Source organism: Gallintestinimicrobium propionicum (assembly GCF_025567525.1).
In the GTDB taxonomy this organism is placed as follows: Bacteria; Bacillota; Clostridia; order Lachnospirales; family Lachnospiraceae; genus Gallintestinimicrobium; species Gallintestinimicrobium propionicum.
The window spans coordinates 1-53,609 of sequence record NZ_JAOQJY010000020.1; the positions used below are offsets into that span (position 1 = coordinate 1).

Genomic DNA, 53,609 nt, shown 5'->3' on the forward strand with positions numbered 1-53,609 from the left:
GCATGAAATAGTAACAAAAAGAAATCCCACCCCTCAAGATTGAGGGGCAGGGGAGTTGAATAGGCGAAGCCTATTTTTTATGTGTGCAGTGTGCCGGGTGGTGTAGTTGTTGCTGCAGTCAGCGCTTTTGCAGGTACCTGCATGAAAATAGAAAAGTCCCATGTCTGTTCCTTTTCGGGTTCAGACATGGGACTTTTTAATTTCATAGGAAAATGCGTCCTATGAAATTAAAACGCTCCGCGAGGATGCGCACTCGGCGCAGGGGTAGATGGTTGCCGAAGCAACCGCGCCTCGGCGCGAGAATGTGCCAAGGCACATTCTTTTTGTTTGCGCGCCATGGGCGCGCTCTCGCAGGTGAAAGTCCTGAACATGCCCAGGTAGTGGGAAATGTATAGCTGAACAGCAAGGGTGTCCATCGTGAGGTGGAATCTGAAGGAAGCTGTAGGCAAATCCTTGGTCCGACGGACAGAAATCGCATATGAGGCTAGGCTTCGAGAGATAAGCTGGCGAAAGACAGCAAAGTCTAATAACTACCACATTTGTAGAAGCAGAGTAAATGCGGCGGATTTATGAGGAGAAAGAGCGTGCACCTTAAGCGTGGAGGTCTCACAGAGGTTTCATTTGCCTAGTAACAACGAACTGTGAGAAGTCAGCAGAACCCATAGTAGTGAAGAAGTTTCTGTAATGGAAATGGAGCAAAGGGGCGAACAATCAATAAGTTTGAGTATATCTCGTATTGCAGAAATGGCAACATCTGCCGTAACCAATCGGGTAAAAGGTGGTCAAATCAAGCGAGACGGAAAGGAAAGAACGCATGAACACAAGTAGTCTAATGGAGCAGATACTTTCTAGCGATAACCTCAACAGAGCATATCTGCAAGTCGTACGAAATAAAGGTGCAGAGGGTGTGGACGGAATGAAATACACAGAACTTAAAGAACACCTTGTAAAGAACGGCGAAATCATCAAGGAACAGTTGAGGACAAGAAAGTATAAGCCTCAGCCAGTACGAAGAGTGGAGATACCAAAGCCTGATGGCGGTGTCAGAAACCTAGGAGTACCAACAGTAACAGACAGATTTGTACAACAGGCCATTGCACAGGTACTTACACCAATCTACGAGGAACAATTCCATGCCCACAGTTATGGATTTAGACCAAATAGATGTGCACAGCAAGCAATCCTAACAGCGTTAGACATGATGAATGATGGTAATGATTGGATTGTAGGCATTGACTTGGAAAAGTTCTTTGACACAGTGAATCATGACAAACTTACGACCATTATCGGTAGAACTATCAAAGATGGAGACGTCATCTCTATCGTTAGAAAATATCTTGTCAGTGGAATCATGATTGACGATGAGTATGAGGATTCTATAGTGGGAACACCACAAGGTGGAAACCTTTCGCCTCTTCTGGCGAATATTATGCTGAATGAACTAGATATGGAAATGGAGACCAGAGGGCTAAACTTTGTACGTTACGCAGACGACTGTATCATTATGGTCAGAAGTGAAATGTCTGCCAATCGAGTTATGAGGAATATCTCACGATTTATTGAAGAGAAACTAGGACTTAAGGTCAACATGACTAAAAGCAAAGTAGACAGACCAGATGGACTTAAATATCTTGGTTTTGGATTCTTTTTCGACACGCAAGCACAACAATACAAGGCAAGACCACATGCAAAATCAATAGCTAAGCTCAAAACGAAAATGAAATGGCTCACGAGAAGAAACTGGAGTGTCAGCAATCGCTATAAGATTGAAAAGCTTAACCAGCTAACCCGTGGATGGATCAATTATTTCGGAATCGGTTATATGAAGTGGTTATGCAAAGATATGGATGCGCTAATTCGTAGAAGATTGCGTATGTGTATCTGGGTGCATTGGAAAACCCCAAAAAATCGTGCGCAAAACCTAATGAAGTTAGGAATGTATAGTAAGAAGGCTTATGCAATAGCATACAGTGGTGCACGGGTAGCACGATTAAGTGAAGGTGCGCTAAACTATGTAATTACCAATAAGAGACTAGCCTCATTTGGCTTGGTCTCAATGTATGACTACTATACCGAGAGGTTTGTTAAATGTTAAGTTGATTGAACCGCCGTGTACCGAACGGTACGCACGGTGGTGTGAGAGGTCGGCTAATCAACTAATGATTAGCCTCCTACTCGATTATTCATGGCAATAGAATGCTCGCAGAGCGTGCATTCTATTGTTTCATAGGAAAATGCGTCCTATGAATTTTATCAGCCATCAGACCACTCACACATTCTCCAGGGGCTCTACGCAAGGGCAGATGATTTCGGGCTTTTTGGTAGCAGGTGCTGCCCAGCGAACCGCGTTGGTGATGACCTTCTGAATGTTTTCATTATGGAAGGTCGGGTTGGCTTCGTGTCCGGGCTGGAAGTAAAATATGTTGCCAAGACCACGCCGGAAGGTTACGCCGCTTCTAAATACTTCGCCGCCGTTGAACCAGCCGATGAATACGGTTTCAAGAGGTTCGGGAATATCGAAGAATTCGCCGTACATCTCTTCCACGTCCAGTTCGAAGTGCTCCGGAAGACCCTGTGCAATGGGATGACCGGGATTTGCGCACCAGAGACGTTCTCTGGCACCGTCACGCCATTTTAAGCTGCAGCTGGTTCCCATCAGTCTTCTGAAGATCTTGGAAAAATGTCCGGAATGCAGGACGATCAGGCCCATGCCGCGCAGAACGTGATCCTGAACCTTATCTACAACCGCGTCGGATACCTGATCGTGAGCCATATGGCCCCACCAGATCAGGACGTCAGTGTTGGCCAGAACGTCGTCGGTCAGACCGTGCTCGGGATCATCCAGACATGCCAGACGACATTCGATGTCGTCGTTTTTGCCAAGAAACTCGGCAATTGTTGCATGCAGGCCGTTCGGATAAATGGCTGCAACCTCTTTGGAGGCTTTTTCATGGCGGAACTCATTCCATACAGTTACTCTGATCATGTGATTACTCCTTTTCTACTTTTTATGAAAAAAGAATCGTGTTCTTTTTTTCTTCATCATACCTGAAAACAGTAAAAACAGCTAGCCTGCTTTTGCTGTTTTTTTCATATGAAATTGCTGTTTTACGGCAAAGGACTTCTGGGATTTTTTCGGTCCATGTTTGCGCCTTCAGAAAAAAAGGGGATGTGGAAAAACAAGGAATAATGTTGTATTATGTGGATTTATATGTTATTATGTGTAAAGATCTTGTAAAAGAAATGAAACATGTGGGATTTCAGGAGGAAAAGGGATGCTTGCAATCGAACGGCAGGAACAGATCGTAAGCCAGATCAGGAGGGACGGAGCAGTTCGGATTCACGAACTCACAAAGCAGTTTGGTGTGTCAGTTGAGACGATCCGCAGAGATCTTCTGGAATTGGAACGGCAGGATTGTCTGCATCGGGTACACGGCGGTGCAGTCGGCATAGCTGTGGCAAAGCAATATCACCGGCTGGAAGAAAGGACAGAAGAAAATCCGCAGAAGAAGGAAGAGCTTTCCGGGTATGCGGCAGGCCTGATCCGGGAAGGAGATGTGCTGATGGTGGATTCCGGAAGCACTGCGATAGCGTTTGCAAAAATGCTTGCAGAAGAGTTTGAACGGCTGACAGTGATTACCTATTCCTTGCATGTGTTTGAGATATTGAAGAAAAAAGAAGGATTTACCCTCTATCTGTGTGCAGGGGCATACCTTCGGGATGAAAGTGCATTCTGCGGGCAGTGGGCATTGCAAATGCTGGAACAGTTTCATGCAAAGACAGCATTTTTGTTTCCATCCGCTATTTCTCTGCAGAACGGCATAATGGACTATGATCAGGAGCTGTACCATTTACAGCGGGCGATGATGAAGCATGCGGATCGGAGTGTTTTTCTGGCGGACAGTGACAAGTTTGAAAAGAGTGCGCTGCTAAAGCTTGCGGATGTCAACGAAGCCGTAACATTTGTCACGGACAGCGGCCTGCGGAAAGAAATCCTGGAGCTCTATCAGGAAAACGGAATAGAAATGATCAGAGGAGAGCAGAAGAAGTGAAACAACAGGATCATCAGGCGGAAAGAATATTAATCGGATTTTGTGTTGCTGCATATTTTGTCAGCTATATTACACGGATCAACTACGGCACAGTGCTTCTGGAAATTGTCAATTCAGAAGGAATCACGAAAATGTCAGCATCCATGGCGGTAACCGGAAGCTTCGTGACCTATGGTATCGGACAATTGATCAGCGGATGGCTCGGAGACCGGATCAAGCCGCGCTATCTGATGTTTATCGGACTGATGGTATCTGCAGGTATGAATGTCTGCGTTCCACTGTTTTCAAGACCGGCCGCGATGCTTGTTTTCTGGTGTATCAACGGTTTTGCCCAGGCACTGATGTGGCCTCCGATGGTCCGGCTTTTGTCAGATTATCTTGACCAGGATACCTATAAGAAAAGCTGCGTCTGGGTCGGCTGGGGATCTTCTGCCGGCACGATCTTCCTTTATCTGTTTGCACCTGTCTGCATTGTGTGGAAAGGCTGGAGAAGTCTGTTTTTCCTCTGTGCAGGCTGTGCGGTCCTCTTTGCATTTGCGTGGATAAAAGCCATCGGTTCTGCGGAAAAAAGAATGCAGAAGAGTTCTGCAGGGAGCTTTACGAAGGCAACTGCAGGTGCCTCCCGTGGCGATGCGGGCACGAAAAATGGCACAAGCCTGGAAGAAAATACATCTGCTTTGCAAAAAACAATTCCCTTACCGGAACAAACCGCGCCGATGCTTGCAATTATCATGCTTGCAATTATGATGCAGGGCATTTTGCGTGACGGTATTACGACCTGGATGCCAAGCTATATTTCCGAAACCTTTCATTTGGCAAGCTCCGTTTCGATCCTGACCGGTATTGCTTTGCCTCTGTTTGGTATTATGTGTTCACAGATCGCATCCCTGATCAATCGAAAGCTGATCCACAACGAATTGCGCTGTGGGATGGCAATCTTTGTTCCCGGATTTGTGGCAGCGTTTCTATTATGGCTGATGCCAAACGGCAATGCAGTGTTGTCTGTTTTTCTGTCTGCGCTGATTACGGGATGCATGCACGGCGTCAATATGATTCTGGTCAGTATGATTCCGCCGTTCTTCAAAAAGTTCAACCGTGTCGGTTTTATCTCCGGCCTGGTAAACTCCTGCACCTATGTGGGCAGTGCAATTTCCAGCTATGGGATTGCGTGGATTGCGGATAAGAGTGGCTGGAACTTAGTTATCCTGTTCTGGACAATCGCCGCACTGTGCGGTACGCTTCTGTGCCTGATGGGGATCAAGCCCTGGAAAAAGTTTGTGAGAAAGTGTGTGTAAAATTCTAAAAGTACAACGTGCGAAAGCTGTAGAAATCTTGTTCCGGCGGGAGGAAAAAACCCAGAAACATTTTTAAAATATAGAAGAAAACCAGGCGGCATGCTGTCCGAATCAGGAGCATGCCGCCTGGTTTTGGCTTCCGCCCACTGTGGTTGACAAACCGCCTAAAACAGGTCACAATGTTAGATACAAGGGAATAACTGTAGGAAAAAGTCCGGGAGATGTCCGGAGGGAGAATTATGGAAAAAGAAATCAGAAGACACTTTTCGAAAATTGGTTTTGCTTATCTGGCAGGATCGATTGTAATATACGCTGTACAGTTTCTGGCGGCGATGGTCGGTAAAAAATTCGTGCCGGGTGTAATGGCGGATGCAAACGGTTCGTTTATCGTACTGATGCTGACGATGTATGGGATTTCCATGCCGTTTATGGGCTGGCTGGTCAGCAGAATTCCGACCCAGAAGATCGAAGAAAGGAAAATGACCGCAGGACAGTGGATCATAGCATTTCTCATGTGCTACGGTCTGATGTACGCAGGAAACCTGATCGGGACGGCGCTGACCTTTGGGATCGGAATGGTAAAAGGAACCGGCGTTGATAATCCACTGGTATCGACGGTGATGCAGCTGAATCCGTGGGTGACGTTTGTTATTGCAGTTTTGATCGCGCCGACGGCAGAAGAACTGCTGTTTCGGAAGTTTTTGACGGAGCGGATTGTAAAATATGGAGAGCTTGCGGCGGTGCTTGCCTCCGGACTGTTTTTTGGACTGTTCCATGGAAATTTGAATCAGTTTTCCTATGCGTTCCTGCTCGGTCTGTTTTTGGGATTTATTTATGTAAAAACCGGAAAACTGCGATATACCATCGGACTCCATATGGCGGTCAATTTTATCGGCTCTTCCCTCGGCACATGGATGCTTCGGGTGACGGGCTATATGGATACGATGGAAACATTGACGGAATTTTTAAATACAAAGAATCTGGCGGTTCTGGCGGATCTAGGGAACGGAATTGTCGGAATGTTCATTTTCGGCTCTTATGCGTCACTGATTCTGATGATGGCAGGAGCCGGACTGATTCTGACGTGGCTGAACCGCAAAAAGTTTGTATGCTGCGCACCGGAAGAGAAAGTTGCTTCCTTAGGTAAAAAGAAAGCGGCGGTCATGATTGGAAATCCCGGAATCTTACTGTATGGCGCATTCTGGATTGGAATCATGATCTGGCAGTTGCTACAGTAAAATGTTTACAGGAAAAGTGAGGAGCTATGATCGAAAAAAGACGAAGAAAAAGACATGGAAGCCATATTTTTCTGATTACACTGATTTTGACGATTGCGCTCGGAAGCGTAGTTTTGGGCTGCAGCATGATCTGGGCTGTTGGAAGCCCACAGCTTGTAGCGGTGAAGCTGGAAAGCCAGCTGGCGAACCTTGTGGAAGATGTCCAAGCAGCGGAAAACGTTTTGGCGAGTGCACAGTCGGCAAAGCCCGTAGGAAAATACGACGCGTTGCTTGCAGATGAGGCGTTGTGTCGGCAGCAGAATATTTATGCAAAAACGGCGGCAAGCCCGAATGAAACGACGATTGTGTTTGCGGGGGACATTCTGTTCGACGACCATTATGCGGTCAAGGTAAAAATGAACCAGCGCGGCAGGGGCATTGAGGGCAGCATTTCGCAGGAAATGCTGGATGTGATGCGCAGCGCGGATATTTTTATGGTAAATAACGAATTTCCCTACAGCAACCGTGGAACTCCGACAGAAAACAAGAAATTCACGTTCCGTGCCAAGCCGGAATATGCATCCTATCTGCTTGACATGGGGGCTGACATCGTTTCTCTGGCGAACAATCACGCGTATGACTACGGCAAGATAGCGTTTCTGGATACATTGGATACCTTAAATGGAATCGGAATGCCCTATGTCGGCGCGGGGCGCAATCTGGAAGAAGCGATCAAGCCGGTTTATTTTATTGTAAATGACCAGAAGATCGCATTTGTTGCCGCAACGCAGATCGAGCGGACAGAGAATCCGGATACAAAGGAAGCGACGCAGAACAGTCCGGGTGTATTTCGCTGTTGGAATGTGGACAAACTGTTAGAGGTAGTTGCAAACGCCAAACAGGTCAGCGACTATGTGATCGTTTATATTCATTGGGGAACGGAAGCTACGGATCAGCTGGATTGGGCACAGAAGGATCAGGCGGTCAAAATTTCGAATGCAGGTGCGGATCTGATCATCGGAGATCATCCGCATGTGCTGCAGCAGTTCGGTTACTGTGAGGATACACCGGTGATGTACAGCCTTGGAAACTTTCTGTTTAACTCCAAAGCACAGGATACCTGTCTGGTAAAGCTGACGCTGGATGCAAATGGCTTTAAGAGCCTGCAGTTTATTCCGGGCAGACAGCAGGACTGCAGCGTAACGATGTTGCACGGGACGGAAAAGGAGCGCGTGCTTTCCTATATGAGAAAGATTTCTCCGGACGTAACGATCGATGGAGACGGATTTGTGACAAAGAAAGGATGAGAAAATTATGTGTACAGCAGCAACGTATCAGACAAAAGACTTTTATTTCGGCAGGACGCTGGATTATGAGTTTTCTTATGGAGACGAGATCGTGGTGACGCCGCGCAGATTTCCGTTGGATTTTTGCCATATGGGAAAATGCGATGCGCATTATGGGATGATCGGTATGGCACATGTGGCGGATGGATATCCGCTGTACTATGATGCGGTCAATGAAAAGGGTGTCGGCATGGCAGGATTGAATTTTGTCGGCAACGCAGTGTATCAGAAAGTGGAAGAAGGACGAGAAAATGTGGCGCAGTACGAGCTGATTCCATGGGTGCTTGGACAGTGTGCCAATCTGCAGGAGGTCAGAAAACTGCTTGCAAAGATGAACCTGGTCGGAACGCCCTTTGGGGATTTTTCTGCTGCACAGCTGCACTGGATCATTGCGGATGCAAGTGGGGCGATAACGCTGGAATGCACGAAGGACGGGCTGCAGGTCTATGACAATCCGGCAGGAGTTTTGACGAATAACCCGCCCTTTCCGATGCAGATGTTCCAGTTAAATAACTATGCAGGATTATCTCCGAAGCAGCCGGAGCACAGATTTTCGGGTCAGATTCCGTTTACAAGCTACAGCAGGGGTATGGGTGCGATGGGGCTTCCGGGAGATCTCTCTTCGGAGTCGAGATTTGCGCGCGTGGCGTTTGTGAAATGCAATTCCATTTCGGGGGATTCTGAAAAAGAAAGCGTCAGCCAGTTTTTCCACATTCTGGGCTCGGTTGATCAGCAGAGAGGCTGCTGCGAGGTGGCAGAGGGAAAGTATGAGATCACGATTTACACGTCCTGCTGCAACGCTTCCAAAGGGATTTACTATTATACAACCTATGACAACCACCAGATCAGCGCAGTAGACATGCATAGAACCGATCTGGACAGCAAGACACTGAGCTGCTACAAGCCGGTTACGGAGGAGCAGATTTTCTGTCAGAACTGACGCAGGAGGCAGAGCTATGTCAGAGGAACGGAAAAAAATAGTTGGCGTAAATCTTGGCAATTGGCTTGTTCTGGAAAAATGGATGCAGCCGTTTTTGTTCGAGGAAAACTGCGCAGAGGACGAGGTCTGGTTAAACCGCAAGGTTCCGGCAAAAAAGCTGCGTCCGCTGATGAAAAAACACAGGGATACCTATATCGAAGAAACGGATTTTGCTAAAATTGCTGCGCACGGCATTAACGCGGTGCGCCTGCCGGTTCCATATTTCGTGTTCGGGGACAGAAAACCATATTCCGGCTGCATCGAATATGTCGATCAGGCGATGGACTATGCGGAAAAGTATGGGTTAAAGGTGCTGATCGATCTGCATACCGTGCCGGGCGGGCAGAACAGCTATGACAACGGCGGCATCACCGGCGTCTGCAAATGGCACCGGAATCCGAAAGAGGTCGCTTATGTATTATATGTGTTAGAACGGCTGGGGAAGCGTTACGGGCATCGGAAAGGGTTACTTGGCATCGAAGTGCTTAACGAGCCCATCAGCTTTCGGGTCTATCTGTTTGCGCCGAGTCGGAAGCAGGCGCTCGATCAGGGAGAAGCAATCGGCAGCAGCCATGTGCCCATGCGTTTCCTGAAAACCTTCTATAAAGAAGCCTATGAAACGCTTCGGGCGGTCATGGATCCGGAGAAGCTGATCGTGTTTCATGACGGGTTCCGGCTGAGCCGCTGGAAAGATTTTTTTGTAAAAAACGGTATGAAAAATGTCATGTTGGATGTTCACGTTTATCTGTGGGTGCTGGACAGCTTTCTGCATTTACATAATCTGCTGCCGTATCAGCTTCTTTTACGCTTTTACGAACGCCAGATCCGGCGGGCGGGACGCTATACGCCGGTGCTGGTGGGGGAATGGTGCCTGTGCAACCGCGTGGCGGATCGCTATGGGAAATCTTCCTATGAAAAAGACGAAGCATGGCGTAAAAAGGTCTACCGGAGGGTTGCGCGGATGCAGTTAAAAACCTGGGACGACTGCAACGCAGCAGGCTCGTTTTACTGGAATTACCAGCTCTACCGCGACAGACAGGAACCGATGTACACAACAAGCCTGGACAGCTGGGACCTGTGCCGCTGCTGGAGCCACGGGTGGATGCCGAAGAACATGCGGTGAAACAGTAGTTTGCCGCGGAAAGCTTCCGGAAGGTACGAGTGAACTGTAATAAAAAAATAGAAAAACTCCTTGACAATCCCCTCCCTATTATGCTAATGTAAACAAGGTCGTTGAGACCGTGCCGAAGACAGCAGGTACCGGATAACCGGTGTAAGAAGAAACGCCTGCCGAGGAGTGAAAGAAATGCGATGAATTTCCCTCTCTGTCTTTGGATAGAGAGGTTTTTTTGTACGAACAACTTCTTTTATTCGGCAGAAGAATCTAAAAGGAGGTAAGAAAATGGCAAAAGTTGAACTGAAAGCACCTGTAGTAGCAGAGATCGCTGAAGCAGTGAAAGATGCGCAGTCTGTTGTTCTGGTAGACTACCGTGGTCTGACCGTTGATCAGGATACCGCACTTCGTAAGCAGCTTCGTGCAGCTGGTGTTACTTACAAGGTGTACAAAAACACAATGATGAACTTTGCGTTCAAGGGAACAGATTTCGAGGCACTTGCTCCGTATCTGGAAGGCCCCAGCGCAATCGCAATCTCTACTACCGACGCAACCGCTCCTGCAAGAGAGCTGGCTAATTTCGCTAAGACAGCTGAAAAGCTGGAGATCAAGGGCGGCGTTGTAGAAGGCAATGCATACGATGCAGCAGGAATCATGGAGATCGCTAAGATCCCTGGAAGAGAAGCTCTTATTTCCAGATTGCTGGGCAGCATGCAGTCCCCTATCACCAACATGGCTCGCGTTCTGAATCAGATCGCAGAGAAAGGCGGCGCAGCAAACTGCGAAGCAGCACCTGCAGAAGAAGCACCTGCTGCAGAATAATCTTTTTTCCGAAAAAGAAACTGAGCCGCAGATGCGGCTGACAAAACAATAATTTAAAACGGAGGTAAATTAAAATGGCAAAATTATCCGCTCAGGAATTTATTGAAGCAATCAAAGAGATGACCGTATTAGAGTTAAACGATCTGGTAAAGGCTTGCGAAGAGGAGTTCGGCGTATCCGCAGCAGCAGGCGTTGTTGTAGCAGCAGCAGGCGGCGAAGCAGCAGCAGCTGAAGAAAAGACCGAGTTCGACGTAGAACTGACCGAGGTTGGCCCTAACAAGGTTAAGGTTATCAAGGTTGTTCGTGAAGTTACCGGTCTGGGCCTGAAGGAAGCTAAGGAAGTTGTAGACGGCGCTCCTAAGGTTCTGAAGGAAGGCGTTTCCAAGGAAGAAGCTGAAGATATCCAGAAGAAGCTGGATGCTGAAGGCGCTAAGGTTACTCTGAAATAATTGAGACCATATCTTACCACAAAGGCGTTCGCGAATGCGGACGCCTTTCCTTTTCGCAATTTTTTAAAAATATCAGTTGACAGACAGAATGGATTGTGTTAGATTGTAGTGTGCACTATTGTGTTAGAGTATGCCATTTTTTATGCAATGGATTTACTTGCTTAGATACCGAAAAGTAATAGTTTCAAGAAATCAATGATAAGAACGGGGTGAAGTGTCAATGGAAAAAAACAGAATACGTCCAATTGCCACCGGCAAGAACATGCGTATGAGTTATGCACGACGGAAAGAAGTATTGGAAATGCCCAACCTTATAGAAATTCAGAAGAATTCCTATAAGTGGTTCCTTGATGAAGGTTTAAAAGAGGTGTTTGACGATATTTCTCCGATTTCCGATTACAGCGGACATCTGAGTCTGGAATTTGTAGACTTCGAGCTGTGTGAAGAAGACGTGAAGTATTCTATTGAGAAGTGCAAGGAAAGAGATGCAACATATGCAGCTCCTCTCAAGGTGAAGGTACGTCTGTATAATAAGGAAAAAGAAGAAATCAGTGAACACGAGATCTTTATGGGCGATTTACCGTTGATGACCGAGACCGGCACGTTCGTTATCAACGGAGCGGAGCGTGTAATTGTCAGCCAGTTGGTGCGTTCCCCCGGCATCTATTACGGCATCGGTCATGATAAGATTGGTAAAAAGCTGTATTCCTGTACAGTAATCCCGAACCGTGGCGCATGGCTGGAGTATGAGACTGATTCCAATGACGTATTTTACGTTCGTGTGGACCGTACCCGTAAGGTACCGATCACTGTACTGCTGCGTGCCCTGGGTCTTGGCACCAATGACGAGATCCGTGAGGTGTTCGGCGATGAACCCAAGATTGAAGCCAGCTTTGCAAAAGACACTTCTGAGAACTATCAGGAGGGTCTGTTAGAGTTATACAAGAAAATCCGTCCGGGTGAGCCTCTGAGCGTAGAGAGCGCAGAAAGCCTGATTAACGCGATGTTCTTCGATCCCAGAAGATATGATCTGGCGAAAGTAGGACGTTATAAATTCAATAAGAAGCTGCTGCTGCGCAACCGTATCCGCGGCCACGAACTGGCTGAGGATGTTGTGGATACCACAACCGGTGAAATTCTGGCAACAGCAGGCACCAAGGTAACAGCAGAACTGGCTGACCTGATTCAGAACAGCGCAGTTCCCTATGTATATATCCAGACTGAGGAAAGAAAAGTCAAAGTGCTTTCCAGCATGATGGTTGAGCTGACCCACTATGTAGATTGTGATGCCAAGGAGCTGGGCGTGACAGAGCTGGTATACTATCCGGTACTGGCACAGATTCTGGAAGAGTATTCTCAGGATCCCGAAGCGCTTGCAGAAGCAATCCGCAAGAATGTGCACGAGCTGATTCCGAAGCATATCACCAAGGAAGATATTTTGGCTTCCATTAACTATAACATGCATCTGGAGTACGGCATCGGTAACGAAGACGACATCGACCATCTGGGCAACCGTCGTATCCGTGCGGTCGGCGAACTGCTGCAGAACCAGTACAGAATCGGTCTTTCCAGACTGGAAAGAGTTGTTCGTGAGCGTATGACCACTCATGATGCAGAGGAGATTTCTCCTCAGGTTCTGATCAACATCAAGCCCGTACAGGCTGCAGTTAAGGAATTCTTCGGATCTTCCCAGCTGTCTCAGTTCATGGATCAGAACAACCCGCTGGGCGAGCTGACGCACAAACGTCGTCTGTCCGCACTGGGACCTGGCGGTCTGTCCCGTGACCGTGCCGGATTCGAGGTTCGAGACGTACACTACTCCCATTACGGAAGAATGTGCCCGATCGAGACACCAGAAGGTCCTAACATCGGCCTGATCAACTCTCTTGCAAGCTATGCAAAGATCAACGAATACGGCTTCATTGAAGCGCCTTACCGTAAGATCGACAAAACTGATCCGGAAAACCCGCGCGTAACCAATGAAGTTGTATATATGACAGCGGATGAAGAAGATAACTACCATGTGGCGCAGGCAAACTCCGAATTGGACGAGGAAGGACATTTCATAAATGCCAACGTATCCGGTCGTTATCTGGATGAAACATCCGAATATCCGAAGACAGTTTTCGAGTACATGGACGTATCCCCTCAGATGGTATTCTCCGTCGCGACTGCACTGATTCCGTTCCTGCAGAACGACGACGCGAACCGTGCGCTGATGGGTTCCAACATGCAGCGTCAGGCAGTGCCGCTTCTGACAACCGAGGCTCCCGTAGTCGGAACCGGTATCGAAGTAAAGGCAGCCGTTGACTCCGGTGTCTGCGTTGTTGCAAAGAAGTCCGGTACCATCGATTATGTATGCTCCAATCTGATCCGTATGACGGCAGATGACGGCGAGAAGATCGAATACCACCTGACCAAGTTCTCCAGAAGTAACCAGTCCAACTGCTACAACCAGAGACCGATCGTATTTAAAGGCGACCACGTTGAAGCAGGACAGGTAATTGCAGACGGTCCTTCGACATCCGAAGGCGAACTTGCACTCGGTAAGAACCCTCTGATCGGGTTCATGACCTGGGAAGGTTATAACTACGAGGACGCTGTACTGCTGAGTGAACGTCTGGTTATGGATGATGTTTATACCTCCATCCATATTGAAGAATATGAAGCAGAAGCCCGTGATACGAAGCTCGGACCGGAAGAAATCACAAGAGATGTTCCCGGTGTCGGCGACGAAGCGCTCAAGGATCTGGATGACAGAGGTATTATCCGTGTCGGCGCTGAGGTTCGTGCCGGAGATATTCTGGTCGGCAAGGTAACTCCCAAGGGAGAAACCGAGCTGACAGCTGAGGAGCGCCTGCTGCGTGCGATCTTCGGTGAAAAAGCGCGTGAGGTGCGTGATACCTCTCTGAAGGTACCTCACGGTGAATATGGTATTATCGTAGATGCCAAAGTATTTACAAGAGAGAATGGCGATGAACTGTCTCCCGGTGTAAATCAGGCGGTTCGTATCTATATCGCACAGAAGAGAAAGATCTCTGTCGGCGATAAGATGGCAGGCCGTCATGGTAATAAGGGTGTCGTTTCCCGTGTACTGCCTGTAGAAGATATGCCGTACCTGCCCAACGGTCGTCCGCTGGACATCGTACTGAATCCTCTGGGCGTACCTTCCCGTATGAATATCGGTCAGGTCCTTGAGATTCACCTCTCTCTGGCTGCAAAAGCCCTCGGCTTTAACGTAGCAACCCCGATCTTCAACGGCGCAAACGAAAAAGATATTCAGGATACCCTGGAACTGGCAAACGATTATGTAAACCTGGAATGGGATGAATTCAAAGAGAAGCATGGCGAAGAGCTGCTTCCTGAGGTTCTGGATTATCTGTATGAAAACCGCGATCACAGAAAGCTCTGGAAGGGCGTTCCGATCTCTAAGGAAGGTAAGGTAAGACTGCGGGATGGCCGTACCGGCGAAGAATTCGACAGCATGGTAACCATCGGTCACATGCATTACCTGAAGCTGCACCATCTGGTAGACGATAAGATCCATGCACGTTCTACCGGTCCTTACTCTCTGGTAACACAGCAGCCCCTGGGTGGTAAAGCTCAGTTTGGTGGCCAGCGTTTCGGTGAGATGGAGGTTTGGGCACTGGAAGCATACGGTGCATCCTACACCCTGCAGGAGATCCTGACTGTGAAGTCTGATGACGTAGTAGGACGTGTCAAGACCTACGAAGCGATCATCAAGGGCGACAACATCCCTGAACCCGGTATTCCGGAATCCTTCAAGGTACTGCTCAAAGAGCTGCAGTCCCTCGGCCTGGATGTCAGAGTGCTGCGGGAGGATAATACAGAAGTTGAGATCATGGAAACTGTCGATTACAGCGATACGGATTACCGCTATGAGATGGAAGGAGATTCCAAGGGCTACAACTACAACGAAGAAGAAAATCTGGGCAAGATGGGTTATCAGAAGCAGGAATTCGACTCCGAGAAACAGGAGCTGGTGAACGCAGATGATGATTACACCGAAGATGCTGCAGACGACGGATTTGAGGAATCTTTTGACGAAGAGTAAGCCGAATCGAAGATATGTAAAGGAGTGCCAAGATGTCTGAAACAAAAAACGAAGTTTATCAGCCGATGACGTTTGATGCGATCAAGATCGGACTTGCGTCCCCGGAGAAGATTCGTGAGTGGTCCAGAGGCGAGGTAACAAAGCCTGAGACGATCAACTACAGAACTCTCAAGCCCGAGCGGGACGGTCTGTTCTGTGAGCGGATTTTCGGACCCAGCAAGGACTGGGAGTGCCACTGCGGCAAATATAAAAAGATCAGATATAAAGGCGTTGTCTGCGACCGCTGTGGTGTTGAAGTAACCAAGTCCAGCGTCCGCAGAGAGCGTATGGGACATATTGAACTGGCAGCGCCGGTTTCCCATATCTGGTATTTCAAGGGAATTCCGAGCCGGATGGGACTGATCCTGGATCTGTCCCCCCGTGTTCTGGAGAAGGTGCTTTACTTTGCTTCCTATATCGTACTGGACAAGGGCGACACCAATCTGGAATACAAGCAGGTTCTTTCCGAGAAAGAATACCAGGATGCAAGAGAAACCTGGGGCAACCGTTTCCGTGTCGGCATGGGTGCAGAATCCATTAAGGAGCTGCTGCAGGCCATCGATCTGGAAACCGAAGCGGTTGACCTGAAAAATGAACTGGTGGATGCAAGCGGACAGAAACGTGCGAGAATCATCAAGCGTCTGGAAGTGGTAGAAGCGTTCCGTGAGTCCGGCAACCGCCCTGAATGGATGATTCTGGATGCCGTACCGGTAATCCCTCCGGATCTGCGCCCGATGGTACAGCTGGACGGCGGACGTTTTGCAACGTCTGACTTAAATGACCTGTACAGAAGAATCATCAACCGTAACAACCGTCTGAAGAGACTGCTGGAGCTGGGTGCTCCGGATATCATTGTTCGCAACGAGAAGAGAATGCTGCAGGAAGCGGTAGACGCTCTGATCGATAACGGCAGAAGAGGCCGTCCGGTAACCGGCCCCGGTAACCGTGCACTGAAATCACTGTCTGACATGCTGAAAGGTAAATCCGGTCGTTTCCGTCAGAACCTGTTAGGAAAGCGTGTTGACTATTCCGGACGTTCCGTTATCGTCGTTGGTCCCGAACTGAAAATTTATCAGTGCGGTCTTCCGAAGGAAATGGCAATCGAGCTGTTTAAGCCTTTCGTAATGAAGGAGCTGGTAAGCAGAGGCATTTCCCAGAACATCAAAAATGCGAAGAAGTTGGTAGAACGGCTGGATACGCAGGTTTGGGACGTTCTGGAAGATGTCATCAAAGAGCATCCGGTTATGCTGAACCGTGCACCTACACTGCACAGACTGGGTATCCAGGCATTTGAGCCGATCCTTGTAGAAGGTAAGGCAATCAAGCTGCATCCCCTTGTTTGTACCGCGTTCAACGCCGACTTCGATGGTGACCAGATGGCTGTACACCTTCCGCTTTCTCAGGAAGCACAGGCAGAGTGTCGTTTCATGCTGCTGTCTCCCAACAACCTGTTGAAGCCTTCCGATGGCGGACCGGTAGCCGTACCTTCCCAGGATATGGTCCTTGGTATTTATTACCTGACCCAGGAGCGTCCCGGTTCTGTCGGCGAAGGAAAATACTTCAAGAGCGTAAACGAAGCCATTCTGGCTTATGAAAATAAAGCCTGCACCCTGCATTCCCGCATCCATGTCCGCATGAGTAAGGTCAACGCAGAGGGCGAGACCGTAACAGGATTCGTAGAATCCACACTGGGCAGATTTATCTTCAACGAGATCCTGCCTCAGGATCTGGGCTATGTAGACCGTACCCAGCCGGAAAACCTCTTAAAGCTGGAGGTTGACTTCCATGTTGGTAAGAAGCAGTTAAAGCAGATTCTGGAAAAAGTAATCAATACCCACGGCGCTTCCAAGACCGCAGAGGTTCTGGATGACGTTAAGGCAATCGGTTACAAGTATTCCACCAGAGCTGCCATGACCGTATCCATTTCCGATATGACTGTGCCTGCACAGAAGGCAGAGATGCTGGCTGAGGCTCAGAAGACTGTAGATAAGATCGGCAGAAACTTCCGCCGTGGTCTGATCACAGAAGAAGAGCGTTACCGTGCCGTTGTCGAGACCTGGCAGGAAACCGATAAAGAGCTGACCGACGTGCTGTTAAAGGGTCTGGATAAATACAACAACATCTTCATGATGGCGGACTCCGGTGCCCGTGGTTCCAACCAGCAGATCAAGCAGCTGGCAGGTATGCGTGGTCTGATGGCGGATACAACCGGTCGTACGATCGAACTGCCCATCAAGTCCAACTTCCGTGAAGGTCTGGACGTACTGGAATACTTCATGTCTGCCCATGGCGCACGAAAAGGTATGTCCGATACCGCTCTGCGTACTGCGGACTCCGGTTATCTGACCCGTCGAATGGTAGACGTATCCCAGGAGCTGATCATCCGTGAGATCGATTGTGCAGAAGGCAAGGATAAGATTCCGGGCATGTCTGTAAAAGCGTTCATGGACGGCAAGGAAACCATCGAAGGCTTAAAAGACAGAATTACAGGACGTTATTCCTGTGAAGACATTTATGATAAGGACGGCGAGCTGATCGTCGGTGCAAACCACATGATCACACCCGGCCGTGCAAAACGGATTATGGAAACAGGTGTCAATAAGAAGGGCGAGCCTGTGGAGGAAGTGAAGATCCGTACCATCCTGACCTGCCGTTCCAAGAGCGGTATCTGTGCAAAGTGCTACGGCGCGAACATGGCGACCGGCGAAGCGGTACAGGTTGGTGAAGCAGTTGGTATTATCGCAGCACAGTCTATCGGTGAGCCCGGTACACAGCTGACGATGCGTACCTTCCACTCCGGCGGTGTCGCTGGTGACGATATCACACAGGGTCTTCCCCGTGTCGAGGAGCTTTTCGAAGCGAGAAAGCCGAAGGGTCTTGCGATTATCGCAGAGTTCGGCGGAACTGCTGTTATCAAGGATACCAAGAAGAAGCGGGAAATTATCATTACCAATAAGGAAACCGGCGAGAGCAAGACTTACCTGATCCCTTACGGTTCCCGTATCAAGGTTGTTGACGGTCAGGAATTAGAGGCCGGCGATGAGCTGACAGAGGGTTCTGTAAACCCGCACGATCTGTTAAAGATCAAGGGTATCCGCGCCGTTCAGGATTACATGCTCCGTGAAGTACAGCGTGTATACCGTCTGCAGGGTGTAGATATCTGTGATAAGCATATCGAGGTTATCGTTCGTCAGATGCTGAAGAAGATCCGCATCGAGGAAAGCGGCGATACCGAATATCTGCCCGGCACAATGGTTGACGTTCTGGATTACGAGGACTTAAACGAAGAGCTGATCGCAGCCGGCAAGAAGCCTGCTGAGGGCAAACAGGTAATGCTCGGTATTACCAAGGCTGCTCTGGCAACCAACTCCTTCCTGTCTGCTGCATCCTTCCAGGAAACCACGAAGGTTCTGACGGAAGCAGCGATCAAGGGTAAGGCTGATCCACTGATCGGTCTGAAGGAAAACGTTATTATCGGTAAGCTGATTCCTGCCGGTACCGGTATGAAACGTTACCGCAATGTCAAGTTAAACACGGATGCGATGATTGCCGCTGAGGAAGCAGAGCGCGCAGCCAGAGCAGAAGAGGAAGCGAGACTTGCTGCAGAAGCTACAGCAGCGGAAAAGAAATCCAAAGAGGATGACGAGCTGCTGGAAGAAACCGCTGACGAAGATGTAACCGATGAAGAACTCCCCGAAGAGGAAGCGATTCTGGACGAGGACATCGACGAAGAACTGGACGAGGAAGCCGAAGCAGAAGAAAACGGCGAGGAGTAATCTGACCCGGGTGTTCCATTCAACAATAAAAAGTACACCTTGCAAAAATGCCGGTGTCGTACACAATAGAATGCACGCTCTGCGAACATTCTATTGTTACAAATGAAGAAACAGAGCAGGCGGATGTTCCTCAAAATGAGCATCCGCCTGTTTTCTTATCGTATAGGAAACTTCGTTTCCATACGATAAGAAACGCTCCGCGCGGATCGCACTGCAGCGGAATGGAAGAATGTCGCTTGCGCGACCCGACGCAGGCGGAGAATCCTGCTTCGCAGGATTCTTTTTTATGTGCATGTCTGGCGGTGTGTTTGTGCTTACCCTTCAGCAAATCCGGAAAGCGATTTTTCCTGCCGTTTCTTTGCCGGAAAATCCCGCAAAAAAGTAGAAAAACCGCTTGACACGGCAATTAAAAGCACTTATACTAGGAGAGCATGCATTGGGAGAGGATTTTATTTTGATGCGCGAAAATTGCTGTAAAACAGCGGTTTTATCCTGATAGAACCGCAGGTTGAGTGTAGCTTGTCCCTGGACATAGTTACGCATAGCTACGCATGAAAGAAAACCTTTGCTATGTATGAATAAGACCGGAGAACCGGTCAAGAATAGAGCAAGAGAGAAAAATCGCAGGAGGTGAAACAGAATGCCAACATTTAACCAGTTAGTAAGAAAAGGACGTCAGACATCTGTAAAGAAGTCTACAGCACCGGCTCTGCAGAGAGGTTACAACTCCCTTCACAAGAAGGCAACCGATACCTCTTCCCCGCAGAAGAGAGGCGTGTGCACAGCTGTTAAGACAGCGACTCCTAAAAAGCCTAACTCCGCTCTTAGAAAGATCGCCAGAGTACGTCTTTCCAACGGAATCGAAGTAACCAGCTACATTCCCGGTGAAGGCCACAATCTGCAGGAGCACTCCGTTGTTCTGATCAGAGGCGGACGTGTTAAGGACTTACCTGGTACCAGATACCACATCATCAGAGGTACCCTGGATACCGCAGGCGTTGCAAACAGACGTCAGGCAAGATCCAAATACGGCGCTAAGAGACCTAAAGCCGCTAAGAAATAATCCGCGGTAGCTGGAAGTACCACAAACGGAAACTAATTTTAAGTGTTGGAATTCTTATGCAGAGAAATCTGCAGTTCGCTTACGCGATGAGATAGACCGCACGAACACATTAGATGACACATGTGAGTACCGATGAATTAATTGAGATGATTAAGGAGGGAAGAAACGTGCCACGTAAAGGACATATTCAGAAAAGAGACGTATTAGCAGATCCTTTATACAACGACAAGGTTGTAACCAAGCTGATCAATAACATCATGCTGGATGGTAAGAGAGGCGTTGCACAGAAGATTGTATACGGCGCATTTGCAAGAGTAGAAGAAAAAGCCGGCAAACCGGCTCTGGAAGTATTTGAAGAGGCAATGAACAACATCATGCCTGTTCTGGAAGTCAAAGCAAGACGTATCGGCGGCGCAACCTATCAGGTGCCGATCGAAGTCAGAGCTGACAGACGTCAGGCTCTTGGTCTTCGCTGGCTGACCATGTTCTCTCGCAAAAGAGGCGAGAAGACCATGGAAGAGAGACTGGCTAACGAGATCCTGGATGCATCGAACAATACCGGTGCTTCCGTGAAGAGAAAAGAAGACGTTCATAAGATGGCTGAAGCGAACAAGGCATTCTCTCATTACAGATTCTAATCGAATCTGTAATGCAGAAGAGCGTTGCAGTTGCTTCTGGCTGATTCAATTAGGAGGAAAAACCTTTGGCTGGAAGAGAATATCCCTTAGAGAGAACCAGAAATATCGGTATTATGGCTCACATCGATGCTGGTAAAACTACCACCACCGAGCGTATCCTGTATTATACCGGTGTTAACTATAAAATTGGTGATACTCATGAAGGTACTGCAACCATGGACTGGATGGCTCAGGAGCAGGAGAGAGGTATTACAATTACTTCTGCTGCTACCACCTGTCACTGGACCTTGCAGGAAAATTGCAAAGCAAAGCCCGGCGCAGAAGAGTGTCGTATCAATATCATTGATACCCCTGGACACGTTGACTTCACAGTAGAAGTTGAGCGTTCCCTGCGTGTACTGGACGGCGCTGTCGGCGTGTTCTGTGCAAAGGGCGGTGTAGAACCTCAGTCTGAGAACGTATGGCGTCAGGCTGATACCTACAATGTACCCCGTATGGCATTCATCAATAAGATGGATATCCTGGGTGCAAACTTTTACGGCGCAGTAGAGCAGATCAAAACCCGTCTGGGCAAGAACGCGATCTGTGTTCAGCTGCCTATCGGCAAGGAAGATGATTTCAAGGGAATCATCGACCTGTTTGAAATGAAAGCCTACATCTACAATGACGATAAGGGCGATGATATTTCTATTGTTGATATCCCGGAAGATATGAAGGATGAGGCTGAACTGTATCGTTCTGAGCTGGTAGAGAAGATCTGCGAGCTGGATGACGATCTGATGATGGCTTATCTGGAAGGTGAGGAGCCCTCTGTTGACGAGCTGAAAGCAGCTCTGAGAAAAGGCACCTGCGAATGTACCGCTGTTCCGGTATGCTGCGGAAGCGCATACAAGAACAAGGGCGTACAGAAGCTTCTGGATGCAATCGTAGAGTATATGCCTTCTCCTCTTGATATCCCTCCGATTAAAGGTGTGGATCTGGAAGGCAACGAGGTTGTCAGACATTCTTCTGATGAAGAGCCGTTCTCTGCTCTGGCATTCAAGATCATGACAGACCCCTTCGTAGGTAAGCTTGCTTACTTCCGTGTGTATTCCGGTACTATGAACGCTGGTTCTTATGTGCTGAATGCAACAAAAGATAAAAAGGAACGTGTTGGACGTATCCTGCAGATGCATGCAAACAAGAGAATGGAGCTGGAAAAGGTTTATTCCGGTGATATCGCTGCTGCAGTAGGCTTCAAGTTTACTACAACCGGTGATACCATCTGTGATGAGCAGCATCCGGTAATCCTGGAGTCCATGGAATTCCCTGAACCCGTTATTGAGCTGGCAATCGAGCCTAAGACCAAAGCAGGTCAGGATAAGATGGGCATTGCTCTTGCAAAGCTTGCAGAAGAAGATCCTACCTTCCGTCAGCATACCGATCAGGAGACAGGCCAGACCATCATCGCCGGCATGGGCGAGCTGCATCTGGAGATCATCGTAGACCGTCTGCTGCGTGAATTCAAGGTAGAGGCTAATGTAGGTGCTCCTCAGGTTGCTTACAAAGAGACCTTCACCAAGGCCGTTGATGTGGACAGCAAGTATGCGAAGCAGTCCGGTGGTCGTGGTCAGTATGGTCACTGTAAAGTTAAGTTCGAGCCTATGGATCCTAACGGCGAGGAAACCTTCAAGTTCGAGTCCACCGTTGTCGGCGGCGCGATTCCGAAGGAATATATCCCTGCTGTAGGCGAAGGTATCGAAGAGGCTACAAAGGCTGGTATTCTGGGTGGCTTCCCGGTTCTGGGCGTACATGCAAATGTATACGACGGTTCCTACCATGAAGTCGACTCCTCTGAAATGGCATTCCACATCGCTGGTTCCCTTGCATTCAAGGAAGCTATGCAGAAGGGTAATCCGGTTCTGCTGGAGCCTATCATGAAGGTTGAAGTAACCATGCCTGAAGAATACATGGGTGATGTAATCGGAGATATCAACTCCCGCCGCGGACGTATCGAAGGTATGGACGATATCGGCGGCGGCAAGATGGTAAAAGCTTATGTACCGCTTGCTGAAATGTTCGGTTACTCCACAGACCTGCGTTCCAAGACTCAGGGTCGTGGTAACTACTCCATGTTCTTTGAAAAGTACGAACAGGTTCCGAAGAACGTGCAGGAGAAGGTACTGGCAGCAAAAGCAAAATAATCTGATTTGCTGTTGCAGTTCACTCGTATCTTCCCAGGTACAGGTTTCATGTCCGCATGAGAAACTGTGCAGAGGAAGAAGTTTACACCGCGAAATTGTACTTGAAAATCCAGCTATTATCGAATATAATCAATAATAGCTGGTTCAAATTAAAACTAACTCACTGAATTAAGGAGGATTACAAGAAATGGCTAAAGCTAAATTTGAAAGAACAAAGCCCCATTGTAACATTGGTACCATCGGCCACGTTGACCATGGTAAAACAACTCTGACTGCTGCTATTACTAAGGTTCTTCATGAGAGACTGGGCACTGGCGAAACAGTTGCTTTCGATAATATCGATAAGGCTCCCGAAGAAAGAGAACGTGGTATCACCATTTCTACCGCTCACGTTGAATACGAGACCGAGAGGAGACATTACGCACACGTTGACTGCCCTGGACATGCTGACTACGTTAAGAACATGATCACTGGTGCAGCTCAGATGGACGGCGCTATCCTGGTTGTAGCTGCAACTGATGGTGTTATGGCTCAGACCAAAGAGCACATCCTGCTGTCCCGTCAGGTAGGCGTTCCTTACATTGTTGTTTTCCTGAACAAGTGCGATATGGTAGACGACGAGGAACTGCTTGAGCTGGTTGAGATGGAAGTTACCGAGCAGCTGGAAGAGTACGGTTTCCATGACTGCCCGATCATCAGAGGTTCTGCTCTGAAGGCTCTGGAAGATCCTAACAGCGAGTGGGGCGACAAGATCCTTGAGCTGATGCACACTGTTGACGAGTACATTCCGGATCCTAAGCGTGACACCGACAAGCCTTTCCTGATGCCTGTCGAGGACGTATTCACCATCACAGGTCGTGGTACTGTTGCTACTGGCCGTGTTGAGAGAGGCGTTCTGCATCTGAATGATGAAGTAGAAATCGTTGGTATCAAAGAAGAGACCAAGAAGACTGTTGTAACCGGTATCGAAATGTTCCGTAAGATGCTGGATGAGGCACAGGCTGGTGATAACATCGGCGCTCTGCTGCGTGGTATCCAGAGAACTGAAATCGAAAGAGGACAGGTTCTGGCAAAACCCGGCACTGTTACCTGCCACCACAAATTCACCGCTCAGGTTTACGTTCTGACCAAGGATGAAGGCGGCCGTCATACACCTTTCTTCAACAACTACAGACCTCAGTTCTACTTCCGTACAACTGACGTTACCGGCGTTTGCGAACTGCCTGCTGGCACAGAGATGTGCATGCCTGGTGATAACGTAGAGATGACCATCGAACTGATCCATCCCGTAGCTATGGAGCAGGGTCTTACCTTCGCTATCCGTGAAGGCGGCAGAACCGTTGGTTCCGGCCGTGTAGTTTCCATCATCGAGTAATTCGAACATAGGAAATTCAATTTTAAATATTGTGCTCAAGCGTAAGATGCCCGTAGAACTTCGGTTCTACGGGTTTTTCTGTTCCACAGTTCACTTGAAACCTTCTATTGTCATGAATCGCATCTTCAATGCTTTCCACTGCTTTGCAGCTCTTTTTACTCATAAAATGGCGCGTGAATTTCCAACACCGCATATTGACGTGCCTATTTGCAGGGTGGTATAATTTGTTACATATGGATTGATATCGCAAAAGGAGATGTGAGAATACAGATGCAGGGAAGAACACACAACTGCGGCCAGCTCAGACTGGAAAACGCAGGAGAAAAAGTAACTCTGGTCGGATGGTTTGAGAACATCCGTAAGGTGAGCAAAAATCTCGGATTTGTTATCCTGAGAGATTTTTATGGAACGACACAGATCGTCGTTGAAACAGAAGATCTGATGGAGCAGTTTTCTGCAATCAATACAGAGTCTACCATTGAAGTAACAGGAACCGTGCGAGAGCGCAGCTCGAAGAACCCGAAGCTGGCAACCGGGGATGTTGAAGTAGTTCCCGAAACCGTTAAGGTACTGGGCAAGTGCCAGTATCAGGAGCTTCCGTTCCAGATTAACCGTTCGAAAGAAGCAGATGAAAATACAAGACTGAAATACCGTTATTTGGATCTCAGAAATCCGGAGGTAAAATCCAAGATCGTATTGAGAAGCAAGATTGTAGCAGATCTTCGTTCCGCAATGGTTGCCCATGATTTCATGGAAATTACAACGCCGATCCTGACCTGCTCTTCTCCGGAGGGTGCAAGAGACTATCTGGTTCCTGCCAGAAAGCATCCGGGTAAGTTTTACGCGCTGCCTCAGGCTCCGCAGCAGTTCAAGCAGCTGCTGATGGCTTCTGGCTTTGACCGTTATTTCCAGATTGCTCCCTGTTTCAGAGACGAGGATGCGAGAGCAGACCGTTCTCCGGGTGAATTCTATCAGCTGGATATGGAAATGGCATTTGCCAATCAGGAAGATGTCTTTGCTGTTCTGGAAGACGTTCTTCCTCCGATTTTTGCAAAGTATGGTATTTATCATGAAGCCTCTACCGCTCCCTTCAAACGGATTCCCTACAGAGAGGCCATGGAGAAATACGGCTCCGATAAGCCAGATCTGAGAATCAGCCTGCTGGTTCAGGATGCGACAGAAGCTCTGGCAGACTGCGGCTTTGAACCCTTTGCAGGCAAGACGGTAAAGGCTGTCGTAGCGCCTGATTTCAAGGGTACCAGAAAGCAGATCGATAAGATGTGCGCAGAAGTAGAAGTGATCAGCGGTCAGAAGGCATACTGGTTTAAGATGGATGAAAACGGTGAGCTGGCTGGCGGTATTGCGAAGTTCTTGCAGGAAAAGAAGAACGCTGTTATAGAAGCTCTCGGCTTAAAGAATGGTGACTTTGTAGCACTGAGTGCAGGTACCCTGGGCGCAGCACAGAAGACTGCAGGTGTTATTCGCAAGCTGGTTGGCACATCCTTCGATGGCTATATGAAAAAAGAATGCTATGAGTTCTGTTGGGTTGTTGATTTCCCGATGTACGAAATCGGCGAAGAGTCCGGCGAACTGGAATTTTGCCACAATCCTTTCTCCATGCCCCAGGGCGGCGTAGAAGCGCTGGAGAATCAGGATCCGCTGGAGATTCTGGCATATCAGTACGATCTGGTCTGCAACGGAATTGAGTTGTCTTCCGGTGCGGTGCGTAACCACGATCCTGAGATCATGGTAAAAGCGTTCGAGCTGGTTGGACTGGGCGAAGAAGATGTGAAAGCGAAATTCCCTGCTATGTACAATGCATTTTGCTACGGCGCACCGCCGCACGCAGGGATTGCTCCCGGCGTAGACCGTATGGTTATGCTGATTGCAGGTGAAGACAGCATTCGCGAGATTATTCCGTTCCCGATGAACAAGAATGCTCAGGACGTTATGATGGGCGCTCCTGCAGAGGTAGACGAGAAGCAGCTGAGAGAGGTTCATATCAAGATCAGCGCTCCGGAGAAGCAGTAAGTAAGAAAACAATAGAATGTACGCTCTGCGAGCATTCTATTGTTATGAATAAAAACGTGCGGAACACTTTCCGATCGAAGGTGTTTCGCACGTTTTGTTGTTTCGGACAATAGAATATTTGCAGAGCATGCATCATTCTATTGTACGAGAAAATAGAATATTCGCAGGGTTTGGGATCAGCCGTAGCTGATAACAACCTTATGCCTGCGTGCCAAAGCAATGCGGAAGCAGCAAAACTCTGAAATGGCACAGAGTTTATCGGCAAGGCTGATTAACCATGCCTCCCGGCTTTCGGGAAGAGGTCCAAGCGGAAACATGTGGGACAGGATCGCCTGTCGCTCTTTGTCGGAAATCAGGAAATGCTTTTCGCTGGTGCTGGCGGCCACTCTGGGATGATAGTAGGCCTGTATTTCCCCTTTGGGAAGCTTATCTTTGAAATCGTAAACACAGAAGTCATGAAGAAGTCCGGCCCGGGCAGCTGTTTGGGCATCCCATCCGAGCTTTCTGGCAATGAGCCAGGAGATATAAGAAACGTTCAGACTGTGCATGAAGCGGGTTGTCTGAAAATGCTGCTTATACCGTTGAAGCTTTTTGAATTCGGGATTGTCCAGAATGCTCTGCACCAGACCGCGGTACTCGGCGCTGATATCATCCGCGACTGTAATCTCCATCGGCTGTCACATCCTTTCCGGCGGGAACGAGTACGGATTTTCCGTGGTTTAAAAAGCGGAGAACCGTTGTTCCTCCTGCTTTTAAGTATACTGCACCGGGAGTGAAAAACAAGTGGAAAAGACTGGATTTCACGAAGATTTCATAAACGGTGCGGGGAAAACTGTAACTGCTGAAATTTTCTTTTACATGGAATCAGAGCCTTCCGACAAGCAGATTTTGTACTTGTCGAAAGGCTCTGAGGAAATTTTAATATTTCATAGAAATATTCTGGCTGATGAGCCCGTGCCACACCACGCTGCCGGAAGAAAGCGTTGCGGGAACGTCGATCAGGCGCTGATTTTCGGAACCGCGGAATGCAAGGCTGATGTTTTTCTGAGCCTCGATAAATTCCCCATCAACGAGGACATCGATCAGGGAAAGCATCTCATCCGTGCATTCGCACCGAGCGCGGCTTTCGGACAGAAGATCAGATTCCAGGGTGTAGCCGGTATAGCACCAGATTGTTTTACCGGGATACTGCGCACGGACTTTTTTCAGGAAAGGAACAAGCGCCCGCTGGTTATCCGGTTCAAACGGTTCTCCGCCCAGCAGGGACAGTCCGTCGATATAATCTGGGGAAAGCAGCGTAAGCAGTTTGCTTTGCGCTTGTTCATCGAATGGGGAGCCGTAGGAAAAGCTCCAGGTTTCTGGGTTGAAACAGTTATGGCAGTGATGAGTGCAACCGGAGACGAAAAGGGAAACCCGCACGCCCTCTCCGTTTGCAATATCACAGTTTTTGATTGTACCGTAGTTCATTATAGATGAAGCACCCTCTCTTTAATTTCCTGCGTCCGTCCCTGATTCCAGAACTGAGTGCCAATATAGCCGCAGGTACGCCTTGCGACGTTTAATTTGTTCTGATCGGTGCAGCCACATTTCGGACATTTCCAAATGAGCTTTTTGTGTTCATCCTCAACGATCTGAATTTCGCCGGTATAACCGCATTCCTGGCAATAGTCGCTCTTGGTGTTTAACTCTGCGTACATGATGTTGTCGTAGATAAAGCGCATGACCTGAATGACAGCCGGGATGTTGTCCTGCATATCGGGAACCTCCACATAGCTGATCGCTCCGCCGGTGGAAAGCGCCTGGAACTGGGACTCGAATTTCAGCTTGGAAAAAGCGTCGATTGGCTCGGTAACGTGCACATGGTAGCTGTTGGTGATATAGTTCTTGTCCGTTATGCCCTCGATGATGCCGAAACGCTTCTGCAGGCATTTGGCGAACTTGTAGGTTGTACTCTCGATCGGAGAACCGTAAATGGAGAACGCGATATTGGTTTCCCGTTTCCATTTGTTGCAGGCATCGTTCATGTGCTGCATGACTTCCAGTGCGAACGGGGTCGCTTCCGGATCGGTGTGGGATTTGCCGGTCATGTATTTGACACATTCGTACAGACCAGCATAGCCAAGGGAAATCGTGGAGTAGCCGCCGTAGAGCAGCTTGTCGATCGTTTCGCCTTTTTTGAGACGGGCAAGAGCACCGTACTGCCAGAGGATCGGGGCAGCGTCAGATAAAGTACCCTCTAAACGCTTATGGCGAAGCATCAGGGCGCGATAGCACAAATCAAGACGCTCGTCGAAAATTTCCCAGAATTTCTTGAAATCCCCGCCGGAGGAAAGTGCGACGTCAGGTAGGTTGATGGTTACGACGCCCTGGTTGAAGCGGCCGTAGAATTTGTAATTGCCGTTTTCATCCTTCCAGGGACTCAGGCAGCTGCGGCAGCCCATAACGGGGAAGCAGTTGCCTTCTTTTAATTCTTTCATTTTCTTTTCAGAAATATAATCAGGGACCAGACGCCTTGCGGTGCATTTTGCTGCGAGCTGTGTCAGGTAGAAGTATTCGGAGTCCTCTTCCACGTTGTCGTCTTCGAGCACATAGATCAGCTTGGGGAACGCGGGAGTAATCCATACGCCTGCTTCGTTCTTGACGCCCTGATAGCGCTGTTTTAAGGTTTCTTCGATAATCAGTGCGAGATCCTTTTTTTCCTGCGCATTTTTTGCCTCATTCAGATACATGAAGACCGTCAAAAACGGTGCCTGGCCGTTTGTGGTCATCAGGGTGATGATCTGGTACTGAATGGTCTGTACGCCCTTGGTGATCTCACGGTGCAGACGGGTTTCCACGATATCGTTGAGTTGTTCGGGAGTCGCCTGGGTGTTGAGAATTTTCATTTCTTCGGCAACTTCGGTGCGGATCTTTTCCCGGGAAACCTGTACGAAAGGCGCGAGGTGTGCGAGAGAAATACTCTGTCCGCCGTACTGGTTGCTTGCCACCTGCGCGATGATCTGGGTCGCGATGTTGCAGGCTGTGGAAAAGCTGTGGGGCTTTTCAATTTTGGTTTCGCTGATGACGGTGCCGTTCTGCAGCATATCCTCGAGGTTTACGAGGTCGCAGTTGTGCATGTGCTGTGCGAAGTAGTCGGAATCGTGGAAGTGGATCAGCCCCTTCTGGTCAGCCTCTACGATGTCGGAAGGCAGTAAAAGGCGCTGGGTTAAGTCACGGCTGACCTCACCTGCCATGTAGTCACGCTGTACGCTGTTGACCGTAGGGTTTTTGTTGGAATTTTCCTGTTTGGCCTCTTCGTTGTTGCATTCGATCAGCGAAAGGATCCGGGTATCCGTGGTGTTGGATTTGCGGATCAGAGAGCGCTGATAGCGGTACTGGACATAGTGCTTCGCGAGGTCGAAAGCGCCGGTTGCCATGATCTGGTTTTCTACCATATCCTGTACTTCTTCTACGGATACAGCGCGTCCGATCTTGTTGCATTTATATTCGACGTAGTCTGCAATATCGTGAATCTGTTCCGGAGAAAGTCTGGTTCCTTCCTCAGAGTTGTTGGCCTTTGTGATGGCCGCCACAATTTTTTCGGAATCGAAAGTGGCTTCAGAGCCGTTCCTCTTGATGATTTTCATAGTCTCCCTCTCCTTTTTCGTGCAAAAATCTCGGAAAACGGAGTAAATGACAGTTTCTCGAGATTTAACATAAAATCTGACATGCTCCGGCAGTGTTCTTCTACTGTGGAGTGCAAGCATTATTATATAACCGAAGTCCTGATAAAATAGTTGCACAAGCAACAAATATAGGATATAATACAAAATATAGTGGTTTGCACAAAAATAGACTACATGATGGTGTGAAAATATGGAACAATTTATTGGCTTTTGGGACTTGACAAAAGAACAGCAGGAGCGTTTGGCAGCGGACGGGATGTTGAATATCCGGACGTTTGGAAAGCGCCAGGTGCTGATGAATCAGGACGACGACGCGGACAATGTGGGCGTTATGCTGAGCGGAACCGCCTTTTTGGAGAGTATGAATCAGGAGGGACAGCGACGGATTCTGGATTATTATGAGCCGAAGGAGAGTTTTACACGGAAATGCTTTCCGGATGTGGAGGGCGTATGCTACGTCATTTCGCGTTCCGGCTGCCAGGTTGCTTTTTTGAATGACAGAAAGCTGTCGTCGGCTTATAAAAAATATGAAAAGCGCGGGCAGCTTCTGGAGGAAATTCTGATGGGAACCCAGAAACGTGCGCTGATGCACGCGGATGTGCTGGGGCAGAAGACGCTGCGGCAGAAGCTGATGACGTATTTTCAGTTTTTGAACCGCCAGAAGGGCAGAGATGGTTTTTCTTTGCCGTTTTCCTATACGGACTGCGCGGACTATCTGTTTGTGGATCGCAGCGCGATGATGCGCGAACTGGGACGGATGAAGGAGGAAGGACTGATTCGGACGGAAGGGAAGAAAATCTGGCTGGAGGAGAAAAAACTGCGGTGAAGATATCAGGGAGAAGGGAAGATAAAAAAACAACAGCTATTATTGGTAGAATTCGCAAAGATGTGGGGGCATATTGGGGTTTTGCTGTCGTGTTTGTTTTGTATGATATTGCAGCGCATGCGATGTTTCATGCGTTCTGTCCCTCCGTGTTTTTATTTGGTCTGCCTTGTCCCGGCTGTGGGATGACGCGGGCGGTGTTCTTTTTTATCACAGGGCAGTTTCAGAGGGGAATGCAGATGAATCCGCTGGGGCTTCTGTGGATTCTATGGGCTGCTTATCTGGTGGTTATGCGGTATGGGTTTGGGAAAAAAGCGAAAGGGCTGATGACGGCTGCGGGCGTGATTGTAGTGCTGATGGTCGCAGTCTATTTGTATCGAATGTATTGCTTCTTCCCCGGAGAGCCGCCGATTAGCTACACATCGGGCAGTCTGGCGGAGCGGCTTATTCCGGGGTATCGGAAGTGGATTCTGGGATTGGTTCGAATGCTGCAGGGGTGAGAGACGCTGCGTTACTCATGACAATAGAATGCTCGCAGAGCGTGCATTCTATTGTTTGCTCCAGCGTCCGGACGCGCCGCAGGGCAGCACCAGTCCGTTGTCTGTAACGGGCAGTCCGATTTCGGATGCTTCGGTGTGTCCGCCGAATTTCGGCGTAATGGCAGTCTGCATCATATAGTTTAAAACAGCAGGCTGTAGACCGGTTGTATAGGAGTTGATCAGGAAAAAGAGCGGGTCATCGGACAGAATCTGAGTCGTCAGTTCGATGAAGGGATAGATGCTCTCTTCAATTTTCCAGATTTCGCCTTTAGGACCTCTGCCGTAGGAGGGAGGATCCATGATGATGCCATCATAGTGGTTGCCGCGGCGGATTTCACGTTCGACAAATTTTACACAGTCATCTACGAGCCAGCGGATCGGAGTATCGGAAAGACCGGAAGCCGCTGCGTTTTCTTTTGCCCAGGTAACCATGCCCTTGGAAGCGTCCACATGGGTGACTGCTGCGCCTGCCTTCGCTGCGGACAGGGTAGCGCCGCCGGTGTAGGCGAACAGATTCAGCACTTTAACCGGGCGGCCAGCGTTGGCAATCAGGTTGCCAAACCAGTCCCAGTTTGTTGCCTGTTCCGGAAACAGACCGGTATGTTTGAAGCTAAACGGCTTTAAACGGAAGGTCAGTTCGCGGTAATGGATGCTCCATTCCTCGGGCAGATTGAAAAATTCCCATTCGCCGCCGCCCTTGGAGCTGCGATGATAATGGCCGTTTTTCTTTTTCCAGCCGGGATTTTTGCGGGGGGTATTCCAGATGACCTGCGGATCGGGACGCACGAGAAGATAATCTCCCCAGCGTTCCAGCTTTTCTCCGCTGGAAGTATCCAGCACTTCATAATCTTTCCATTGATCTGCGATCCACATATTTTCCTCTCATTTCTGCGCACGCTTTTTGCGCATGCCGAGTTTGTGTCAAGTGCGCACAGACACAAATCTCGCGATTGAAAAATTTTATTTTTCAATCTTTATTCTTCATTTTGTAAGTAATATAGTTACAGGAATTATCTGCAAAGTATCCGGGCAAAACTGCGTTTGCGCGTGTATGCACAGGATAATAATACGAGATTATCATACAGGAAGTGCGCCCAAAAAGCAATCATTCTATTGCTGGAGCGTTGCGATGAAAAAAATCGTTACTGTTCACCCACTTAAAATTTCCACATCCGGCATAAATTCTGAAATTCCTCTGCGGAGGACGAAAGGTATTTGTTGCGGTGCCGGATCAGGTATAGGCTGCGGGTCAGGATGTCGGGCGGAAGCGGAAGGGAGACAAGATCTCCGGATTTCAGTGCATCCCGGACGAGAAGCTCCGGTAAAATTGCGATGCCGAGACCGTTTTGGGCGGCGCGGATGAGGGCGAGGGTGCTGACGCTTTCCCAGGCGGGCGCGATCTGGATGCCGCCGGATAAAAAGAGACTTTCGACGATTTCCCTGCCGGCACTGCCTGGTTCGCGTAAAAGGAGGGGGCAGGAAGCAGCGTCGGCGAGGGTGACCGTCCGGTTGGCGGCAAGCGGATGTCCGGGAGCTGCGACCATGCAGAGCATATCGGCAGAAAAGACCTCTGAAATGATTTCCGGGTGAGTGACAGTGCCTTCGACCAGGGCAAAATCCAGCTGATTGTCGACGACTGCCTGCTCGATTGTGCCGGTATTTTTGATCGTTACATAGATTTTGATTTCCGGGTGCTGCTCCTGATAGGTTTTGACAAGGGAGGGGAGCAGGCAGGTGCCGAGAGTGATGCTGGAGCCAATATGGAGCGGGGCATTTGCATCCCAGGCGGGAATTTTGTTTTCCATTTCTGAAAAAAGTGACACGATATGGAGTGCATATTCATAGAAGCGATGCCCGTTCTCCGTCGGGTAAATCCGTCGGGAGAGGCGGTCGAACAGGCGGATATGATAATATTCCTCCAGCTCCTTGATCGCCAGACTGACGGACGGTTGAGCCAGATGCAGGCTGTTCGATGCGAGGGTGATGCTTTTTTGCTGATATACGGCGACAAAAATTTTCATATGACGCAGAGTCATGGCGGTTCCTCCAAGGTGATCGAGTGAAAAATAAGTGTGATCGCTTATTTTCACGCAGTTATTTGTACCGAAGGTGTCAAAAGACTGCTCCTGCACAGCTTATATAATAAAAATATTATATATTTTATACTATAATACTATTTTACTTATATTACAAGAAAAGGTATGATAAGAACGATTACAAGAGGCTGTACGATGTTAGAAACAAACAGAAGCAGCGGGCATGCGAAAAAGCGTGCGCAGAAATGAGAGGAAAGCATGAAGGAGAAATGGACGAAGATCCGAAAAGTATTTTTTTCCACGCTGTATTTAAGCGCGTTTACGTTCGGCGGCGGATACGTCATCGTCACGCTGATGAAAAAGAAATTTGTAGATGAGCTGCACTGGATCGATGAAGAGGAAATGCTCGATCTGGTGGCGATTGCGCAGTCCGCGCCGGGAGCGATTGCGGTAAACGGTGCAATCGTCGTAGGTTACAAGCTGGCGGGCCTCGCAGGGGCACTCGCAGCGATCATCGGAACGATTATTCCGCCGTTTGTGATTTTGTCGGTGATCTTTTATTTTTATGCGGCATTTTCTTCTAATTATATTGTAAAAACGGTGCTGGACGGCATGCAGGCGGGCGTCGGCGCGGTCATTGCGTCGGTTGTCTATGATATGGGCAGCGGCATCGTGGCAGGGAAACAAAAATCGTCCCTCGCAATTATGGCGGCAGCGTTCCTTGCGGTCTGCATTTTTAATGTCAACGTGGTCTATGTCGTGATCTTCTGTATCGTGCTCGGAGTGGTACGGACCCTGATCCGGAAGAGAAAGGAGAAAAAGAAATGATTTACTGGCAGCTTTTTCTGAGCTTTTTGCAGATCGGAATGTTCAGCTTCGGCGGCGGCTATGCAGCGCTTCCGCTGATTCAGGAGCAGGTAGTGACGCAGCATGGGTGGCTGTCGAGATCGGAATTTACCGACCTGATTACAATTTCCCAGATGACGCCCGGACCGATTGCAGTCAATTCCGCGACGTTTGTCGGCATCCGGCTGGCAGGCTTTTTGGGAGCGCTGGCGGCGACATTTGGCTGTATTTTTCCGTCGTGCATCCTGGTAACGGTGCTGTCCTATCTTTATTTAAAATACCGTAAAATGAGCATGCTGCAGGGCGTGCTGGAAACGCTGCGTCCGGCAGTTGTGTCGATGATCGCGGCGGCAGGCGTATCGATCCTGATCACTGCGTTCTGGAATGACGCGGTGAGCTTTATGTCGACGAAGTGGGATTCGATCGTGATTTTTGTTGTCGCAGTATGGCTGTTAAAAAAGAAAAACTGGAATCCGATTCTTGTGATGGTGCTGAGCGGTTTTGCAAAGCTGGCAGTGCAGGGTGTGCTTGCGCTGGTTGGCATAGTATGATAAGGTAGGAATAGAACAAAGCATCCGGATGCGCTGAGGCGGAGGCACAGTAAAATGTCGTTCAAAGTGCGCAGCCAACAATAGAATGCACACTCTGCGAGCATTCTATTGTCATGAATAAACGCCGTCGGTCTGGGAACGCGGCAGAAAAGAGGGACGTATGGAGTATCGTGTAAAAACAATATTTAATAAGGAAGAAATCGAATCCTGTCAGCGGTTTTCGATGGATCATTTTATGTGGACATGTCTGCAGAAACCGGAGGCTTACGGGTGGATGGGCTACCTGAAGGATCAGGGACTTTTCGTGAAGCTGGTCTGCAAAGAAAAGGATCCGAAGCGCGTTTACCACAATTTTATGGATATGGTCTGTGAGGACAGCGCGATGGAGGTTTTCCTTGCATTCCCCGAAAAGGGTGAAGCGCTGACCAATGATGTAATGTATTTAAATTTTGAAGTCAATTCCAACGGTGCGATGTATGCAGCATATGGAAAGGGAAGAAAAGGCCGTAAACCGATGCCGGAGAAATATCTGCAGGTTGTAGACTGCAAAGCGGACAGACAGGAGGACAGCTGGACACTGACTTATCTGATCCCTGAGAGCTATCTGAAGGAAGAGGCAGGAGTGGAAAAGCTGGATGGGGAGACCGAGTTTTACTGTAACTTCTATAAGATAGCCCAGACTCCTGAAATTGAGCATTATGCTTCCTGGTCTCCGATCGATAATCCGACACCGAACTTCCATTTGCCGATATTCTTCGCGAAGGCACAGATCGTGGAGTAAGTGGGACGAGTTTTTGCCACAGTTCACCGCGCCATTCGCGATACAATAGAATGTACGCTCCGTGAACATTCTATTGTTATGAATCGCAGCTGCGCTGCTTTTGGCTTAGAGTTTTAGCCACAGTTCACCGCGCCATTCGCAAAACGCAGCTGCGCTGCTTTCCGCTGCTTGCGCAGCTCCTTTTGCTCATCGATTGGCGCTCCCTTCGTGATTCCTTGTGCACAGATCCTCATGCGAGCATGAATCCGTGCGCAAGGAATCACGAGTGAACTGTTGTATCGAAAAATGTACAAAAAAAGAGAAAAGTTTTTGAAAAAAAGCCTTGCAATTTTGTAGGGCTTACTTTATACTACTAAGTGCTGTGACATGATAGCGAAGAAGCATAAGGTTGCTGCAACGGAAAATACATAATCCCTGCAGGTTTTTATGCGGAGCGAATGTCAAGTTAGTAAACTGACGACAAGTCACTGTACCAGATAACAGCACCTGTCACGAGACAGGGGAAACGACGTGGAGTCCACGATAAGAGAAAGAAAGGATCTTTCAGGGTTGCTTATCAAGAGGACACACACGGGAACGTGTACAGTCACCGCTTGTCGCACTTATCTCAAAAGCGCGAAAAGGAGGCGACTTTTTTTATGGCAAATCAGGTAATGAGGATTACACTGAAAGCTTACGATCATCAGTTAGTTGATGCGTCTGCGAAGAAAATCATCGAAACAGTCAAGAAAAATGGAGCACAGGTGAGCGGACCGGTACCGCTTCCCACTAAGAAGGAAGTAGTTACGATTCTGCGTGCCGTACACAAGTACAAAGACTCCAGAGAACAGTTCGAGCGCCGCACACACAAGAGACTGATCGATATCATTGCACCCACACCCAAGACCGTTGATGCTCTGCAGAGACTGGAAATGCCTGCTGGTGTGTACATCGATATCAAAATGAAAACAAACAAGTAATTGCAAGAACCTCTACAGAGACGTATGAATAGTCCAACTGCTTTAACCACTTCTGATGCAGAAGCAGGAAAGTTGCGAACATTCCGCTATGTAGAAATCAACAGGAGGTCAAACGAACAATGAAAAAAGCGATTTTAGCTACCAAAGTCGGAATGACTCAAATCTTCAACGAAGACGGCGTGCTGATCCCGGTAACCGTACTTCAGGCTGGTCCCTGTGTCGTAACACAGATCAAGACCGTAGAAAATGATGGTTACGAAGCAGTTCAGGTTGGTTTCGTTGATAAGAAAGAAAAAGTTATCAACAGAGACAAGGCTGGCAAGAAGGAAGTCATTCACAGACATGGCGTAAATAAAGCTCAGAAGGGACACTTTGAAAAAGCTGGTGTTTCCTGCAAGAGATATGTAAGAGAATTCCGGTTTGAAAATGCGTCTGAGTACGCACTGGCACAGGAAATCAAAGCTGACATCTTCGCAGCTGGCGACAGAATCGACGCTACTGCAATCAGCAAAGGTAAGGGCTTCCAGGGTGCGATCAAGAGATTTGGTCAGCACAGAGGACCTATGGCTCATGGTTCCAAATTCCATCGTCATCAGGGTTCCAACGGTGCCTGCTCCTCTCCGAGCCGCGTATTCAAGGGCAAAGGAATGCCTGGTCACATGGGCTGCGTAAAGGTTACTGTACAGAATCTGGATGTTGTAAGAGTAGATGCTGACAAGAACCTGATCCTGGTTAAGGGTGCTGTACCCGGACCTAAGAAAGCTCTGGTAACCATCAAAGAGACCGTTAAGGTTGAGGCTTAAAACTGGAAAGGAGGACCACACAGATGGCAAACGTATCTGTTTATAATATGGAAGGCAAGCAGATCGATACAATCGAATTAAACGATGCGGTATTCGGTGTTGAAGTAAACGAACATCTGGTACACATGGCAGTTGTTCAGCAGCTTGCAAACAATCGTCAGGGAACACAGAAAGCAAAGACTCGTTCCGAGGTTTCCGGCGGCGGAAGAAAACCCTGGAGACAGAAGGGAACCGGTCATGCAAGACAGGGCTCCATCCGCGCTCCCCAGTGGACAGGCGGCGGCGTAGTATTCGCTCCCGTACCGAGAGATTATTCCTTCAAGCTCAACAAGAAAGAGAAGAGAGCTGCTCTGAAGTCTGCTCTGACAGACAAGGTTGCAAATGCGAAGCTGATCGTTGTTGACGAGCTGAAGTTCGAAGAAATCAAGACCAAGAATTTTGCACAGGTTATGAAGAACCTGGATGTAAACAACGGTCTGGTTGTTGTAAACGAGAATGATGTAAACGTAATGATGAGCGCAAAGAACATCGCTGATGTGAAGATGGCTCTGCCGAACACCATCAACGTATATGACATCATGAAGGCTGGCAAGGTTGTTCTGACAAAGGACGCTGTTAAGACAATCGAGGAGGTGTACGCATAATGGCAGACATTAAGTACTATGACGTTATCCTCAAACCCGTCATCACTGAGAAGAGCATGGCTGGTATGGGCGAAAAGAAATATACCTTCCTGGTACATCCGGAAGCAAACAAGACCCAGATCAAGGAAGCTGTTGAGAAGATGTTCGAAGGCGCTAAGGTTGCTAAGGTAAACACTCTGAACGCTGACGGCAAGAACAAGAGACGCGGTATGGTAGTTGGTAAGACAGCCAAGACCAAAAAGGCTATCGTAACCCTGACCGCTGACAGCAAAGATATCGAAATCTTCGCTGGTCTGTAAGATGCGATGAAAGGAAGCTAAAAGTAAAAGCTTCCAGTTAACGATCGAGGGCACTTCGCAGCTGACGCTGCTCGTCGCGTTACACGCGACTATGGCTCCTGCCAATAAGCACTTTGCTCGTGCAAGCACGGCAAAGCACTTCCTGCCAGTCGCCGCACCCTCGAGCTCATCGCGAATATGTGCATACAAGCACGATAATAAATAGTAAAGGAGAAATCATCATGGGAATTAAAACATATAATCCCTATACACCTTCCAGAAGAAATATGACTGGTTCTGATTTTTCCGAGATCACAAAGACAACTCCTGAAAAGAGCCTTTGCGTATCTCTGAAGAAGAACTCCGGTCGTAACAATCAGGGCAAGATCACCGTTAGACATCATGGCGGCGGCGTTCGCACCCAGTACAGAATGGTAGACTTCAAGAGATTCAAGGATGGCATTCCGGCAACTGTAGTTGGTATCGAATACGACCCCAACAGAACAGCAAACATCGCGCTGATCTGCTACGCAGATGGCCAGAAGGCATATATCATCGCTCCTGAAGGACTGAAAGTAGGCCAGAAGGTCATGAACGGACCGGAAGCTGAAGTAAGAGTAGGCAACTGCCTGCCGTTATCTGAAATTCCTGTTGGTACTCAGGTACACAACATTGAGTTATATCCCGGCAAGGGCGGACAGATGGTTCGTTCTGCAGGTAACAGCGCACAGCTGATGGCGAAGGAAGGCAAATATGCAACCCTGAGACTTCCCTCCGGTGAAATGAGAATGGTTCCGATCGTTTGCCGCGCTACAATCGGTGTTGTAGGCAATGGCGATCACAACCTGATCAACTACGGTAAAGCAGGACGTAAGCGTCACATGGGTATCCGTCCTACCGTTCGCGGTTCCGTTATGAACCCGAATGACCATCCGCATGGTGGTGGTGAAGGTAAGACCGGTATCGGCCGTCCTGGTCCGAGCACTCCTTGGGGCAAACCGGCACTCGGCTTGAAGACCAGAAAGTCTAAAAAGGCTTCTAACAAGCTGATCGTAAGAAGAAGAGACGGTAAGGCTATCAAATAAGGTTAAGGAGGAGAACAACAATGGCAAGATCACTGAAAAAAGGACCGTTCGCTGATGCCAGCTTGCTGAAAAAAGTGGACGCTATGAATGCTGCTGGACAGAAACAGGTTATCAAGACCTGGTCCCGTCGTTCTACAATTTTCCCGTCCTTCGTTGGACATACAATTGCAGTTCATGACGGCCGCAAGCATGTTCCGGTATATGTAACTGAAGATATGGTTGGACACAAACTTGGCGAATTCGTAGCTACCAGAACCTACAGAGGTCATGGTAAAGACGAAAAGAAGTCCAAAGTTAGATAATTGAAAGGAGGTTTTATTCATGGCTAAAGGACATAGATCTCAAATTAAGAGAGAAAGAAATGCGAATAAAGATACAAGACCTTCTGCTAAATTATCCTACGCAAGAGTGTCTGTAACGAAAGCTTGTTTTGTACTGGATGCGATCAGAGGTAAAGATCTGGAGACAGCACTGGCTGTTGTAACCTACAATCCCAGATATGCTTCCAGCCTTGTAAAGAAACTGCTGGAATCTGCAGCAGCAAACGCAGAGAACAACAACGGCATGAAGAGAGAAAACCTTTATGTTGCTGAGTGCTATGCAAACAAGGGACCTACGATGAAGAGAGTTAGACCGAGAGCACAGGGACGGGCTTACAGAATCGAGAAGAGAATGAGCCACATCACTGTAGTGCTTGATGAGAGAAAGTAGGAGGAACGATAATGGGACAGAAGGTTAATCCTCATGGTTTAAGAGTCGGCGTAATCAAAGATTGGGATTCCAGATGGTATGCAGACGCTGAATACGCTGATTATTTAGTAGAAGACTACAACATCAGAAAATTTTTAAAGAAGAAACTGTATTCTGCAGGCGTTTCCAAGATTGAAATCGAGAGAGCGTCCGACAGAGTAAAGGTTATCCTTTATACCGCAAAGCCCGGCGTTGTAATCGGTAAGGGCGGCGCAGAAATCGAAGTAACCAAGAAAGAGCTGTCCAAGCTGACAGATAAAAAGGTTCTGGTTGACATCAAAGAAATCAAGAGACCTGACCGCGATGCACAGCTGGTTGCTGAGAACATTGCACAGCAGCTGGAGAACCGTGTTGCTTTCAGACGTGCTATGAAGTCCTGCATCGGCAGAACCATGAAAACCGGCGCAAAGGGTATCAAGACTGCTGTATCCGGTCGTCTGGGCGGCGCAGATATCGCACGTACCGAGTTCTACAGCGAAGGTACTATTCCGCTGCAGACATTAAGAGCTGACATCGATTATGGATTCGCAGAAGCAGATACAACCTACGGCAAAGTTGGCGTTAAGGTTTGGATCTACAAAGGCGAGGTACTTCCTACAAAAGGAAATAAGGAAGGGAGCGATAAATAACTATGTTAATGCCGAAGAGAGTTAAACGTCGTAAACAGTTCCGCGGCACCATGGCTGGTAAGGCTATGCGCGGCAATACAATCACATACGGTGAATATGGCCTGGTAGCACTTGAGCCCTGCTGGATCAAGTCCAACCAGATCGAAGCAGCCCGTATCGCACTGACACGTTATACAAAGCGTACCGGTCAGGTTTGGATCAAGATCTTCCCTGACAAGCCGGTTACAGCTAAGCCTGCTGAAACTCGAATGGGTTCCGGTAAGGGCGCTCTGGAGTACTGGGTTGCAGTTGTTAAGCCGGGCCGCGTAATGTTCGAAATCGCAGGCGTTCCGGAGGAAGCTGCAAAAGAGGCACTTCGTCTCGCAATGCATAAGCTTCCCTGCAAATGCAAAATTGTGTCGAAAGCTGACTTGGAAGGCGGTGTAGCAAATGAAGTCTAAAACCTATGTAGATGATTTAAAGAATAAAACAGCTGCTGATCTCGCACAGGAACTGACAGCTGCCAAGAAGGAACTTTTCAATTTAAGATTCCAGAACGCAACAAACCAGCTTGACAATACTGCTCGGATCCGCGAAGTTAGAAAGAACATCGCCAGAATCCAGACAGTGATGACACAGAAAGCCAAGGTTGCAGAGTAATATCCAGAAAGGAGTAAACGAACGTGGAACGTAATCTGAGAAAAACACGTACCGGTAAGGTCGTTAGCAATAAGATGGACAAGACAATCGTTGTTGCCATTGAAGATCATGTAAAGCATCCTCTTTACAAGAAGATCGTAAAAGAGACTTACAAGCTGAAGGCACACGATGAGAACAACGAGTGCAACATTGGTGACACCGTGAAGGTGATGGAAACAAGACCGCTGTCCAAGGACAAGAGATGGAGACTTGTTGAGATCATCGAAAGAGCGAAATAATCTACGGCAAGTAATTAAGTTGGAAGGAGAATTATTATGATTCAACAGGAAACGAGACTGAAAGTTGCCGATAACACAGGTGCCAAAGAGATTCTGTGCATCCGCGTTATGGGTGGCTCTACCAGAAGATATGCGAATGTAGGCGATATCATCGTTGCCAGCGTTAAAGATGCAACACCCGGCGGAGTTGTAAAGAAGGGCGACGTTGTAAAGGCTGTTGTAGTTCGTTCCGTAAAGGGCGTTCGTCGTAAAGACGGTTCTTACATTAAGTTTGACGAGAATGCTGCTGTAATCATCAAAGATGACAAGACCCCCAGAGGAACTCGTATCTTTGGGCCAGTAGCTCGTGAGCTTCGTGACAAGCAGTTTATGAAAATTGCTTCTCTGGCTCCGGAAGTATTATAAGGAGGTGCCTTTATGTCTACCATGAAAATTAAAAAGGGCGATACTGTAAAGGTCATCGCCGGCAAAGATAAAGACAAAGAAGGAAAAGTTGTTGCCGTAGATAAGAAGAACGGCAAGGTAACTGTTGAGAAAGTCAACATCATTACCAAGCACACAAAGCCTTCTGCAGCAAACCAGAATGGCGGAATTATCCAGAAGGAAGCTCCCATTGATGCATCTAACGTAATGTATCTTCACAATGGGAAAGCAACCCGTATCGGCTTCAAGGTAGAGGACGGCAAAAAGGTTCGTGTTGCAAAGTCCACAGGCGAAGTAATCGATAAATAATTCCGAGGAAGGAGGCTATAAGCGTGAGCAGACTGAAAGACTTATATAAAGACGAGATCGTAGATGCTATGATCAAGAAGTTCGGCTATAAAAACATTATGGAAGTTCCGAAGCTTGACAAGATCGTCATCAACATGGGTGTTGGTGAAGCAAAAGAAAATGCCAAGGTTCTGGATTCCGCAGTAAAGGATCTTGAGACAATTACTGGACAGAAGGTTGTTCTTACCAGAGCGAAAAATTCCGTTGCTAACTTCAAAATCCGTGAGGGTATGCCGATCGGATGCAAGACAACACTTCGCGGCGAGAAAATGTATGACTTCATGGATCGTCTGGTTAACCTTGCACTGCCTCGTGTCCGCGACTTCCGCGGCGTGAGCGCAGATTCCTTCGACGGCAGAGGCAACTATGCTCTGGGCGTTAAGGAACAGCTGATTTTCCCTGAAATCGAATATGATAAGGTGGAAAAGGTTAGAGGTATGGACGTCATCGTAGTTACCACAGCGAAGACAGATGAAGAGGCACGCGAGCTGCTGAGACTGTTCGGCATGCCTTTCGCGAAGTAAGAAGGAGGTAAATGTATTCATGGCTAAAACAGCAATGAAGATTAAGCAGCAGCGTACACCTAAGTTCTCTTCCAGAGAATACACACGTTGCAAGATTTGCGGCCGTCCCCATTCGGTTCTGAGAAAATACGGAATCTGCAGAATTTGCTTCCGTGAACTGGCATACAAGGGACAGATTCCTGGCGTAAAGAAAGCAAGCTGGTAAGAGCTGGTAAGAGAAGGAGGTAAATCACAATGACAATGAGCGATCCTATTGCAGATATGCTTACAAGAATCCGTAATGCAAATACTGCAAAACACGATACAGTAGATGTACCTGCGTCCAAAATGAAGCTGGCTATTGTACAGATCCTGCTGGATGAAGGCTATATTAAAAAATATGATATTCTGGATGAAGGTTCTTTCAAGACCATCCACATCACTCTGAAATACGGTGAAGATAAGAACGACAAGATCATTTCCGGTATCAAGAGAATCTCCAAACCCGGCCTGCGTGTATACGCTGGTAAGGAAGAGCTTCCCCGCGTACTGGGCGGTCTTGGTATCGCAATCATTTCCACCAACCAGGGTGTTATTACCGATAAGAAAGCAAGAGAGCTGCAGGTTGGCGGCGAAGTTCTGGCTTACATCTGGTAAAAAAATGAAGAGTAATTCTAAGATGACAAAATACGTCATCTAAGAATTACTAGGTTTCATAAGACGAAAAGAATTTCTAATACGTCATAATACGCCGCATAAGAAATTCTAAAGTTTCGTCTCCGAGAATGCTTTGCATTCTCCGGGTGGAAAAAACCAAGAGATAACTGGTAATCCTATCAATTATTCTATATTATGGAGGTACGGGCATGTCACGTATAGGAAGAATGCCAATCGCGATTCCTGCAGGCGTAACTGTAGAGGTTGCAGAAAATAATAAAGTGACTGTAAAAGGTCCCAAAGGAACACTGGAAAGAGTGCTTCCTGAAGAGATGACAATTAAACTGGAAGATGGACACGTTGTTGTTACACGTCCCAACGACTTAAAGAAAATGAAATCCCTGCATGGTCTGACCAGAACACTGATCAACAACATGGTTGTTGGTGTTACAACCGGCTACGAGAAGAAGCTGGAAGTAAACGGTGTAGGTTACAAGGCTGCTAAAGCAGGCAAGAAGCTGACATTATCCTTAGGTTATTCCCACCCCGTTGAGATGGAAGATCCCGAAGGTATCGAAACTGTACTGGACGGTCAGAACATCATCATCGTAAAGGGTATCGACAAAGAAAAGGTTGGCCAGTTTGCAGCTGAGATCAGAGACAAGAGAAGACCGGAGCCTTATAAGGGCAAGGGTATCAAGTATGCTGATGAAGTTATCAGACGCAAAGTTGGTAAGACTGGTAAGAAATAACGGATAAGGAGAGTGTAAAAATGGTTAGTAAGAAATCAAGACAGGTCGTTCGTGAGAACAAGCACAGAAGAATGCGTAACCGTTTCAGCGGCACTCCTGAGAGACCGCGTCTGGCCGTATTCAGAAGCAATAATCATATGTATGCTCAAATTATCGACGATACCGTTGGCAAGACTCTGGCAGCTGCTTCCACCCTGGAAAAGGATGTAAAGGCTGAACTGGAGAAGACCAATAACGTTGATGCTGCGGCATATCTGGGAACTGTTATCGCAAAACGCGCTCTGGAAAAGGGTATCACCGAGGTTGTATTTGACCGCGGCGGCTACATCTACCAGGGTAAAGTTGCAGCTTTAGCTGAGGCAGCCAGAGAAGCTGGCCTGACATTCTAGGAAGGAGAACACATCAGATGAGAAGAACAATTATTGATACGACAAATCTGGAGTTAACAGACAAAGTCGTTTCCATCAAACGTGTTACCAAGGTTGTAAAAGGCGGCCGCAACATGCGTTTCACAGCTTTAGTAGTAGTAGGCGATGGCAACGGACATGTAGGTGTAGGTCTGGGCAAATCCATTGAAATTCCGGAAGCAATCCGTAAGGGTAAAGAAGACGCTGCAAAGCATCTGGTATCCGTTGCTCTGGATGAGAACAATTCCGTTACACATGACTTCCTCGGCAAGTATGGTTCTTCTACCGTTCTGCTGAAGAAAGCTCCTGAAGGTACTGGTATCATCGCTGGTGGTCCTGCCCGTGTGGTTTGCGAGCTGGCTGGTATCAAGAATATCCGTACCAAGGCGCTGGGCTCCACCAACAAGCAGAATGTCGTTCTGGCAACCATTCAGGGATTAAGCCAGATCAAGACTCCTGAAGAAGTAGCAGCTAAGCGTGGTAAGTCTGTAGAAGAGATCATGGCTTAATCAAGGAGGAGACAAAAATGGCAGAGAAGAATTTAAAGATCACTTTGGTTAAGTCCCCCATCGGTGCAGTGCCGAAGCACAGAGCAACCGTAGAGGCTATGGGTCTTACCAAAATGCACAAGACTGTTATCATGCCTGATAACGCGTCTACCAGAGGCATGATCCAGAAGGTTGGATATATGCTGAAAGTAGAAGAAGCATAAAAAGAGGAGGTGTCAGGAAATGGAATTATCTAACTTACAGCCCGCAGCTGGTTCCGTACACAGCGATAATTTTAGAAGAGGCCGTGGCCATGCTTCCGGTAACGGTAAGACAGCAGGTAAGGGCCACAAGGGTCAGAAGGCACGTTCCGGTGCTCCGAGACCGGGCTTTGAAGGCGGCCAGATGCCTTTATACAGACGTATTCCTAAGAGAGGCTTCACAAACAGAAACTCTAAGGATATCGTTGCAATCAATCTGAGTGCACTTGAAGTATTTGAGAACGGTGAAACCGTAACTGTTGAGACACTGCTCGAGAAGGGTATCGTAAAGAACCCTAAGGACGGCGTTAAAATTCTTGGAAACGGAGAATTTACCAAAAAGCTCGATGTAAAAGCAAATGCATTCAGTGCATCCGCAAAGGAAAAGATCGAGGCGCTTGGTGGAACTGCAGAGGTGATGTAAATGCTTACTACCCTGAAAAATGCGTTTAAGATCAAGGAGATCCGTAAGAAGCTTCTGTTCACCTTCCTGATGCTGGTAGTCATTCGTATTGGCTGCCAGCTCCCGGTACCGGGTGTAAACAGACACTTCTTCTCCAATTGGTTCGCGGCGCAGACAGGAGATACGTTTAGCTTTTTCAATGCGTTCACCGGCGGTTCTTTCGAGAACATGTCCCTGTTCGCATTGAACATCACCCCTTACATCACATCATCGATCATTATTCAGCTTTTAACGATTGCGATCCCGAAGCTGGAAGAAATGCAGAGAGATGGGGAAGAGGGGCGTAAAAAACTGACCTCCATTACAAGATATGTGACGGTTGGTCTGGCATTGATCGAGTCTGCTGCTATGGCGATCGGTTTCGGACGCCAGGGTCTGATGGATGACTTCAATGCGCTTAACGTAATTACTGTAATTGCCGCGTTGACAGCAGGAAGTGCATTCCTGATGTGGATCGGCGAGCGTATTACGGAAAATGGTGTGGGAAACGGTATTTCTATCGTGCTGACCATCAATATTATTTCCCGTATGCCCAGCGATCTGTCCAGTCTTTATCAGCAGTTTGTAAAAGGCAAGGCAGTTGCTGTAGGAGCGCTTGCTGCAGTCATCATTCTGGCGATCATCGTCGGAATGGTAATTTTGGTTATCATTTTAAATGATGCTGTACGGAAGATTCCGGTACAGTATGCCAAAAAAGTGCAGGGCCGCAAGATGGTAGGCGGACAATCCACCTTTATTCCCTTAAAGGTAAACACCGCAGGTGTTATCCCGGTTATCTTCGCGCAGTCGATTCTGCAGATTCCGATCATCATTTCTCAGTTGACCGGATACAAAGGAACAGGTCCGTGGGCTTATATCCTGCGCGGCTTGAATTCCAGCTACTGGTGCAAGCCCAGTGAACTGGTATACTCCATCGGACTGATCGTGTATATCGTAATGGTGATCTTCTTCGCCTACTTCTATACATCGATTACCTTCAATCCGCTGGAAATTGCCGACAATATGAAAAAGCAGGGCGGTTTCATTCCGGGCATTCGTCCGGGTAAGCCTACCAGCGATTATCTGAACAAAATTCTGAATTACCTGATCTTCATCGGTGCCTGCGGTCTTACGATCGTATGTGTACTCCCTTATGTATTTAACGGAGTATTCGGTGCAAGTGTTTCCTTCGGCGGAACGAGCCTGATCATTATTGTCAGTGTACTGCTGGAAACCTTAAAGCAGATCGAATCCCAGATGATGGTTCGGAATTATAAAGGATTTTTAAATGACTAAACGGCTGTCTGCATAACAGACGGTCCGGATTCGGGCGGGGACAGGACGGCGACGTTTCTGTCCCTGTCTGCATTCTACAAAAAATACAGCGGAGGAAAGAGATCATGAAGATTATCATGTTAGGCGCGCCTGGAGCAGGCAAAGGAACTCAGGCAAAAATGATCGCAGATAAGTACGGAGTACCCCATATCTCCACCGGCGATATTTTCCGTGCAAATATTAAAAACGGCACTGAGCTGGGCATGGAAGCAAAAAAATATATGGATCAGGGGCTGCTGGTTCCGGACGAACTGACAGTTCGCATTCTGTTAGACCGTGTTGCACAGGACGACTGCAAGAATGGTTATGTTCTGGACGGTTTTCCTCGTACCATTCCTCAGGCTGAGGTTCTGGACAGCGAGCTGACGAAGCTTGGAGATCATATTGATTACGCAATCAACGTAGATGTACCGGATGAAAACATCGTAAAGAGAATGTCCGGACGCCGTGCATGCCTGACCTGCGGCGCTACCTATCATATCGAGCATGTACCTCCGAAGAAAGAGGGCATCTGTGATGTATGTGGCAGCGAACTGGTGCTTCGTGACGACGATAAGCCGGAAACCGTAAAGAACCGTCTGAACGTTTATCACGAACAGACACAGCCCCTGATTGACTTCTACACCGAAAAAGGTGTATTAAAGACTGTGGACGGTACCGTTCCGATGGAAGAGGTATTTGCTGCAATCACCGCGATTCTGGGCTGATGAGAGCGGATGTCAGCATTTTGGAGGGGAACTATGGCCGTTTCAATTAAATCTGCAAGAGAAATCGAACTGATGAGGGAGGCCGGAAAGCGCCTTGCTCATGTGCATCAGGAGCTGGAAGCGATGATTGCGCCTGGCATTTCCACCTGGGAAATTGATGCAAAGGGAGAAAAACTCATCAGAGACTGCGGATGTATCCCGAATTTTCTCCATTATAATGGATATCCTGCTTCTATCTGTGTTTCCGTCAATGACGAAGTCGTGCATGAAATCCCGAGAAAGGACCGTTATTTAAAGGAAGGCGATATTGTCAGCCTGGATGCGGGACTGATCTATAAGGGCTATCATTCCGACGCGGCGCGGACACATGCGGTCGGCAAGGTGAGCACAGAGGCACAAAAGCTGATGGATGTAACAAAGCAGAGCTTCTTTGAAGGCATCAAAATGGCAAAGGAAGGACAGCACCTGCATGATATTTCGAGAGCCATTGAGGAGTATGTTACACCCTATGGCTACGGAATTGTGCGGGATCTGGTTGGCCATGGAATCGGAACAGCGCTTCATGAAGATCCGCAGATTCCCAACTATGCACAGAAAAGAAGAGGCGTCCGCTTACAGGCGGGCATGACGCTTGCGATTGAGCCGATGATCAATGCCGGAACCTGGCAGGTACGATTCCTGCGGGATGGCTGGACGGTCGTTACAAAGGATGGCTCCTTGTCAGCGCATTACGAAAACACGATTCTGGTGACCGATGGGGAACCGGAGATCCTGACGTTGTATTAAGGAGGACACAGATGGTCGGTAAACTGGCAGTTTCCCTGGCGGGACATGATAAAGGAAGCATTTTTCTGGTGATCCGGGAGGATGGGGATGTTATCTGGCTGGCAGACGGAATCAGCCGTCTGTATCAGTCACCCAAACGGAAAAAAAGAAAACACGTTCAGCTGGTTTTAAACGGAGGGATGGACAGCAGCGAGCTGGAGGATCTTTTCCAAAACCCGGCGGACGCGGATACGAAAATCAAACGCTGCATAAAACTTTATAGTATGGAGAAAGCAAACGAACGGAGGTAAGATATGTCGAAAGCAGATGTTATTGAAATCGAAGGCACAGTAGTGGAAAAGCTGCCCAACACCATGTTTCAGGTAGAACTGGAAAACGGTCACAGAGTTCTGGCACATATCAGCGGTAAGCTGAGACAGAACTTCATCCGTATCCTTCCCGGCGACAAGGTGACACTGGAGCTGTCCCCTTACGATCTTTCCAAGGGAAGAATCATCTGGAGAGATAAATAAGAAAAATTTCAGTCCCCGGCGGCACCTTTGCCGCCGAGGATTTTTTATTTCATAGGAAAATGCGTCCTATGAAATAAAAACGCTCCGCGAGGATGCATAAGCGGTGGAATGGATTCTGCCGCTTATGCGACCCATCGCAGGCTGGTACCTTTTTATAAAAAAAGGGCAGAAAAACCCGGAAAAACTGGTGTTTTTTTGCCTCAAAATGGTTGCAAGTATTGAATTTTCATGCTACAATAGGTAACGGTCTTTTTGGAAGGAGGTCGGTCAGAACGCTTCGAAAAGGCGATCTGATCAGGATTCTTGCCGGATTCCGCGGGTGCGGAGGACGGTAGAAATGGAGGTTAAGAATGAAAGTAAGAGCATCCGTAAAACCGATTTGCGAAAAGTGCAAAGTCATCAAAAGGAAAGGTTCCATCAGAATTATCTGTGAGAACCCCAAGCACAAACAGAGACAGGGTTGAGTAGTTCTTTCTAATTTAATTAATTGGAAGAAAGCGATTTACCCCGTCGCATCTAAGACGGCTGGCAGCGGATTGTTACTAAGGTCCGCTTGAAAATAATTGAACGTAGTAGAGCACATTTATTACGGGAGATTACTTTTTGATACCGAAAAGAGACCTTTATCCAAGGGTCGGGAACGACTGTGTGAAGAAACAGAATGTGTAAAGCACATCGTTTCCGCACGGAGCAATCTGTGAGAGAGTATCGGAAAGACCGGTTTACCGGTTGGGTACATGGTACCCCAGTCAATTAGTAACTATTATTTGAAGACGCACAGGAAAGAGTTGACCTGTGCAGCTGTGCGCATTGCGCACACAGAATGGAGGAAATGTAAATGGCTCGTATTGCAGGTATTGACTTACCCAGAGAAAAACGTGTTGAGATCGGCCTGACCTACATTTACGGTATCGGCAGACCCAGCGCAACAAAGATTTTAGCTCAGGCAGGTGTTAATCCCGACACTCGCTGCAGAGACCTGACAGACGATGAGGTTAAGAAGATCAGCGAAGTGATCGACGAAACCATGACTGTTGAAGGTGATCTGAGAAGAGAGATCGCGCTGAACATCAAGAGACTGCAGGAAATCGGCTGCTACAGAGGCATCCGTCATCGTAAAGGCCTTCCGGTTCGTGGTCAGAAGACAAAGACCAACGCAAGAACAAGAAAAGGTCCTAAGAGAACTGTTGCAAACAAGAAAAAATAATTCAAACAAGGGAAAGTAGGTTAGTTTAAATGGCAAACAAGAAAGTTACCAAAAAAGTGACAAAAAAGCGTGTCAAGAAAAACGTTGAACACGGACAGGCACATATTCAGTCTTCTTTCAATAACACAATCGTTACTCTGACAGATGCTGAAGGTAATGCTTTAAGCTGGGCTTCTGCCGGCGGTCTGGGATTTAAGGGTTCAAGGAAATCTACTCCGTATGCAGCGCAGATGGCTGCAGAAACAGCTACAAAGGCAGCGTTAATCCATGGATTAAAGACCGTAGATGTTTTTGTAAAGGGACCGGGTTCAGGCCGTGAGGCTGCAATCCGTGCGCTGTCCGCATGCGGTCTGGATGTAGTCAGCATCAAGGATGTGACTCCTGTTCCGCATAACGGCTGCCGCCCGCCCAAGCGTCGTCGCGTTTAATCGACGCTTTGCAGAATCTGACCGGGAAGCTCCCGGTTTCAGATGGCTGCTGCATATTCCCATCGTTGGAATAGACACAAATCAGAAGTAGGTTGGATGAAGACACGGCAGAAGCCGTGCTGTAAACAATAATCAGGAGGATTATAAAAATGGCAGTAAATAGAGTCCCTGTTTTAAAGAGATGCAGATCCCTTGGACTGGAGCCCGCATACCTGGGTTATGATAAGAAATCTAACAGAACCGCCAGAACAGGCAAGAAGATGAGTGAGTACGGTCTGCAGCTGAGAGAGAAGCAGAAAGCAAAATTCATCTACGGCGTTCTGGAAAAGCCTTTCCGTAACTACTACAAGAAGGCAGACAGAATGAAAGGCATGACTGGTGAAAACCTGATGACCATGCTTGAGGCTAGACTGGACAGCGTTGTTTTCCGTATGGGCTTTGCAAGAACCAGAAGAGAAGCAAGACAGGTTGTTGACCACAAGCACATTCTGGTAAATGGCAAGTGCGTAAACATTCCTTCTTACCAGGTAAAGGCTGGTGACGTGATCGAAGTGAAGGAAAGCGCTAAGACCATGCAGAGATACAAGGACATCCTTGAGGTAACTGCAGGCAGACTGACTCCCGAATGGATGGATGTAGAAAAAGAAGCATTCAAGGGCACTGTTAAGCAGCTTCCTACCCGTGAAATGATCGATGTTCCGGTAGACGAGATGCTTATCGTCGAGTTGTACTCCAAATAATTAGAAGATAACTGTCCATCTCAGATTGTTCATAAAGGAGGGTATTTACAGTGTTTGATTTTGAAAGACCCAATATTGAGGTTGCCGAAATTTCCGAAGATAAGAAGTATGGCAAGTTCGTGGTGGAGCCTCTGGAAAGAGGATATGGAATTACCCTGGGCAATTCGCTGAGAAGAATCATGTTGTCTTCCTTACCCGGTGCAGCAGTTAGCCAGGTGAAAATCGAAGGCGTGCTGCACGAGTTCAGTTCCATTCCCGGCGTGAAGGAAGATGTAACTGAGATCATCATGAATATCAAGTGTCTTGCAATCAAGAACAGCAGCGAGACCAATGAGCCTAAGACCGCATACATTGAGTTTGAGGGCGAAGGCGTGGTACACGCTTCCGATATTCAGGCTGATCAGGATATCGAAATTCTGAATCCGGATCTTGTCATCGCTCATTTGAGCGGTGGCAAGGACTGCAAGCTTTACATGGAGCTGACAATCACCAAGGGCAGAGGATATGTAAGTGCTGACAAGAACAAGAGCGATGATCTTCCGATCGGTGTTATCGCTGTTGATTCCATTTACACTCCCGTTGAGAGAGTAAATATGGCAGTACAGAATACCCGTGTCGGTCAGGTGACAGACTATGATAAGCTGACCCTGGATGTTTATACGAACGGCACACTGGCTCCCGATGAGGCTGTCAGTCTGGCTGCGAAGGTACTCAGCGAGCACCTGAGCCTGTTCATCGATCTTTCGGAGAATGCCAAGACCGCAGAGGTTATGGTAGAGAAGGAAGATGACGAGAAGGAAAAGGTATTGGAGATGAGCATCGATGAGCTTGAGCTCTCTGTTCGTTCTTACAACTGCCTGAAGCGTGCTGGTATCAACACGGTTGAAGAGCTGATCAATAAGACCCCGGAAGACATGATGAAGGTTCGTAATCTGGGCCGCAAATCTCTCGAAGAAGTACAGGCAAAAATCAGCGAGCTGGGTTTCCATTTCAGACCCAGTGAGGAGTAAGGCAAATTCAGAAATGGGTTTGTGCAGCCGGTGAACACCGGTTGGCTCTAAAAGTTATATCGCATTTTATAAATGGGAAAGTTCGGTCGGCGGTAAGTCCAAAAGGCACGTCCGGTCGCAAAACATGATTGGCGTAAACAAACATTCGGTGAGTAAGACCAAAGGGCATGGCCGGATGTACCAGGATTGAAAGGAAAATAATACAATGGCAAAGTATAGAAAATTAGGCAGAACATCTGATCAGAGAAAGGCTCTGTTAAGAAGCCAGGTAACCAGCCTGCTGTACAGAGGTAAAATCGTTACCACTGAAGCTAAGGCAAAAGAAATCCGTAAGATCGCTGAGGGCATCATTGCGCTGGGCATCAAGGAGAAAGATAACTTCGATACCGTTACTGTTACTGCTAAGGTTGCCCGCAAGGACAAAGACGGCAAGAGAGTAAAAGAAGTTGTAGATGGCAAGAAGGTTACCGTTTACGATGAAGTTCAGAAGGAGATCAAGAAAGATCAGCCTTCCAGACTGCATGCAAGACGTCAGATGCTGAAAGTATTCTATCCTGTTACTGAGGTTCCTGCCGCAGCAGCTGGTAAGAAGAAAAACACCAAGAAGATCGATATGCCTGCAAAGGTATTTGATGAAATCGCTCCCAAGTACGCAGACCGTAAGGGTGGTTACACCAGAATCGTTAAGATCGGCCAGCGTAAGGGCGATGGTGCAATGGAAGTTGTACTGGAGCTGATCTAATCAGAGATTTTCAAATTAAATAATGGTATGTTTTCCAATCGGAGAGCAAATCATTCTGAAGAAATGGAGAGCCGGATAAGACGGCGGACTGAAAATGTCTGT

60 protein-coding genes and 1 other annotated feature are annotated in these 53,609 nt (G+C 48.0%); of the genes, 53 read left to right on the forward strand and 7 right to left on the reverse strand.

Annotated features, from left to right (window positions below; translation table 11 throughout):
- Positions 1–77 precede the first annotated feature (77 nt).
- Positions 78–206: a hypothetical protein gene (locus tag OCV62_RS13615; RefSeq protein ID WP_262587294.1), complete on the reverse strand. Its 129-nt coding sequence runs from the start codon at positions 204–206 to the stop codon at positions 78–80.
- A 608-nt stretch (positions 207–814) separates the two neighbouring features.
- On the opposite strand from OCV62_RS13615, the gene ltrA reads away from it, so the two are divergent.
- Positions 815–2,095 (forward strand): group II intron reverse transcriptase/maturase, encoded by a 1,281-nt coding sequence (gene ltrA / locus OCV62_RS13620; RefSeq protein ID WP_262587296.1) that lies wholly within the window; start codon positions 815–817, stop codon positions 2,093–2,095.
- Between the two features lie 174 nt (positions 2,096–2,269).
- On the opposite strand, the gene OCV62_RS13625 is transcribed toward ltrA, so the two are convergent.
- Complete coding sequence (locus tag OCV62_RS13625) at positions 2,270–2,986, reverse strand: ThuA domain-containing protein (protein WP_262587297.1); 717 nt, start codon at positions 2,984–2,986, stop codon at positions 2,270–2,272.
- 289 nt (positions 2,987–3,275) lie between these two features.
- On the opposite strand from OCV62_RS13625, the gene OCV62_RS13630 reads away from it, so the two are divergent.
- The 15 genes from OCV62_RS13630 to aspS all read left to right on the forward strand — a co-directional run bounded on the left by OCV62_RS13630 (position 3,276) and on the right by aspS (position 26,454).
- Positions 3,276–4,052, forward strand: a complete 777-nt coding sequence (locus tag OCV62_RS13630; RefSeq protein ID WP_262587299.1) for a DeoR/GlpR family DNA-binding transcription regulator — start codon at positions 3,276–3,278, stop codon at positions 4,050–4,052.
- Entirely contained in the window at positions 4,049–5,347 is a 1,299-nt protein-coding gene (locus OCV62_RS13635) for an MFS transporter (RefSeq protein WP_262587301.1), read from the forward strand. The genes OCV62_RS13630 and OCV62_RS13635 overlap by 4 nt, the downstream gene beginning before the upstream one ends.
- 239 nt (positions 5,348–5,586) lie before the next feature.
- Positions 5,587–6,585, forward strand: a complete 999-nt coding sequence (locus tag OCV62_RS13640) for a CPBP family intramembrane glutamic endopeptidase (protein ID WP_262587303.1) — start codon at positions 5,587–5,589, stop codon at positions 6,583–6,585.
- Between the two features lie 26 nt (positions 6,586–6,611).
- A complete protein-coding gene (locus OCV62_RS13645; protein ID WP_262587305.1) occupies positions 6,612–7,871 on the forward strand; it encodes a CapA family protein in 1,260 nt (419 codons plus the stop codon).
- 7 nt (positions 7,872–7,878) lie between these two features.
- Positions 7,879–8,850, forward strand: coding sequence for a choloylglycine hydrolase (bsh, locus tag OCV62_RS13650; RefSeq protein ID WP_262587307.1), 972 nt, complete (start codon positions 7,879–7,881; stop codon positions 8,848–8,850).
- A 16-nt stretch (positions 8,851–8,866) separates the two neighbouring features.
- Entirely contained in the window at positions 8,867–10,012 is a 1,146-nt protein-coding gene (locus OCV62_RS13655) for a glycoside hydrolase family 5 protein (protein WP_262587309.1), read from the forward strand.
- 103 nt (positions 10,013–10,115) lie between these two features.
- Positions 10,116–10,248, forward strand: a sequence feature (ribosomal protein L10 leader region).
- Positions 10,249–10,291: 43 nt separating this feature from the next.
- The gene (rplJ, locus tag OCV62_RS13660) at positions 10,292–10,825 is read left to right on the forward strand and encodes a 50S ribosomal protein L10 (protein ID WP_262587311.1); all 534 of its coding nucleotides are present in this window, start codon (positions 10,292–10,294) and stop codon (positions 10,823–10,825) included.
- 74 nt (positions 10,826–10,899) lie between these two features.
- Positions 10,900–11,274: a 50S ribosomal protein L7/L12 gene (gene rplL, locus OCV62_RS13665; RefSeq protein ID WP_021914152.1), complete on the forward strand. Its 375-nt coding sequence runs from the start codon at positions 10,900–10,902 to the stop codon at positions 11,272–11,274.
- Between the two features lie 220 nt (positions 11,275–11,494).
- Entirely contained in the window at positions 11,495–15,349 is a 3,855-nt protein-coding gene (rpoB, locus tag OCV62_RS13670; RefSeq protein ID WP_262587314.1) for a DNA-directed RNA polymerase subunit beta, read from the forward strand.
- 32 nt (positions 15,350–15,381) lie between these two features.
- Positions 15,382–19,164, forward strand: a complete 3,783-nt coding sequence (gene rpoC / locus OCV62_RS13675) for a DNA-directed RNA polymerase subunit beta' (protein ID WP_262587316.1) — start codon at positions 15,382–15,384, stop codon at positions 19,162–19,164.
- A 640-nt stretch (positions 19,165–19,804) separates the two neighbouring features.
- On the forward strand, positions 19,805–20,227 hold the full coding sequence (gene rpsL / locus OCV62_RS13680) for a 30S ribosomal protein S12 (RefSeq protein ID WP_021914044.1): 423 nt from the start codon (positions 19,805–19,807) through the stop codon (positions 20,225–20,227).
- A 167-nt stretch (positions 20,228–20,394) separates the two neighbouring features.
- Positions 20,395–20,865 (forward strand): 30S ribosomal protein S7, encoded by a 471-nt coding sequence (gene rpsG / locus OCV62_RS13685; protein WP_262587318.1) that lies wholly within the window; start codon positions 20,395–20,397, stop codon positions 20,863–20,865.
- A 65-nt stretch (positions 20,866–20,930) separates the two neighbouring features.
- Positions 20,931–23,048 (forward strand): elongation factor G, encoded by a 2,118-nt coding sequence (fusA, locus tag OCV62_RS13690; RefSeq protein WP_262587321.1) that lies wholly within the window; start codon positions 20,931–20,933, stop codon positions 23,046–23,048.
- A gap of 187 nt (positions 23,049–23,235) precedes the next feature.
- Positions 23,236–24,423, forward strand: coding sequence for an elongation factor Tu (gene tuf, locus OCV62_RS13695; RefSeq protein WP_262587323.1), 1,188 nt, complete (start codon positions 23,236–23,238; stop codon positions 24,421–24,423).
- Positions 24,424–24,693: 270 nt separating this feature from the next.
- Entirely contained in the window at positions 24,694–26,454 is a 1,761-nt protein-coding gene (gene aspS / locus OCV62_RS13700; RefSeq protein WP_262587325.1) for an aspartate--tRNA ligase, read from the forward strand.
- 176 nt (positions 26,455–26,630) lie between these two features.
- Here aspS and OCV62_RS13705 read toward each other — a convergent pair whose 3' ends face one another.
- The 3 genes from OCV62_RS13705 to nrdD form a co-directional block, all read right to left on the reverse strand.
- Entirely contained in the window at positions 26,631–27,125 is a 495-nt protein-coding gene (locus OCV62_RS13705) for an HD domain-containing protein (protein ID WP_262587327.1), read from the reverse strand.
- 247 nt (positions 27,126–27,372) lie between these two features.
- Positions 27,373–27,921: an anaerobic ribonucleoside-triphosphate reductase activating protein gene (gene nrdG / locus OCV62_RS13710; protein WP_262587329.1), complete on the reverse strand. Its 549-nt coding sequence runs from the start codon at positions 27,919–27,921 to the stop codon at positions 27,373–27,375.
- Positions 27,921–30,080, reverse strand: coding sequence for an anaerobic ribonucleoside-triphosphate reductase (gene nrdD, locus OCV62_RS13715; RefSeq protein ID WP_021915956.1), 2,160 nt, complete (start codon positions 30,078–30,080; stop codon positions 27,921–27,923). The genes nrdG and nrdD overlap by 1 nt, the downstream gene beginning before the upstream one ends.
- Before the next feature lie 229 nt (positions 30,081–30,309).
- Between nrdD and OCV62_RS13720 the strand changes: the two genes are divergently transcribed.
- Positions 30,310–30,945, forward strand: coding sequence for a Crp/Fnr family transcriptional regulator (locus tag OCV62_RS13720; RefSeq protein ID WP_262587333.1), 636 nt, complete (start codon positions 30,310–30,312; stop codon positions 30,943–30,945).
- A gap of 62 nt (positions 30,946–31,007) precedes the next feature.
- Positions 31,008–31,442 carry a DUF2752 domain-containing protein gene (locus tag OCV62_RS13725; RefSeq protein WP_262587335.1) on the forward strand — a complete coding sequence of 145 codons (435 nt, stop codon included), beginning with the start codon at positions 31,008–31,010 and terminating at the stop codon, positions 31,440–31,442.
- A gap of 48 nt (positions 31,443–31,490) precedes the next feature.
- Here OCV62_RS13725 and OCV62_RS13730 read toward each other — a convergent pair whose 3' ends face one another.
- Together OCV62_RS13730 and OCV62_RS13735 are read right to left on the reverse strand one after the other, a co-directional pair.
- Positions 31,491–32,354: a class I SAM-dependent methyltransferase gene (locus OCV62_RS13730; protein ID WP_262587337.1), complete on the reverse strand. Its 864-nt coding sequence runs from the start codon at positions 32,352–32,354 to the stop codon at positions 31,491–31,493.
- Positions 32,355–32,638: 284 nt separating this feature from the next.
- On the reverse strand, positions 32,639–33,517 hold the full coding sequence (locus tag OCV62_RS13735) for a LysR family transcriptional regulator (RefSeq protein ID WP_262587339.1): 879 nt from the start codon (positions 33,515–33,517) through the stop codon (positions 32,639–32,641).
- 258 nt (positions 33,518–33,775) lie between these two features.
- On the opposite strand from OCV62_RS13735, the gene OCV62_RS13740 reads away from it, so the two are divergent.
- The 35 genes from OCV62_RS13740 to rplQ all read left to right on the forward strand — a co-directional run bounded on the left by OCV62_RS13740 (position 33,776) and on the right by rplQ (position 53,507).
- Positions 33,776–34,345 (forward strand): chromate transporter, encoded by a 570-nt coding sequence (locus OCV62_RS13740; RefSeq protein ID WP_262587341.1) that lies wholly within the window; start codon positions 33,776–33,778, stop codon positions 34,343–34,345.
- Positions 34,342–34,914 (forward strand): chromate transporter, encoded by a 573-nt coding sequence (locus OCV62_RS13745; RefSeq protein WP_262587343.1) that lies wholly within the window; start codon positions 34,342–34,344, stop codon positions 34,912–34,914. Before OCV62_RS13740 ends, OCV62_RS13745 begins: the two co-directional genes overlap by 4 nt.
- A 160-nt stretch (positions 34,915–35,074) precedes the next feature.
- On the forward strand, positions 35,075–35,695 hold the full coding sequence (locus OCV62_RS13750; protein WP_262587344.1) for a carbohydrate-binding family 9-like protein: 621 nt from the start codon (positions 35,075–35,077) through the stop codon (positions 35,693–35,695).
- Between the two features lie 638 nt (positions 35,696–36,333).
- Entirely contained in the window at positions 36,334–36,654 is a 321-nt protein-coding gene (gene rpsJ / locus OCV62_RS13755; protein WP_021915964.1) for a 30S ribosomal protein S10, read from the forward strand.
- Between the two features lie 119 nt (positions 36,655–36,773).
- The gene (rplC, locus tag OCV62_RS13760; protein ID WP_117960412.1) at positions 36,774–37,457 is read left to right on the forward strand and encodes a 50S ribosomal protein L3; all 684 of its coding nucleotides are present in this window, start codon (positions 36,774–36,776) and stop codon (positions 37,455–37,457) included.
- Between the two features lie 23 nt (positions 37,458–37,480).
- Positions 37,481–38,101, forward strand: coding sequence for a 50S ribosomal protein L4 (gene rplD / locus OCV62_RS13765; protein WP_021915966.1), 621 nt, complete (start codon positions 37,481–37,483; stop codon positions 38,099–38,101).
- The gene (gene rplW, locus OCV62_RS13770) at positions 38,101–38,400 is read left to right on the forward strand and encodes a 50S ribosomal protein L23 (RefSeq protein WP_021915967.1); all 300 of its coding nucleotides are present in this window, start codon (positions 38,101–38,103) and stop codon (positions 38,398–38,400) included. The genes rplD and rplW overlap by 1 nt, the downstream gene beginning before the upstream one ends.
- Before the next feature lie 221 nt (positions 38,401–38,621).
- On the forward strand, positions 38,622–39,464 hold the full coding sequence (rplB, locus tag OCV62_RS13775) for a 50S ribosomal protein L2 (RefSeq protein WP_021915968.1): 843 nt from the start codon (positions 38,622–38,624) through the stop codon (positions 39,462–39,464).
- A 20-nt stretch (positions 39,465–39,484) separates the two neighbouring features.
- Positions 39,485–39,766, forward strand: a complete 282-nt coding sequence (gene rpsS / locus OCV62_RS13780; protein ID WP_021915969.1) for a 30S ribosomal protein S19 — start codon at positions 39,485–39,487, stop codon at positions 39,764–39,766.
- A 19-nt stretch (positions 39,767–39,785) separates the two neighbouring features.
- On the forward strand, positions 39,786–40,175 hold the full coding sequence (gene rplV, locus OCV62_RS13785; protein ID WP_021915970.1) for a 50S ribosomal protein L22: 390 nt from the start codon (positions 39,786–39,788) through the stop codon (positions 40,173–40,175).
- A gap of 11 nt (positions 40,176–40,186) precedes the next feature.
- Positions 40,187–40,843 (forward strand): 30S ribosomal protein S3, encoded by a 657-nt coding sequence (gene rpsC / locus OCV62_RS13790; RefSeq protein ID WP_021915971.1) that lies wholly within the window; start codon positions 40,187–40,189, stop codon positions 40,841–40,843.
- A gap of 2 nt (positions 40,844–40,845) precedes the next feature.
- The gene (gene rplP / locus OCV62_RS13795) at positions 40,846–41,283 is read left to right on the forward strand and encodes a 50S ribosomal protein L16 (RefSeq protein WP_021915972.1); all 438 of its coding nucleotides are present in this window, start codon (positions 40,846–40,848) and stop codon (positions 41,281–41,283) included.
- On the forward strand, positions 41,273–41,482 hold the full coding sequence (rpmC, locus tag OCV62_RS13800; RefSeq protein WP_021915973.1) for a 50S ribosomal protein L29: 210 nt from the start codon (positions 41,273–41,275) through the stop codon (positions 41,480–41,482). The genes rplP and rpmC overlap by 11 nt, the downstream gene beginning before the upstream one ends.
- A gap of 23 nt (positions 41,483–41,505) precedes the next feature.
- On the forward strand, positions 41,506–41,760 hold the full coding sequence (rpsQ, locus tag OCV62_RS13805; protein WP_021915974.1) for a 30S ribosomal protein S17: 255 nt from the start codon (positions 41,506–41,508) through the stop codon (positions 41,758–41,760).
- 36 nt (positions 41,761–41,796) lie between these two features.
- Positions 41,797–42,165 carry a 50S ribosomal protein L14 gene (rplN, locus tag OCV62_RS13810; RefSeq protein WP_021915975.1) on the forward strand — a complete coding sequence of 123 codons (369 nt, stop codon included), beginning with the start codon at positions 41,797–41,799 and terminating at the stop codon, positions 42,163–42,165.
- A gap of 12 nt (positions 42,166–42,177) precedes the next feature.
- On the forward strand, positions 42,178–42,492 hold the full coding sequence (rplX, locus tag OCV62_RS13815) for a 50S ribosomal protein L24 (RefSeq protein ID WP_021915976.1): 315 nt from the start codon (positions 42,178–42,180) through the stop codon (positions 42,490–42,492).
- 23 nt (positions 42,493–42,515) lie between these two features.
- Positions 42,516–43,055, forward strand: a complete 540-nt coding sequence (gene rplE / locus OCV62_RS13820) for a 50S ribosomal protein L5 (protein WP_021915977.1) — start codon at positions 42,516–42,518, stop codon at positions 43,053–43,055.
- Positions 43,056–43,074: 19 nt separating this feature from the next.
- Positions 43,075–43,260: a type Z 30S ribosomal protein S14 gene (locus OCV62_RS13825; protein ID WP_021915978.1), complete on the forward strand. Its 186-nt coding sequence runs from the start codon at positions 43,075–43,077 to the stop codon at positions 43,258–43,260.
- 29 nt (positions 43,261–43,289) lie between these two features.
- A complete protein-coding gene (gene rpsH / locus OCV62_RS13830; RefSeq protein ID WP_117960409.1) occupies positions 43,290–43,691 on the forward strand; it encodes a 30S ribosomal protein S8 in 402 nt (133 codons plus the stop codon).
- A gap of 209 nt (positions 43,692–43,900) precedes the next feature.
- Positions 43,901–44,443 carry a 50S ribosomal protein L6 gene (gene rplF / locus OCV62_RS13835; protein ID WP_021915980.1) on the forward strand — a complete coding sequence of 181 codons (543 nt, stop codon included), beginning with the start codon at positions 43,901–43,903 and terminating at the stop codon, positions 44,441–44,443.
- 20 nt (positions 44,444–44,463) lie between these two features.
- Positions 44,464–44,832: a 50S ribosomal protein L18 gene (gene rplR / locus OCV62_RS13840; RefSeq protein ID WP_021915981.1), complete on the forward strand. Its 369-nt coding sequence runs from the start codon at positions 44,464–44,466 to the stop codon at positions 44,830–44,832.
- A gap of 17 nt (positions 44,833–44,849) precedes the next feature.
- Positions 44,850–45,359 carry a 30S ribosomal protein S5 gene (gene rpsE, locus OCV62_RS13845; RefSeq protein ID WP_021915982.1) on the forward strand — a complete coding sequence of 170 codons (510 nt, stop codon included), beginning with the start codon at positions 44,850–44,852 and terminating at the stop codon, positions 45,357–45,359.
- A gap of 17 nt (positions 45,360–45,376) precedes the next feature.
- Positions 45,377–45,562 (forward strand): 50S ribosomal protein L30, encoded by a 186-nt coding sequence (rpmD, locus tag OCV62_RS13850; RefSeq protein ID WP_021915983.1) that lies wholly within the window; start codon positions 45,377–45,379, stop codon positions 45,560–45,562.
- A gap of 19 nt (positions 45,563–45,581) precedes the next feature.
- Positions 45,582–46,022, forward strand: a complete 441-nt coding sequence (rplO, locus tag OCV62_RS13855; RefSeq protein ID WP_117960407.1) for a 50S ribosomal protein L15 — start codon at positions 45,582–45,584, stop codon at positions 46,020–46,022.
- On the forward strand, positions 46,023–47,336 hold the full coding sequence (secY, locus tag OCV62_RS13860) for a preprotein translocase subunit SecY (RefSeq protein WP_021915985.1): 1,314 nt from the start codon (positions 46,023–46,025) through the stop codon (positions 47,334–47,336).
- 104 nt (positions 47,337–47,440) lie between these two features.
- Complete coding sequence (locus tag OCV62_RS13865) at positions 47,441–48,082, forward strand: adenylate kinase (protein WP_021915986.1); 642 nt, start codon at positions 47,441–47,443, stop codon at positions 48,080–48,082.
- A gap of 33 nt (positions 48,083–48,115) precedes the next feature.
- Positions 48,116–48,868, forward strand: coding sequence for a type I methionyl aminopeptidase (gene map / locus OCV62_RS13870; protein ID WP_262587354.1), 753 nt, complete (start codon positions 48,116–48,118; stop codon positions 48,866–48,868).
- A gap of 11 nt (positions 48,869–48,879) precedes the next feature.
- A complete protein-coding gene (locus tag OCV62_RS13875) occupies positions 48,880–49,158 on the forward strand; it encodes a KOW domain-containing RNA-binding protein (protein ID WP_021915988.1) in 279 nt (92 codons plus the stop codon).
- A 3-nt stretch (positions 49,159–49,161) separates the two neighbouring features.
- Entirely contained in the window at positions 49,162–49,380 is a 219-nt protein-coding gene (gene infA / locus OCV62_RS13880) for a translation initiation factor IF-1 (RefSeq protein WP_009256116.1), read from the forward strand.
- A 350-nt stretch (positions 49,381–49,730) separates the two neighbouring features.
- On the forward strand, positions 49,731–49,844 hold the full coding sequence (gene rpmJ / locus OCV62_RS13885; protein WP_021915989.1) for a 50S ribosomal protein L36: 114 nt from the start codon (positions 49,731–49,733) through the stop codon (positions 49,842–49,844).
- Positions 49,845–50,218: 374 nt separating this feature from the next.
- Complete coding sequence (gene rpsM / locus OCV62_RS13890; RefSeq protein WP_021915990.1) at positions 50,219–50,587, forward strand: 30S ribosomal protein S13; 369 nt, start codon at positions 50,219–50,221, stop codon at positions 50,585–50,587.
- A 29-nt stretch (positions 50,588–50,616) separates the two neighbouring features.
- Positions 50,617–51,015: a 30S ribosomal protein S11 gene (gene rpsK, locus OCV62_RS13895; RefSeq protein ID WP_021915991.1), complete on the forward strand. Its 399-nt coding sequence runs from the start codon at positions 50,617–50,619 to the stop codon at positions 51,013–51,015.
- Between the two features lie 149 nt (positions 51,016–51,164).
- Positions 51,165–51,755 carry a 30S ribosomal protein S4 gene (gene rpsD, locus OCV62_RS13900; protein WP_021915992.1) on the forward strand — a complete coding sequence of 197 codons (591 nt, stop codon included), beginning with the start codon at positions 51,165–51,167 and terminating at the stop codon, positions 51,753–51,755.
- A 50-nt stretch (positions 51,756–51,805) separates the two neighbouring features.
- On the forward strand, positions 51,806–52,765 hold the full coding sequence (locus OCV62_RS13905) for a DNA-directed RNA polymerase subunit alpha (protein WP_117960405.1): 960 nt from the start codon (positions 51,806–51,808) through the stop codon (positions 52,763–52,765).
- Positions 52,766–52,970: 205 nt separating this feature from the next.
- Positions 52,971–53,507: a 50S ribosomal protein L17 gene (gene rplQ / locus OCV62_RS13910; RefSeq protein WP_021915994.1), complete on the forward strand. Its 537-nt coding sequence runs from the start codon at positions 52,971–52,973 to the stop codon at positions 53,505–53,507.
- Positions 53,508–53,609: the final 102 nt, after the last annotated feature.

Excerpts from the sequence above, each read along its gene's own strand:
- rplV (WP_021915970.1), top strand. The coding sequence starts at position 39,786 with ATGGCTAAAGGACATAGATCTCAAATTAAGAGAGAAAGAAATGCGAAT.
- rplP (WP_021915972.1), top strand. The coding sequence starts at position 40,846 with ATGTTAATGCCGAAGAGAGTTAAACGTCGTAAACAGTTCCGCGGCACC.
- rpsJ (WP_021915964.1), top strand. The coding sequence starts at position 36,334 with ATGGCAAATCAGGTAATGAGGATTACACTGAAAGCTTACGATCATCAG.
- rpsK (WP_021915991.1), top strand. The coding sequence starts at position 50,617 with ATGGCAAACAAGAAAGTTACCAAAAAAGTGACAAAAAAGCGTGTCAAG.
- OCV62_RS13645 (WP_262587305.1), top strand. The coding sequence starts at position 6,612 with ATGATCGAAAAAAGACGAAGAAAAAGACATGGAAGCCATATTTTTCTG.
- OCV62_RS13625 (WP_262587297.1), bottom strand. The coding sequence starts at position 2,986 with ATGATCAGAGTAACTGTATGGAATGAGTTCCGCCATGAAAAAGCCTCC.
- ltrA (WP_262587296.1), top strand. The coding sequence starts at position 815 with ATGAACACAAGTAGTCTAATGGAGCAGATACTTTCTAGCGATAACCTC.
- rplJ (WP_262587311.1), top strand. The coding sequence starts at position 10,292 with ATGGCAAAAGTTGAACTGAAAGCACCTGTAGTAGCAGAGATCGCTGAA.
- rpsH (WP_117960409.1), top strand. The coding sequence starts at position 43,290 with ATGACAATGAGCGATCCTATTGCAGATATGCTTACAAGAATCCGTAAT.
- rplD (WP_021915966.1), top strand. The coding sequence starts at position 37,481 with ATGGCAAACGTATCTGTTTATAATATGGAAGGCAAGCAGATCGATACA.
- rplC (WP_117960412.1), top strand. The coding sequence starts at position 36,774 with ATGAAAAAAGCGATTTTAGCTACCAAAGTCGGAATGACTCAAATCTTC.
- OCV62_RS13655 (WP_262587309.1), top strand. The coding sequence starts at position 8,867 with ATGTCAGAGGAACGGAAAAAAATAGTTGGCGTAAATCTTGGCAATTGG.
- aspS (WP_262587325.1), top strand. The coding sequence starts at position 24,694 with ATGCAGGGAAGAACACACAACTGCGGCCAGCTCAGACTGGAAAACGCA.
- OCV62_RS13825 (WP_021915978.1), top strand. The coding sequence starts at position 43,075 with ATGGCTAAAACAGCAATGAAGATTAAGCAGCAGCGTACACCTAAGTTC.
- rpsC (WP_021915971.1), top strand. The coding sequence starts at position 40,187 with ATGGGACAGAAGGTTAATCCTCATGGTTTAAGAGTCGGCGTAATCAAA.
- rpsL (WP_021914044.1), top strand. The coding sequence starts at position 19,805 with ATGCCAACATTTAACCAGTTAGTAAGAAAAGGACGTCAGACATCTGTA.
- rplB (WP_021915968.1), top strand. The coding sequence starts at position 38,622 with ATGGGAATTAAAACATATAATCCCTATACACCTTCCAGAAGAAATATG.
- rpsM (WP_021915990.1), top strand. The coding sequence starts at position 50,219 with ATGGCTCGTATTGCAGGTATTGACTTACCCAGAGAAAAACGTGTTGAG.
- rpsD (WP_021915992.1), top strand. The coding sequence starts at position 51,165 with ATGGCAGTAAATAGAGTCCCTGTTTTAAAGAGATGCAGATCCCTTGGA.
- rplF (WP_021915980.1), top strand. The coding sequence starts at position 43,901 with ATGTCACGTATAGGAAGAATGCCAATCGCGATTCCTGCAGGCGTAACT.
- nrdD (WP_021915956.1), bottom strand. The coding sequence starts at position 30,080 with ATGAAAATCATCAAGAGGAACGGCTCTGAAGCCACTTTCGATTCCGAA.
- rpmC (WP_021915973.1), top strand. The coding sequence starts at position 41,273 with ATGAAGTCTAAAACCTATGTAGATGATTTAAAGAATAAAACAGCTGCT.
- secY (WP_021915985.1), top strand. The coding sequence starts at position 46,023 with ATGCTTACTACCCTGAAAAATGCGTTTAAGATCAAGGAGATCCGTAAG.
- map (WP_262587354.1), top strand. The coding sequence starts at position 48,116 with ATGGCCGTTTCAATTAAATCTGCAAGAGAAATCGAACTGATGAGGGAG.
- rplQ (WP_021915994.1), top strand. The coding sequence starts at position 52,971 with ATGGCAAAGTATAGAAAATTAGGCAGAACATCTGATCAGAGAAAGGCT.
- tuf (WP_262587323.1), top strand. The coding sequence starts at position 23,236 with ATGGCTAAAGCTAAATTTGAAAGAACAAAGCCCCATTGTAACATTGGT.
- OCV62_RS13735 (WP_262587339.1), bottom strand. The coding sequence starts at position 33,517 with ATGACTCTGCGTCATATGAAAATTTTTGTCGCCGTATATCAGCAAAAA.
- rplX (WP_021915976.1), top strand. The coding sequence starts at position 42,178 with ATGTCTACCATGAAAATTAAAAAGGGCGATACTGTAAAGGTCATCGCC.
- infA (WP_009256116.1), top strand. The coding sequence starts at position 49,162 with ATGTCGAAAGCAGATGTTATTGAAATCGAAGGCACAGTAGTGGAAAAG.
- rplL (WP_021914152.1), top strand. The coding sequence starts at position 10,900 with ATGGCAAAATTATCCGCTCAGGAATTTATTGAAGCAATCAAAGAGATG.
- OCV62_RS13720 (WP_262587333.1), top strand. The coding sequence starts at position 30,310 with ATGGAACAATTTATTGGCTTTTGGGACTTGACAAAAGAACAGCAGGAG.
- OCV62_RS13615 (WP_262587294.1), bottom strand. The coding sequence starts at position 206 with ATGAAATTAAAAAGTCCCATGTCTGAACCCGAAAAGGAACAGACATGG.
- OCV62_RS13750 (WP_262587344.1), top strand. The coding sequence starts at position 35,075 with ATGGAGTATCGTGTAAAAACAATATTTAATAAGGAAGAAATCGAATCC.
- OCV62_RS13705 (WP_262587327.1), bottom strand. The coding sequence starts at position 27,125 with ATGGAGATTACAGTCGCGGATGATATCAGCGCCGAGTACCGCGGTCTG.
- rpsS (WP_021915969.1), top strand. The coding sequence starts at position 39,485 with ATGGCAAGATCACTGAAAAAAGGACCGTTCGCTGATGCCAGCTTGCTG.
- OCV62_RS13730 (WP_262587337.1), bottom strand. The coding sequence starts at position 32,354 with ATGTGGATCGCAGATCAATGGAAAGATTATGAAGTGCTGGATACTTCC.
- OCV62_RS13745 (WP_262587343.1), top strand. The coding sequence starts at position 34,342 with ATGATTTACTGGCAGCTTTTTCTGAGCTTTTTGCAGATCGGAATGTTC.
- rpoC (WP_262587316.1), top strand. The coding sequence starts at position 15,382 with ATGTCTGAAACAAAAAACGAAGTTTATCAGCCGATGACGTTTGATGCG.
- rpsE (WP_021915982.1), top strand. The coding sequence starts at position 44,850 with ATGAGAAGAACAATTATTGATACGACAAATCTGGAGTTAACAGACAAA.
- bsh (WP_262587307.1), top strand. The coding sequence starts at position 7,879 with ATGTGTACAGCAGCAACGTATCAGACAAAAGACTTTTATTTCGGCAGG.
- rpmJ (WP_021915989.1), top strand. The coding sequence starts at position 49,731 with ATGAAAGTAAGAGCATCCGTAAAACCGATTTGCGAAAAGTGCAAAGTC.
- OCV62_RS13875 (WP_021915988.1), top strand. The coding sequence starts at position 48,880 with ATGGTCGGTAAACTGGCAGTTTCCCTGGCGGGACATGATAAAGGAAGC.
- rplN (WP_021915975.1), top strand. The coding sequence starts at position 41,797 with ATGATTCAACAGGAAACGAGACTGAAAGTTGCCGATAACACAGGTGCC.
- OCV62_RS13865 (WP_021915986.1), top strand. The coding sequence starts at position 47,441 with ATGAAGATTATCATGTTAGGCGCGCCTGGAGCAGGCAAAGGAACTCAG.
- rplO (WP_117960407.1), top strand. The coding sequence starts at position 45,582 with ATGGAATTATCTAACTTACAGCCCGCAGCTGGTTCCGTACACAGCGAT.
- rpmD (WP_021915983.1), top strand. The coding sequence starts at position 45,377 with ATGGCAGAGAAGAATTTAAAGATCACTTTGGTTAAGTCCCCCATCGGT.
- OCV62_RS13640 (WP_262587303.1), top strand. The coding sequence starts at position 5,587 with ATGGAAAAAGAAATCAGAAGACACTTTTCGAAAATTGGTTTTGCTTAT.
- OCV62_RS13630 (WP_262587299.1), top strand. The coding sequence starts at position 3,276 with ATGCTTGCAATCGAACGGCAGGAACAGATCGTAAGCCAGATCAGGAGG.
- OCV62_RS13740 (WP_262587341.1), top strand. The coding sequence starts at position 33,776 with ATGAAGGAGAAATGGACGAAGATCCGAAAAGTATTTTTTTCCACGCTG.
- rplW (WP_021915967.1), top strand. The coding sequence starts at position 38,101 with ATGGCAGACATTAAGTACTATGACGTTATCCTCAAACCCGTCATCACT.
- nrdG (WP_262587329.1), bottom strand. The coding sequence starts at position 27,921 with ATGAACTACGGTACAATCAAAAACTGTGATATTGCAAACGGAGAGGGC.
- rplR (WP_021915981.1), top strand. The coding sequence starts at position 44,464 with ATGGTTAGTAAGAAATCAAGACAGGTCGTTCGTGAGAACAAGCACAGA.
- rpoB (WP_262587314.1), top strand. The coding sequence starts at position 11,495 with ATGGAAAAAAACAGAATACGTCCAATTGCCACCGGCAAGAACATGCGT.